Genomic DNA, 55977 nt, shown 5'->3' with positions numbered 1-55977 from the left:
ATGAGCCGGGGCACCACTTTCAAAGGGAGACACACATGCCTGACTTCAGCGCCATCAGCGCCGCCCTCACCGCGGTCAAGAACCTCATCGACGGCGTCGTCGGCTTCACCGGTTCGATCACGGGCGACGGCTTCATCGACGCGCTCGGCAGCCTCGGCGGGGACGACGTCTCCGCCTGACAGGCCCCGGCCGTAGCGCTCCGGCGCGAACGCCCCGGCTGCGGCGCACAGCAGCCGATCTCAGCATCATTCACTGATCCGGATCTCGCCGGATTGCAGCACTCAGGGAGAACATCATGGGCATCGATCTCGGTTCCATCGGCGACATCTTCGGCAAGGACGGCATCGTCGACCTCGCTGGCGGCCTTGTCGGCAACACCAACAACATCGTCAAGGGGATCGGCTACTTCCTCGGCGGCGACTTCCAGAAGGCCTTCGACGCCGGCTTCATGGCCTGAGTCTTTCGGCTGAACGGGATGGGGGCTCCGGGCTGTGCCCGGGGCCCTTTCTCGTGTCCCGATCGGTGTGGCGCCCAGGCCCGGGCCCCGAAGGTTGTATAGGAATTTGTTCATATCCGTAACAGCGGGCCGGCCGGCGTCGATAATGTTGACGTGAACCGCAAGGGTGGTCCCGCGGTTACCGACGGGCCGCCCGGGTATGGAATCCTCGGATAGGTGCCCCGCGGGCGCGAGACTCGGTCCTGCAGGCGCGCTTCCACCGGGAGTGTGCTTAGTGGGTCTTGTGTGACTACTGGGAATCGGGTTAGCTGTGCAGTGCGGGTCTGCCCGAGTCCGTCTGTGAACAACGAGAAGGTTAGGCGTCGGAATATGCGTTCAGTCAAGAGCGGTCGGTTGGGCACCAAGGTCGCTGCGGCGACCATCGCCGCGGCCATGGTCCCCGTCGTTGCCACGGGCACGGCCCAGGCACAGGGTGGAAACATCCAGTACACCAAGGCCACCGCCCAGAACAAGGTCGTCGAGACCCAGCTCCCCGACGGTCGACTGATCGTCTCGGTGTGGTCGGACAAGATGGCCATCGAGGTCCCGAACATCGTGCAGCGCCCGCGTGACGGGAACAACGGCGCGCCGGTGCTCTACCTCGTCAACGGCGCCGGTGGTGGAGAGGACTCGGCCACCTGGCAGGCGCAGTCGGACGTCCGGGCCTTCATGTCGGACAAGGACGTCTGGACCGTCACCCCGATCGGTGGAGCCTTCTCCTACTACACGGACTGGCAGCGCCACGACCCCAACGTCCAGACCCGCTACGCCCGCGAGACCGACCGCCCGATGGCGTTCGAGACCTACCTCGCCCAGGAGCTCCCGACCCTCTTCGAGGGCCGGTACGGCGGCAACTACCCGAACCGCAAGCGCAGCCTCGCCGCGATCTCCATGACCGCCACATCGGTCCTGACGATCGCCCAGAACCACCCCGGCCGGTTCCAGGCCATCGGCTCGTACTCGGGATGTGCCGAGACCTCGACCCCGATCGGCTACCAGTTCATCAATATCGTCACCGGCATGCGTGGCGGGGCGAACCTCGACAACATGTGGGGGCCCTACCCCGGTCCGGGCTGGGTGGCCAACGACCCGGTCGCCCAGGCGCCCAAGTTCGTCGCCCAGCGCGACAACGGCACCCTTCCGGCCATGTTCATCTCCACCGGCAACGGCCTGCCCGGGCCGCACGAATCCCTGGAGAACTGGCGCCTGCGCAACAGCATCCCGGCTCTGGCCAACCAGGCGATCGTCGGCGGCATCATCGAGGCGGCCACGCAGTACTGCACGGCCAACCTCGCACGCCGGTTCGCCGAGCTGCAGATCCCGGCCCAGTTCGACTTCGCGCCCAACGGCACGCACTCGTGGGGCTACTGGCAGGACGACCTCAAGCAGTCCTGGCCGATGATGGCCCAGGCGATGAACGCGCGCTACGGCCCGATCTGATCGGCTGACGCGCCCGGCGACCTCGGGTCCCGGAACCGACGGACCCCGCCCCACCACCACGGTGGAGCGGGGTCCGTCCTCATGTGTCGAGGCGGTGCGCCGGGCCGGCGCACGCAGGGCGCGGGGTGATCCCGCGCCCGCTGCGGACGACGTCGTGAGACCACCCCCCTGGGGTGAGCTCCGGAGGTGGCCCACTGGCAAACTGTACGCATGACCAAGACGGACGACCCGCGCCGTACCGAGCTTCGCCACACCGATGGCAGCACGAGCCCGCTGCTCATGGTGGAGTCCGCCGTCCCGGGAAGCACCAGGCCCGCCGTCCTGGTGCTTCCAGGCATCGCGGTCGGCGCCAGGTATTACCTGCCGCTGGCCAGGGCGTTGGCCGCGGCCGGGGTGTACGTGGCGATCACTGAACTGAGGGGCCAGGGCGAGAGTACCCACCGCATCGGCCGCGGCGGGGGAGCGGCCGGGTACCACGAGAGTGCCGCCGAGGACGTTCCGCTCGCGCTGGACGCGATGCAGCGCGAGTTCGGGGCGCGGCGGGTGGTGCTGCTGGGCCACAGCATGGGCGCGCAGATCGGGGTGTACCACCTGGCGCGGCGCGATCCCCGGGTGGTGGGCCTGGTGGCGGTGGCGGCGCAGTCCCCGTTCCACCGCGGGTACCCCCGGCGCATCGGACGGCGTCTGCGATTGGGCTCGATCCTCCTGCCCACCATCGGATGGCTGGCGGGACACGTCCCGGGACGGTTCTTCGGCGCGAGCGGTCGGATCCCGGCCGACCGCATCAGTGACTGGTCCCGTCTCGCGGCCCGGGGCGACATGCAGCCGGCGCGCGCCGATCTCGACTACCGGGAGGGCCTGACCCGCGTCACGGTCCCGGCGCTGTCGGTGGTGATCGCCGACGACCCACTCGCCCCCGAGAGCGCCGCTCGTGGGCTGCTGGCGATGCTCCCCGCCGCCCGGACCTGCCTCGAGGTGGAGCCGGAGGCGCTGGGCCACAACACGTGGGCGCGCACACCCGCGCAGGTGGTCGCCCGGGTGCTGGCCTGGATGGACCGGGAGGTGGCGCTCAGCCCACCTGGGGACGACGAGGCAGCCGACGCCTGAAGAACTCGTACGTGAGCACCGCCTTCCGGGCCTCCTGCGAATTGTCGGCGGCGCCGGCGTGGCCGCCCTCGACGTTCTCGTAGTACGCGACCTCGTGCCCGGCCGCCTCGAGCGCGGCCGTCATCTTGCGGGCGTGGCCCGGGTGCACGCGGTCGTCCCGGGTCGAGGTGGTCATGAGGACCGGGGGGTACGGGCCCTCGGTGGCCGGTCGGACGTGCTGGTACGGCGAGTAGGCGCCCAGGAAATCGTCCCAGTCGTCCGAGTCGGGGTCGCCGTACTCGGCCATCCAGGACGCGCCGGCGAGCAACAGGTGGTAGCGCCGCATGTCCAGGAGCGGGACCGCGATCGCGAGGGCCCCGAACAGTTCCGGGTATCGGGTCAGCATGACGCCCATGAGCAGGCCACCGTTGGATCCGCCGGTCGCCCCCAGCTGGTCGCGGGTGGTGACCCCGGTGGTCACGAGGGCCCGGGCGACGGCCGCGAAGTCCTCGAACGCGCGGGGCCGGTTCTCCCGGACGGCGGACTGATGCCACGAGGGCCCGTACTCGCCGCCGCCCCGGATCCCCGCCACCACGTAGGCGCCCCCTCCGGCGAGCCAGAGCGCCCCGCGCAGGGCCGCGTACGACGGTCGCATCGCCACCTCGAAACCGCCGTAGCCGTAGAGGATGGTCGGTCTGGGCCCGTCGGGCCCGGGGCCCCGCATCACGGTGTACGGCACCGAGGTGCCGTCGTCACTCACAGCCGTGTGACGGGAGACCTCGATGCCGGTGGCGTCGAAACGGTCGGGGGTGGACCCGAGTGTGGTGGTGGTGCCGTCCGCGCGGAGTAACACCAGCGAGGGCGGGACGATCGGACCGGAGACCGCCAGGACGGCGTCATCGGGGTGGGGGCGCTCGTTCCCGTCATCCTCGTCGTCGCCCCCGACGTCGCCCCGGCCGGACAGGCGGTCGCAGGACAGCACGTCCACCGACACGTGGTCCGGTAGCCCTTCGACCGGACGGGGCTCCCAGGCCCCGTCCGCCGACCCGGGGATCGCGTACGCCTCGAGACGGGACTCGGTGTCGTCGAGGATCGTCAGCAGGATCCGGCCCCGGCCCCAGGTCACGTCCTCGACCGTCGTGGAGGGGGTGGGGGAGAACAGCACGACGGGCTCGGGCAGTCGCGAGGGATCGGCGTCGACGGCGGACCACGGCACCACGAGGACCGAACCGCCGGGGTGGGATCGGCCCGCGACCTCGAGGTCGGTGCGCGGGCGCAGCAGCAACCAGTCCCCGCAGGAACTCACCCGACAGTCCTCGGGCACCGGAATCCGGCGGGGCGCCGTGGTGGCGGGATCGACCCCCGGGGACCAGAACCATTCCTCGGAGGAGTGGAAGTCCGGGGCGCGACTGGCCGTGTACCGGCCCGAAGTGAGGTCGTACGAGGCCCCCACCGCCACGTCCTGCGTCCGCCCGGAGAAGATGACCGGGGCGTCGAGCGGGTCGGACCCGCGGTGCCACACCCTCGCCAGGCGCGGGTAGCCGGAGTCGGTGGCGTCCGATCCCTCCGGGTCCAGCGGTGAGGACAGCAGCAGCGTGTCCCGGTCCACCCAGGACACCGAACTCTTGGCCTCCGACAGTCGGAACCCGCCTTCGGACTCGGGGACGAACCGGCGGGTGGTCAGGTCGAACTCGCGGACCTCCACCGCGTCCGCGCCCCCGCGTGAGAGCCGAAGCAGCGCCCTGTCGTCGGCGGGACGCCGGACCACCGCTCCCGAATAGACCCAGTTGACCCCTTCCTCCGCCGCCAGGGTGTCCACGTCCACGAGGGTGTCCCAGGCCGGGTGATTGACGCCCGGAGCGCCACTGACCAGCACGGACCACGGCACCCGTCGCCACAGCCCGCGGGGATGGTCGGCATCCCGCCAGAAGGTGTAGGCGTACCGGCCCCGCAGGACCGGCCACGCGATGCGGTCGGTGGCGTCGAGGATCTCGAGGGCGCGCGCGTAGGCGGCCTCGGCCTCCGGGCCGGAGGCCAGGTCCGCGACGGTGCGGTCGCTACGTACCCGGACCCACTCGAGAGCCTCGGCCGAATCGACGTCCTCGAGGTGCAGGTACGGGTCGGCTGACGCGGGTGAGTTGTCGGGCGATACGGGTGAGGTCATGCCCCGATGATGCCGTGTGCGGCGTGGGGACATCCGTACCGGAGGTAAGAAATACACAGGCTCTTGTTACCGAGCCGTAGCGTCAGTACCATCAACGACATGCAGGGGTCGCCTGACCCGGCCATTCTCGAACCCCTCGGGAATGCACTCGATAAACGGAGATACACAATGGGTTCTCTCAGCCTCGGTTCGGTCACCGACTCCCTCGGCAACGCCACCGGTACCGGAAGCTCCACGCAGACGATCACCGACCAGATCGCCGATACCATCGGCAACCTCGTCGCCACGGCGCTGAAGTCGGTCCTGGGCAACCTGTCCTGATCGCACCCGACGCGGGTACCGTCGCCGCCCCTCCCCCCGGGAGGAGGCGGCGACGGTCATTTCGGGTGGGGTTCCGCATCGCTCCGGCTCATCCGGGCCGCCCGGAGCGCTACCCTGTGTGGCGTGGCTGACACTCATTACGACCTCATCGTCCTCGGCGCGGGCCCCGGTGGCTACGTCGCCGCAATCCGCGCCTCCCAGCTCGGCCTCAAAGTGGCCGTGATCGAGGAGAAGTACTGGGGCGGGGTATGCCTCAACGTCGGGTGCATCCCCTCCAAGGCGCTTCTCCGCAACGCCGAGCTGGCCAACACGGTGCTGCGTGAGGCCAAGACCTACGGCATCTCCGGTGATGTGTCCTTCGACTTCGGCGCGGCCTACGACCGCAGCCGGAAGGTCTCCGAGGGCATCGTCAAGGGTGTCCACTTCCTCATGAAGAAGAACAAGATCACCGAGATCGACGGCTTCGGCAGCTTCACCGACGACAAGACGATCGAGGTCGACGGCACCGCGTACACCTTCGACAACTGCATCATCGCCACCGGCTCCGTGGTCAAGACGCTCCCCGGAATCGAGTTGAGCGAGAACGTGGTGGACTACGAGGACCAGATCCTCTCCCGCGAGCTCCCGGACTCGGTCGTGATCGTGGGTGCGGGCGCGATCGGCATGGAGTTCGCCTACGTCATGGCCAACTACGGCGTCGAGGTGACGATCGTCGAATACATGGACGGCCTCCTGCCGAACGAGGACGCCGAGGTCTCCAAGGAGATCGCCAAGCACTACAAGAAGCTCGGGGTGAAGGTCCTCACCGGCCACAAGACCACCAAGGTCACCGACAACGGCGACTCGGTCGAGGTCGAGGTCGAGAAGAACGGCGACGAGGGCAAGGCCCAGACGCTGACCGTGGACAAGGTGCTGATGGCCGTGGGATTCGCGCCCCGCGTCGAGGGTTACGGGCTCGAGAACACCGGCGTGGAGCTCACCGACCGCGGCGCCATCGCGATCGACGACCACATGCGGACCAATGTCGAGGGCATCTACGCGCTCGGCGACGTCACGGCCAAGCTGCAGCTGGCCCACGTGGCCGAGGCGCAGGGCGTCGTGGCGGCGGAGACCATGGCCGGCGCGCCGACCCAGACGCTGGGCGACTACCGGATGATGCCCCGCGCCACCTTCTGTCAGCCGCAAGTGGCCTCCTTCGGGCTCACCGAGGCGCAGGCCCGGGACGAGGGGTACGACGTCAAGGTGGGCAAGTTCCCGTTCTCGGCCAACGGCAAGGCCCAGGGCCTCGGCCACGCGGTCGGGTTCGTCAAGATCGTGGCCGACGCGACGCACGGTGAGCTGCTCGGCGGGCACCTCATCGGCCCCGACGTCTCCGAGCTGCTGCCCGAGCTGACGCTGGCCCAGATGTGGGACCTCACCGCCGAGGACGTGGCGCGCAACGTGCACACCCACCCGACGCTGTCGGAGGCCATGAAGGAGGCCATCGAGGGCGTCAGCGGGCACATGATCAACCTGTAGGGCGCCGCCCGGCTCTGTCGGCGACAGGCCGGGGGCCGACGAGAAGAGCGTTCCGCGCACCGCCTCCGGGGCGACGTGCGCGGAACGCTCTCTTCGTATGACCGGGGTGCCGTCGCCGGCTGAGGTGCCGGCGACAGCCTGCTACTCGGCCGTCGCGATCTTGGCCATCTGCGCCTGGTAGATGGCATCCAGCGCGCCGTCCGCGGAGGGCAGGACCGGGTTGGCCGCCGGGTCGTTGCCGCGGGCCGCGTACTCCACGCTCACGGTGGTCTCGCGGGTGTAGCCGTGGATCGCGATGGCCCGGCTCAGCGAACGGGTGCCGTCGGGCCGGGTGGTGATGAAGTCGCTGGTCACCCGAAAGCCCTCGACGCCCTCGAGGGCTGGGGCGTCGTCCACGGTCATGACGAGCTCGACGTCCGGGTTGGTGGTGCTCCGCGAGGAGGTGCAGGCCTCGTACAGCGAGCGGTCCATGAAGTCGTCGAGCTTCTCGCCCACCATGCCGATCCCGAAACGGTGCTCGGTCTCGTCCTCCTCCGACTGCTTGTACCGCACCGCCGCGGTCAGGCCGTCGGTGGTCGCGAAGTTCGAGACCGTCTCCAGTCGGGAGACCCTGTCGCACGCCGGGTCCTCCATGAGCTGCTTGCCCTGGTCGGCGACGAGCTTGTCGACCGCCTCCTGGAGGAGAGCCGGCTCGATCACCTGCACCACACCGCCACCGGGGGCCTCGCCCTCGCCCAGGACCAGCTGGTCGAGAGGTGCCTGGGGCGCGGACTCGTTGACGGTCGTCGTGGTCTGGGCGTCGCCCGAGGCGTCGCCGTTCCCTTCGTCGTCGGACGTGCAGGCCGTCAGTGCGGCCGCGGTGACCAGTGCGAGGCCGGCGATCGCGACACGGCGGGGATTGCGGGTGCGAAGTCGCATCTCTCTCCTTCTAGTACAGAGTCATCGACCATAGTGCCACCGGGTACCCGACAACGGTGCATTGTCGCCCGCGTGGAGGCATGGTGATCCGCCCTCCACCCCCGCGCCTCAGTGAGATGGGCCGCACGGGGGGAGGTGATGGGCTCGGTCCCCGGGCCGGGTGTCTACCCTTGATGCGTCACCGGTTGAGCCCGATCGGCCCACCGACCCGGAAGCAGGATTCGACATGGACCATGACGGCATCGATGCTGTGCTCTTCGACCTCGACGGGGTCATCACCCCGACCGCCGAGAAGCACATGCAGGCGTGGAAGCGGATGTTCACCGCCTACTTCGCCGACCGCGGGATCGCCCCGTACTCGGACTCCGACTACTTCCACTACATCGACGGCAAACCCCGCGTGGAGGGTATCGCGTCGATGCTCGCCGCGCGCGGCATCACCCTCCCCGAGGGCGACGACGAGGACTCGCCCGACGCGGACACGATCAACGGCCTGGGTCAGCGCAAGAACATCGTCTTCCGCGAGCTGCTCGACGAGGGGATCGAGCCCTACCCGGGGTCGGTCGCCTACCTCGACGCCCTCGACGCCGCCGGGATCGCCTCCTGCGTGGTCTCCAGTTCCAAGAACGCACGCCCCGTGCTCGAGGCGGCCGGATTGCTGGACCGTTTCGAGGTCATCGTCGACGGCCTGATGGCCCAGGCGGATCGGATCCCCGGCAAGCCCCGCCCGGACACCTACCTTCGGGCCGCAGAACTGCTGGGCGTGCCCGCGGGCCGTTGCGCGGTGATCGAGGACGCCGTCTCGGGCGTGCAGGCCGGCGCCGCCGGCGGGTTCGCGCGCGTCGTCGGTGTGGATCGCGGTGCGGGGCGTGAGGTACTGCTCCGAGAGGGTGCGGACATCGTCGTCGACGACCTGGCGGACCTCATCCCCGGGCTCACGGAGGCACGGTCATGACACCCGTCCCCCCCGGACGCGGCCCGGTCCACGACACGATCGGGCAGTCCGTCCCCGGCAACATCCGGACGACCTACGGCGTCAACCTCCGCAGTCACCTGGAGGTGCCGGAGATCAACCGCTCCACACACCCCGCGGACCCGTGGCGCTGGGTGGAGACCAACCCCAAAGCCACTGCGCTGGGCGTCTCCGAGACGCAGTTCGCCGTGGCCAACGGGTATCTGGGCATGCGCGGCAACCCGGAGGAGGGCCGCGACTCCCACACCCACGGCACCTACGTCAACGGATTCCACGAGACCTGGCACATCCAGCACGCCGAGGACGCCTTCGGGTTGGCGCGCGAGGGCCAGACCATGGTGGAGGCCCCCGACACCAAGACCATCCGCGTCTACGTGGACGACGAGCCGCTGCGCGTGAGCGAGGCCGACCTCGAGCACTACGAACGCAGTATCGACTTCCGCGACGGGATCCTGCGCCGCGAGCTGACCTGGCGGACCCCGGCCGGCAAGAAGGTGGTCATCCGCACCACTCGCATGGTCTCGATGGTGGAGAAGCACCTCGCGGTGATGACCTACGAGATCGAGCTCCCCGAGGAGCCGGCGCCGGTCGTGATCTCCTCGCAGGTCCTCAACCGGCAGGACGGCGAGGACGAGTACCACTCCGCCGAGACCGTGCCCGAGGGGTTCGATCCGCGCCGGTCGGACGGCTTCGACCACCGGGTGCTCGAGCCCGTGGTCTCCGCCGGCCAGCGCGGGTACCAGGTGCACGGGTACCGCTGCGCCAACTCCGGGATGTCGATCGCCGTGGCCGTGGACCACGAGGTCGAGACCGAAGACGAGATCGCGATGAGCGTGGAAAGCGATGACGACGCGTCCAAGGTCGTCTACCACGCCCACGTCACGCCCGGCCGCGTCCTGAGGCTGACCAAACTGGCCGCCTACCACACCTCCGAGAAGGTCCCCGCCGGTGAGCTCGCCGACCGGTGCGCGCGAACCCTGTCCCGGGCGCGCGACCGCGGAGTGGAGGACCTGCAGCGCACGCAGCGCGACTGGTACGACCACTTCTGGCACCGCGGGGACGTGGAGGTCGACGGCCCGCCCGAGACCCAGCAGGCCATCCGATTCAACCTGTTCCAGCTGGCCCAGGCCTCCGCGCGCGCCGAGACCTACGGGATCGCCGCGAAGGGCGTGACCGGGAGCGGCTACTCGGGTCACTACTTCTGGGACACCGAGACCTACGTCCTGCCGTTCCTCACCTACACGATGCCGCGCTTCGCCCGGAACGCCCTGCGCTTCCGTTACTCGATGCTCGACAAGGCCCGCGCCCGCGCCCGCTTCCTGTCCGTGAACGGCGCGCTCTACCCGTGGCGGACGATCAACGGCGAGGAGGCCTCCGCCTACTACGAGGCCGGCACCGCGCAGTACCACATCAACGCCGACATCGCGCACGCGATGGTCAAGTACCTGTGGGCCACCGGTGACGAGGAGTTCATGATCCGCGAGGGTGTGGACGTGTTGGTCGAGACCGCCCGGATGTGGGTCTCCCTCGGGTTCTTCGCCGAAGACGGGTGTTTCAACATCCACGGCGTCACCGGGCCCGACGAGTACACCACCGTGGTGGACAACAACCTGTTCACCAACGCCATGGCGCGGTTCAACCTGGCGGCGGCGGCGGTCGCCTGCAAGCGCATCGCCGAACTGGGTGACGGCCGGTGGGCGGCGATCTGCCGGCGGCTGAGGATCGACGACGGCGAGATCGCGGAATGGCGGCGTGCCGCCGAGAACATGGTGATCACCTACGACGAGACCCTCGGCGTGCACCCGCAGGACCAGGACTTCCTGGCCAAGGAGGTCTGGGACCAGGATCTCGAGCACCCGCGTCGCCCGTTGCTGCTGCACTTCCACCCTCTGGTGATCTACCGGCACCAGGTGCTCAAGCAGGCGGACGTGGTGCTGGCGATGTTCCTGCGGGGCGACGAGTTCACCGAGGAGCAGAAGCGGGCCAACTTCGAGTACTACGATCCGCTCACCACGGGTGACTCCACTCTCTCGGCGGTCGTGCAGTCGATCATCGCCGCCGAGATCGGCTACTGCGACGAGGCCTTCGAGCACTTCTCCAAGGCGCTCGTGGTGGACCTGGCGGACGTGCACGGCAACGCCGCACACGGGATCCACGTGGCCTCGGCGGGTGGGGTGTGGTCGGCGCTCGTGAGCGGGTTCGGCGGGATGCGCGACTACCGCGGCGACATCTCGTTCGACCCCCGGGTGCCGGCCGAATGGGGCGCGTTGACGTTCCGGCTGACCGTGCGCGGAACGCACGTGCGGGTCCGGTGCACCCACACGGAGATCACGATCGTCAACCTCAACGGTGCGGATTTCGACTGCACCGTGCAGGGGCGGGCGGTGACGGTCCCCGCCGGCGAGACGCTGTCGTTGGAGCTGGACGAGCGGGCGCGTGCCTGCCTGACCCGCGCCGAGACCATCGCCGGGGAGCGCTGAGGGCAGCGCCGGGGCGGGGAGGCTGAACCGGGGAGCGGAGGCCCGGCGCCCGCGCCCGCGCCCGCCCGGCCCGGCGCCCACCCCGCCCGGCCCGGCGCCCGCGCCCACTCGGCCCGGCGCCCGCGCCCACTCGGCCCGGCGCCCGCCCCCGCCCGGCCGACTTGTGCGCCGTCTTCGTCCTACGCGCTCGGAATGTCCGCGAGAGGGATGGGTGCGCTGGCGAAATGGACCAAAGAGCCCGCGCACCTGGGCTCGCCGCCGGGGAATCGGGCCAGGTGAGGCGGGAAGCTCCGGCGCGGGCGCGCGACGCGGAGGGGTCAGGCGACGAAGCGGGAGGAACGCTGCGCGTACGCCGCCTCAACCTGCCGGAGCAGGTCGTCTCGCCGGGTACGGAGAATCCTGTGGTCGACGCCGATGACGATCCAGCCGGCCGCGAGGAGGCGGTTCCGACGGAACCGGTCCTTCGACTGCTGCGCCGGGTGTTCGTGGTGCGAGCCGTCGTACTCGACCGCGATCTTGTGAACGGGGTCAGCGAGATCGAGGCGGTAGTCGTCCCCCACCTCGACCTGCGGTATGAACCTCGTGAACCCCGCGTCCCTGAGGAACAACCTCGCCTCGGTCTCCATGGGTGACTCACTGCGACGGTCGGCATCTGCGAGTACCCGTCGTGCTCGTGCGACCCCCCAGGTGCCGACGTGTTCGTCGACAACGTCGCGTAGCTCACGGTCCGAGAATCCGTGTCGGTAGAAGTGCTCCACCGCGAGGACCCCGGCCAGGTGGTCGTTGAAGCGGGCCAGGTCGAAGGCGGTCCACCGACGGCTGGTGACGGCGACGCCCCGCTTCTGCTCCACGGCCGATGGCGGCACCCGGTACCGACGAAGGCGCAGACCCGAGCGCGTTCTGCCGCTGGGGCCGACGCACAACTCCGGAACCGCGTCGTCCGGGGCGTCGATCCCGTGGAGTGCCGCTGCCGACCAGCCGGTGAGGACGCCGTCCGGGTACAAGCGCGAGTACGCCACCGACTTGGTCTCGAAGGTGAGCGGGAGAGCTACCGGCAGCCATAGCTCGTCCGCGATCTTGAGGTACTCGCGCTCTCGTCGGCGACGGGGAAGGGCGGTCAGCTCGCGGCTGAGTCGGGCAGAGGAGAGGACGGGATGTTGCGGTCCCGGGCGATGGCGTGTCATGCCGGTGATCATGCACGCCGCGAACGAGCGGATCCGTCGTGGATTCGACGATCCCCGTTCGTCTGTGGGGAGCCGACACCGCTTGTGGACACACGAGCCTCGGCCGCGGGGGCCGGCCGATCACGACCCAGAGGGAACTCGCCGGTTCAGCGGGAGCCCACGTGTGCTGCGCGAATGGACCAGAGGGGGCACGTAACCCAGGGGTGGGCGTGCAGAGAGGACGCGCAGGGCAAAGGGGGCGCGCAAGCCAAGGGGGTGGGCGTGCAGAGAGGACGCGCAGGGCGAAGGGGGCGCGCAACCCAGGGGTGGGCGTGCAAAGGGGACGCGCAACCCAGGGCGGGCTCAGCGGGGGCGGTCGGGCTGGATCCGCAGGGCGTGGAGGGTCGTGGCCAAGCCGTCATACTGGGCCACCAGCTGCACCAGGCCCACGAGCTCCGCCTCGGTCAGGTGCGTGGCCACCTCCGCCCACGTGTCGTCGGCGATGTCCTTGGTCCGCACGAGCTCGTCCACCGCGGTCAACACCGCCCGCAGTCGATTCGGCCACCCGGCGGACCGGGGATCGTGCAGGGTGCGGGCGATCTCGTCGTCGTCGAGCCCCACCCGCGCGCCGATCCGCTCGTGGTGGGCCCGTTCGTAGGCGCTGTCCCGGAGGTGGGCGACGCGCAGGATGACCAACTCTGTGGTCCGGCGGTCGAGGACCCCGAAGGGCATCATCATCCCGGAGTAGGCCAACCACGCGGGGAACAGTCGGCGTGCGCGGCCGAGTGTGGCGAACAGATGGACGTCGCGGCTGCCGGTGACGCGGGCTCCCACGCGGTTGACGGCCCAGCCCACCGGACCGAGTTCGCGGAACCCGCCGGGGCGGATTCGGGGCCGGCCCGGGTCCCCGGGGTCACTGTCGGTGTGGTGTGCCTGGCTCATGGCCGTCAGGGTAGGGCAGGGGAGGTCGTCCGGGAGTGGGGATCGTCGAGCAGATACGGCGAGAGCGACGATCGATGCGCATCGACCCTGAGTGTGCGGTTGAGCGGCGGGAAGGCCCGCTGGGGGCAGGCGGGTCTCTCGCACATGCGGCACCCGGATCCGATCTTGGTGGCGGCGTCGGCGTCGGCGAGGTCCAGACCCTGCGCGTAGACGGTGCGGTGGGCGTGCCGGGCCTCGCAGCCCAGACCGATCGCGAAGGTCTTGCGGGGTTGGCCGAACCGCATGGGCCGGGTGGTCACGGTCCGCGAGACCCACAGGTGCAGGCGGCCGTCGGGCAACTCCGCGACCTGCCGCATGATCTTGCCGGGGAACGAGAAGGTCTCGTAGACGTTCCACAACGGGCACGTGCCGCCCGAGGTGGTGAAGTGGACGCCGGAGGCCGACTGCCGCTTGGACATGTTCCCCGCGCGGTCCACCCGCACGAAGCTGAAGGGCACCCCGGCGGCGCCCGGGCGCTGGAGCGTCGACAGGCGGTGGCACACGGTCTCGTAGCCCGTCGCATAGAAGGTCATCAGGCGTTCGACGTCGTAGCGGAAGTCCTCGGCGGTGTCGAGGAAGCGCTGGTAGGGCATCAGTACGGCGGCGGCGAAGTAGTTGGCCAGCCCGCGCTGGGCCAGGGAGGCGGCGGCGGGGGAGCTGAAGGCGCCGTCGGCCACCAGCTGGTCGAGCAGTTCGTGGTGCTCGAGGAACGCGAGCTCCGATGCCACGCGGAAGGCCTGTTGCCCCCCGGTCAGGTGCGCGGACAGGTCGAGCCGACGGTCGCGGTCGGAGTAGCGGTGCCACAGGCCGTCGGGCAGGTCCACGCGGCGCGCGACCCGGACCCCGTGGGTCTCGGCGAGCCGGTTCTCGAGCTCGGCGCGGACGTCGCCGCGGTTCATCCGGATCCGGGTGGTGAGCTCCTCGGCCGCGGTGTCCAGGGAATCGATGTAGTTCTGGCGCTGGTAGAAGTAGTCGCGCACCTCCTCGTGGGGCATGGCCAACGCGAAGGTGTCCGTGTCGTCGGACAGGGCGTTGCGACTCTCGGTGAGGGCGGCGAGGAGGTCGGCCGAGTTCCGATACCTCTGGTTCAGCACGGCGAAGGCGCGCGCCAGCGACGGGTGGGCACGGACCAGGTCGACCACCTCACCCGCGGGGACGCCGGCGGACACCTGGGGGTCGGACAGGGCCTCGGTCAGTTCCGCGATCAGCCGGGTGTCGGCGTCCGAGGCGAAGAAGGTCGAGTCGACCCCGTACTCCTCGGACAGCCGGGCCAGGACCCGGGAGGTGACCGGGCGCGCGTCCTTCTCGAGCTGGTTGAGATAGCTGGCGGACAGCCCCAGCGTCTCGGCGAACGCCGCCTGGGTAAGCCCCTGCTCCTCCCGCAGGCGTCGCAGGCGTGCGCCCATGTGAGTGGTGGTCATCGTCGGCTCCCGCGGTCGGTGGTGTGCCCCACATTCTTCGCAAAGTTTGCAATCGACGCAAGGAAACTCGCCAGATTCGCATAACTCGCAGGTAGACGGGCTGCGATGAGTGTGGCATCCTTTCGAAGTACAGGACGCCGCGCTCGCAATCGTGCGAAGCCGGCTCCGCCCCCGAGACAGGAAAGAGTCGCGATGTCGAACGTTGGCAAGGCACGTACCGCTGCAGAGATCCAGCAGGACTGGGACACCAATCCCCGCTGGAAGGGCATCACCCGCAACTACACCGCCGAGCAGGTGGCGGAGCTGCAGGGCACCGTCGTCGAGGAGCACACCCTCGCCCGCCGTGGCGCGGAGATCCTCTGGGACAAGGTCAACAACAAGGACTTCGTCAACTCCCTCGGCGCGCTGACCGGCAACCAGGCCGTGCAGCAGATCCGTGCGGGCCTCGAGGCCGTGTACCTCTCCGGCTGGCAGGTCGCCGGCGACGCCAACCTCTCGGGCCACACCTACCCGGACCAGTCGCTGTACCCGGCCAACTCGGTCCCGACCGTCGTGCGTCGGATCAACAACGCGCTGCTCCGCGCCGACGAGATCGCCCGCATCGAGGGTGACACCACGGTGGAGAACTGGCTCGCCCCGATCGTCGCCGACGCCGAGGCCGGCTTCGGTGGCGCCCTGAACGCCTACGAGCTGCAGAAGGCCATGATCGCGGCCGGCGCCGCGGGCGTGCACTGGGAGGACCAGCTCGCCTCGGAGAAGAAGTGCGGCCACCTCGGTGGCAAGGTGCTCATCCCGACCAACCAGCACATCCGTACGCTGACCTCGGCCCGTCTGGCGGCCGACGTCGCGAACGTCCCGTCGGTCATCATCGCGCGCACCGACGCCGAGGCCGCCACGCTCATCACCTCCGATGTCGACGAGCGTGACCGCCCGTTCATCACCGGCGAGCGCACCGCCGAGGGCTTCTACAACGTCAAGAACGGCATCGAGCCCTGCATCGAGCGCGCCAAGGCCTACGCCCCGTTCTCCGACCTCATCTGGATGGAGACCGGCACCCCGGACCTCGAGTACGCCAAGCAGTTCGCCGAGGCCGTCAAGGCGGAGTTCCCGGACCAGCTCCTGGCCTACAACTGCTCGCCCTCCTTCAACTGGAAGGCGAACCTGGACGACGACACGATCGCCAAGTTCCAGAAGGAGCTCGGCGCGATGGGCTTCAAGTTCCAGTTCATCACGCTGGCCGGCTTCCACTCGCTCAACTACGGCATGTTCGACCTGGCCTACGGGTACGCCCGTAACCAGATGACCGCGTTCGTCGACCTGCAGCAGCGCGAGTTCAAGGCCGCCGAGGAGCGTGGCTTCACCGCCGTCAAGCACCAGCGCGAGGTCGGCGCCGGCTACTTCGACCGCATCGCCACCACGGTCGACCCCAACACGTCCACCGCGGCGCTGAAGGGCTCCACCGAGGAGGGTCAGTTCCACTGACCCCCAGGATCGCCCTCCGGTAGGGCGACCAGCACCATGGCACCACCACACCGGGGGCCGGGATCGTCTCCACGAGGCGGCCCCGGCCCCCGGTCGTGTCCGTGCACTCCGGGCCCGTGCCCGGACCGACCACCCGGTTCGAGAAGGACGTGTCGTAGATGCCCACCACCCGCGAGGTAGCCCCGGAGCCGGGGTCGATCACCCGCGTGGGAGTGGTCGGCTCCGGCCGGATGGGGGCGGGGATCGCCGAGGTCTGCGCGCGCGCCCACGTCGACGTGCTGGTGTGGGACTCCACCCGGGACCTCGCCGAGGCGGGCCGGTCCCGCATCCTCGCCTCCCTCGACCGGGGGGTCTCCTCCGGGAAGATCACCCGGCGCGAGCGTGACCAGGCCGCACTGCGGCTGCGGTTCACCACCGACCTCGGGGACTTCGTCGACCGTCAGCTGGTGATCGAGGCGATCGTCGAGGACGAGGCGGCCAAGGCGGCGGTGTTCCGTGAGCTCGATCAGGTGGTCACCGACCCGGAAGCGGTCCTGGCCTCCAACACCTCGTCCATCCCGATCATGAAACTCGCCTCCTGCACCGCCACTCCGCGGCGCGTGATCGGCATGCACTTCTTCAACCCCGTCCCCGTGCTGCCCCTGGTCGAGCTGGTGAGCACGCTGGAGACGGGCAGGTCCGTGCGCGAGCGCGCCGAGGCGTTCGCCGAACAGGTCCTGGGCAAGCAGGTGGTGCACTCCGCTGACCGGTCGGGCGCCGTGGTCAACGCTCTGCTCGTGCCCTACCTGCTCTCGGCCATCAGGATGGCGGAGTCCGGGTTCGCCACCCCGGAGGACATCGACAAGGCGATGGTGCTGGGGTGCGCCCACCCGATGGGGCCGCTCTCCCTGGCCGACCTCGTGGGCCTGGACACGGTCAAGGCGATCGCCGAGTCGATGTACGCCGAGTTCCGTGAACCGCTGTACGCACCGCCGCCCCTGCTGCTGCGGATGGTCGAGGCGGGACGGCTGGGCGAGAAGAGCGGCCACGGCTTCTACCGTTACGACGTCCCCCGAGCAGCTGCCCGGGCCACCCGCTGACCGCCGTGAGACGGGAGCTCGAACGCTCACACCTCGCGCTCACCCGCGCGTCCAGCGTGCTGGGGTACCCGCGCATCGGCCCACGGCGGGAGCTCAAGCGGGCGCTCGAGCGATACTGGCACGGGGACGGCACACGGTCCGAACTCCTGTCCGTGGGCCGCCGGATCCAGGAGTCGACCTGGCGGGAGCTCCGGGACACGGGGCTGACGCAGATCCCCGGCAACACCTTCTCCTTCTACGACCACATCCTGGACGACGCCCTGCTCATCGGCGCCGTCCCGCACCGTTTCACGGACCTGGTGCGTGGCCTGTCGCCGGTGGACACCCAGTTCGCACTCGCGCGCGGCCGCGCGGACGTGGCTCCACTGGAACTGGTGGCGCTCCAGGGCACCCCGTACCACTACCGTCAGCCCGAGTTCGAGGACTCCTCCGTGCTCGGCCTGGCGCCGGGGGCGCTGCTGGCCGAGGTCGCCCGCGCGCACGAACTGGGGATCGACATCCGGCCGGTGGTCACCGGGCCGGTGTCGCTGCTGCTGTTGAGCAAGGCCTCCCCCACCGCAACACGCGGGTTCCAGCCGATCGAGCTGCTCGACCGGGTGCTCGGACAGTACGAGAGGCTGCTGGAGGTCCTGGCGGAGGCGGGCGTGACCTGCGTCCAGTTCGACGAACCCTGTATGACCATGGAACGCACTCCCGGCGAGGTCGAGCGGCTGCGTCACGCCTATGACCGGTTGTCCGCGTCCCCCACGCGTCCGCGGATCCTGGTCACGGGCCAGTACGGGGACCTGGCCGAGGCGCTGCCCGCGCTCGCGTCGACCGGGGTCGAGGCGATCGGTCTCGACCTGGTCCACGGGTACCGGACCCCCGACGACCTCGCGGCGGTCCCGGGGCTCGCGGACAAGCGGCTCTACGCCGGTGTGGTCGACGGCCAGAACGTCTGGCGCACGGACAAGTTCGAGGTGCTCGAGTATCTGAGGCGGCTCAAGGACACCTTCGCCGACCTGGTGGTGTCGACCTCCTGCACGTTGCTCCACGTGCCCTACGACGTCGGGGCCGAGGAGGACCTGCCCGCGGAACTGGGGGACTGCCTGGCCTTCGCGCGCCAGAAGGTCGCGGAGGTGGTGTCGCTGGCCGACGCGGTGGTCGACGGCCCGACGCCGCGGTGGCGTCCGCTGCCGGAGCGGCCCAGTGCGCGCAGGCCGGACGTGCGGGCCAGGACGGCGGCGGTCGACGACGACGACAAGCTCCGCATGCCCTACCCGGAGCGGGCTCCGCTGCAGGCGGCGCGTCTGGGGCTCCCGATCCTGCCCACCGCGACCCTCGGGTCGTTCCCGCAGACCGTGCAGATCCGCAGGGCCCGCCGGGACCTGGCCGACGGTCGCATCGACTACGAGCGTTATCGCGGCTACCTGCGCGACGAGATCGCCTCGGTGATCCGCCTGCAGGAGGACATCGGTCTCGACGTCCTGGTGCACGGTGAGGTCGAGCGCAACGACATGGTGCAGTACTTCGCGGAACTGCTCGACGGGTTCGCGGCGACCCGGCACGGATGGGTGCAGTCCTACGGGTCCCGCTGCGTGCGCCCACCGATCCTGTACGGGGACGTGGCGCGTCCCGCGCCGATGACGGTCGAGTGGACCGGGTACGCGCAGACCCTCACCGACCGACCGGTCAAGGGGATGGTGACGGGACCGGTGACGATGCTCGCCCGGTCCTTCTGCCGGACCGATCTCGCGCTGTCCGAGGTGGCCACCCAGTTGGCCCTGGTGGTCCGGGACGAGGTGGCGGACCTGGAGGACGCGGGGTTGGCGATCGTGCAGATCGACGAGCCGGCGATCCGCGAGCTGCTGCCGCGGCGCGGGGCGGACAGGCGTGCCTATCTCGAGTGGGCGGTGGCCACGTTCCGCCTTGCCTCCGCAGGCGCCGGTCCGGACACCCAGATCCACACCCACCTGAGCTACTCGTCCCTGCAGGTGATGAAGGAGGCGATCGAGGGGCTCGACGCGGATGTGACGGCGATCGTCGCGACCCGGTCGATCGACTGGGTCCTGGACGCCCTCACGGACCACACCCTCACGCGGCAGGTCGCCCCGGGCGTCTACGAGTCGAGATCGGGGTTCGTCCCCGACATCGACCTGCTCCACGAGAGGTTGCTCGAGGCGGTCGCGGCGGTGGGGGTGGACCGACTGTGGGCGGTCCCGGACGGCGGCCTCAAGACCCGCTACACCTGGCAGCTGGAACCGAGTCTGCGCAACCTCGTTACCGCCGCGCGACGAATCCGCCGGGCGGTTGCCCCCGGGACCTGAGGTTCCAATAGAATCGGGACAAGCAACTCCCGTGCCGCGGCGCCCGGGATCGGTAGTAGACGAAAGAGGACGACATCATGGCCGGTCAGACCCTCGAGCACACTGGTGCTGCCATCGTCGAGGAGTACTACCCGACGTACGCCACCGAGGTGGCGCCGACCTACCCGCTGTACTCCACCGAGATCTACGCCGGGTCGGCCATCATGCTGCTGGCGATGAGCATGCTGGGGCTGCCCATCACCGCGCTCGCCTTCTACGTCGACGACATGGACGTGTCCCTCGGTCTGGTCGTGGCGGCGGTCGTGGCCACGGTCGTCGTCTTCGTCGTCGGCCTCGCGGTGTGCATGGTCGGTTTCCGTAAGTACGGACGCAAGGACGCGCACTGACGCTCGACCCGGTCACCGCGGCGGGTGGGCCCGCCCTGGTGGCGGGGGACCCGGCCACTGATGCGGAGCGCAGGTCTGCTCTCCGCCGCATGAAGCTGGTCGCGACGGGGTTTCTGGTCCTGGCCGGGATCATCTTCCTGTTCGCCGAGTACTCGTTGTCCAACGGGGCCGGGGCATGGGCCGGGTACGTGCGTGCGGCGTCCGAGGCGGGGATGATCGGCGGGCTCGCGGACTGGTTCGCCGTGACCGCGCTGTTCCGGCACCCGCTCCGCATCCCGATCCCCCACACGGCTCTCATTCCCAGGAAGAAGGACCAGCTGGGGGCCTCCCTGGGGACCTTCGTGGGCGAGAACTTCCTCGATCCCGAGATGGTGAGCGAGAAGGTCCGCAGTGCGAGGATCCCCGCACGGGCGGGCGAGTGGCTCCAGGACGAGGACCATCGTGCGATCGCCTCCGACCAGTCGGCCAAGGCGATCCGGTCCGTCCTGGCGGTCCTCCGTGACGAGGACGCCACGGCGATCATCGAGCGGACCATCGTCGCGCGTATCGCCGAACCGCAGTGGGGCCCGCCGGCGGGACGGATCCTCGGCGAGCTCCTCGCCGAGGGCCGGCACCTGCCGCTGCTCGATCTCATGGCCGACCGGGCCCACGAGTGGGTCGAGGCGCACCCGGAGACCATCGACCGCTGGGTCCGCGAGAAGGCGCCCACCTGGGCGCCACAGTTCGTCAACGAGCTCCTCTCCGATCGCGCCTACCGCGAACTGCGCGAGTGGACCTGGCAGATCAAGGTGGACAAGCAGCACGCCGTCCGCCTCGCCCTGATCGGGTTCGTCGAGGATTTCGCCCGCGACCTCCAGCAGGATCCGGCCACCATGGCCAAGCTCGAGACCTTCAAGGCGGAGGTGATGAACCGCGAGGAGGTCCGTCGTGCGGCGGCGTCCGCCTGGACGGCCGCCAAGCGGATGATCGTCGAGGCCACCGAGGACTCCTCGTCGACCCTCCGGGTGAAGATCGACGACCTCCTGCGCCGACTGGCGGACATGCTGGTCGACGACGAGAAGGTCCGCGCCCGCCTCGACGACTACATGACCCGGACCGCCGCGTACGTGGCCGTGAACTACTCCGGTGAGGTGACGTCGATCATCTCCGAGACGGTGGAGCGCTGGGACGCGGACGAGGCGTCCGAGAAGATCGAACTTCTCGCGGGCAAGGACCTGCAGTTCATCCGGATCAACGGCACGCTCGTGGGTGCGCTGGTGGGTCTGGTCATCCACCAGTTCACCCTGCTCATCTTCTGAGCTGCTCTTCTGATCTGCGCGTCCCCTGCCTGCTCGTTCCCCGACCGCTGTGCTCCTCCGGGGTGTGATCCATTACACGCCCCACCCCGCTTGCTGCTGCTAGCACTCGTTGCTAGCGTTGTGTGCAGACAACGTGAGATGCACGGCGAGAGGAGGTGGACTCCATGGCCGAGAAGCGAGGCCGGGAGAGCGGTCGACAGCCTGAGTCCGCCTCCGCGCAGGCGGCCGAACCGACCGCAGCGACTCTCGCGCGGAGGTCCAAACCGACAGGCGAGGTCCCCCGTCACGACGGTGTCGCCCCACAGGGTGACCACGACAGGCGTGCGTCCGAGTCACAGGACATCGGGTCGTTCATCCGCGCACAGCGGGAAGCCGCCGAGGTGTCCATCCGGCAGCTCGCGGAGCGGGCCGGCGTCTCCAATCCGTATCTGAGTCAGATCGAGCGGGGCCTGCGCAAGCCGTCCGCCGAGGTGCTGGGTCAGATCGCACGAGGTCTGAGGTTGTCCGCCGAGGTGCTCTACGCGCGCGCCGGAATCCTCGAACTGAAGGAGGGGAGCCCGGTGAGGGACGCCATCCTCACCGCGCCCGACCTCACCGAGCGTCAGAGGGAGGTGCTCGTGGAGATCTACGAGTCGTTTCTGTCGAACAACGCGATCGCCGCCGACCAGGTCGTCGACGTGCACTGAGCCCGTCCGACGGCGGCCCGGCAGGGCCACGTGACATCCGAACCCGCAAGACCTGCAGACAACGATCAAGGAGCCGACATGAGCCAGAAGAAGCCCGTTTCCAAGAAGACCCCCGCCCAGGCCGCCGCCGCCCAGGCGGAGTCGCAGTCCAACCCCAAGGGCGGTGCACCCAGCGGACCGCTGGGGCAGGCGCTGTCCGCGGTGCGTACTCCGGTCTACGCCTACGTCGGCGTCAACGACCTCGCGGTCCAGGCCGTGTCCGGCCTGGTCTCCGACCTGCGTCGTCGCGCCGAGGACGCCGTCACCGAGGCTCAGACCAAGGTGAACGAGCGGGTGACCGGCGTGCAGAACCGGGTGACCGAGCGCGTGGCCGACGTGCAGAACCGCGTGAACGAGGTTCCTGACCGCGTGCAGGCGCTGCCGGCCGAGGTCGAGGAGCTGGTGAACCGCTTCCGCCCGGAGGAGCTGCGCAAGGTCGCCGACGCCTACGTCGAGGTCGCGGCCGGCATCTACGGCGGGCTCGCGGCCCGTGGCGAGGACGTCGTGGCTCGCCTGCGCGAGGAGAACCCGCAGCTCGAGGCCGGTCTGGCCCGCGTCAACGAGCAGGTCGCCCGCGCCGCCGGTGCCGTGGAGGAGCAGGTCGAGCTGGGCGAGGACGCGCTCGGTACGGTCGCCCGCCAGACCCGCTCCATCGGGGTCAAGGCCGCGGGCCGCGTGTCCAAGGCCGCCCGTCAGGCCGCTGAGGAGACCGGCACCGCTGCCGACAAGGCCGCCGACAAGGTCGAGGACGCCGCGTACGCCGCTTCGGACGAGGTCCAGAGCGGGGCCGCGAAGGTCGAGGCCAGGACGGCCCAGGCCAAGAAGACGACCGCGAAGAAGGCCCCGGCGAAGAAGGCTCCCGCCAAGAAGGCCCCGGCCAAGAAGACGGCCTCCAAGAGCACTGCCTCCAAGACCACGGCGTCGAAGCAGACCTCGGCGACCAAGTCGGCGTCGGCGGCCAAGAGCACGCCCTCGAAGAGCACGCCCTCGAAGACCACGCCCTCGAAGACCACGGCCTCGAAGACCACGCCCTCCAAGAGCACTGCCTCGAAGCCGGCGTCGGGCTCGACCTCGGGTTCGGCCACGGGCTCGACCTCGGGTTCGACCGGCTCATCGTCGTCCTCCGCCGGCACGTCCTCTGATTCCGGCTCCAACTGAGCCACCGCGGCTGAGGCCGCGGTCCGCCGCCCCCCGGCCCGCTCGACCAGAGCGGGCCGGGGGGCGGCGTCGTCCGGTCGTCGCGTCACCGCGAATCCACGCCGTGAACATCCACTTCGGACGTTGCGGACGCGGCGACTACACTGGGCGCCGTGATTGAAGCATTGCCCGGAACCTGGGGCCTGATCCAGGTGGCCATCCAGGCCGCCCTCGTGGCGTGGGCCCTGGTCGGCCTGGTGTTGGCCGTCCTCCCTCCCGCGTCGGCGTATTCGATCGAGGGCAAGTGGCCTAAACCCGCCTGGATCGGAATCTGCGCCGCCGCCGCCCTGTTCTTCGCTATCCGCCCGTTCGGCATCCTCGGGATCGTGGGGATGGTCGCCGTCGGCGTCTTCTTCGCCGATGTCAGACCGGCCGTCGGCGGCAGGCGCAGGTGAGTTCGAGGAGGTCCGCGCCGCTGCAGCGCATCGACGAGCTGGCGGAGACCTCCGGCGCGACCGTCCGCAACATCCGCGTCTACCAGGAGCGCGGACTGCTCCAGCCGCCCATCCGCAAGGGCCGGACCGCTCTGTACGGGCCCGATCACCGCAGCCGGCTCGAGATGATCCTGCGGCTGCTCAACCGGGGCTACACGTTCGCCACGATCGAGGAACTGCTCATCGCGGAGCGGCACGGGTTCACGCTCGCGGAGTTGCTCGAGGTCGAGAGTGTGCGGAGCGAGCGCAGACCCACCGGGTCCCGCCGGCGGCGCACCCGATCGGAATCACAGGCGGTCGCGTCGTTCGACATCCCCGAGACGTTGAAGGAAGTGGGGGAGTCGATCGGCCTGGTCACCGAACCGGGCGCGGCCGGCCATCTGCTCTCCGACGCCTATATCGCCGAACTCCTGCGGGACCTCATCGTGCTCGGCGTGGACGCGGACGGAATCGAGAAGATCGGTCGTCTGGTCATGGAGGGGCAGGGCAGGGCGGTCGAGGCGATCACCGTGTTGGTGGAGGCCCTCGGTGATGCCGGGATCGACAAGGCGGTACTGGAGAAGCGGGTCCGGTCGACGCTCCCCAGGGCGGGCACGGCCGCGCGGCTGATCTTCCTGTCCGCCGCCGAGACCCTGCTCGCCGAGCGCCACGGATTCTCCCGCGACTAAAGCCCCCGCCCGGAGGGGCCCGCGTCAGGTGAACACGACGGTCCGCGCATCGTGCACGAGGACGCGATCTTCCAGGTGCCACCTCAGGCCGCGGGCCAGCACCAACTTCTCCGCGTCGCGGCCCTGCCTGACCATGTCCTGCACGGTCGCGGCGTGATCCACGCGGATGACGTCCTGCTCGATGATGGGCCCCTCGTCGAGATCGGCGGTCACGTAGTGGCAGGTCGCCCCGATGAGCTTGACGCCCCGGATGTGAGCCTGGTGGTACGGGCGTGCACCCACGAAGCTCGGGAGAAAGCTGTGATGGATGTTGATCGCTCGACCGGCCCAATGGGTGCACAGGTCATCGGGCAGGACCTGCATGAAGCGGGCCAGGACGATCGCGTGCGGGTCGACGGCGTCGACGATCGAGGCCACCTCCGCGAACGCGGGGGCCCGTTCGGCCGGATCCGCCGGGAAGGGCACGTGGTGGAACGGGATGCCGTGGGCCTCGGTCATCCCACGGAGGGTGTCGTGATTGCCGATCACCGCACGGATGCGAGCGGGGAAGTCCCCACTGTCGACCCGACCCATGAGGTCGTGCAGGCAGTGCCCCTCCTTGGACACGAGGACGACGATGTCCTTCGGCTCGGCGGAATCGGCGATGTTCCAGTCCGTCTCCGGCCCGAGCTCGGCCGCGACACGGGCGAAGCGCCGACGCAGTTCGTCGAGGTCCATCCCGATCGATTCCGCGTCCACGGCCTGGCGGGTGAAGAACCAGCGGGAGTTCTCGTCCGCGTGGTAGGCCGCCTCCACGATGGTGCCGCCGAGCTCGGCGAGGAACGTGGCGATGCGGGCGACGATGCCGATGCGGTCGGGGCAACCCAGCGAGAGGACGAAACGGCGTGACATGAACGGTCATTGTGCCAGCAGGGGGGCCGGGGAGCCCCGCTAGGCTGACCGTATGGACGCCACCCCACGGACTCACCTGACCCGCGACCGCGTCGCGGCGATGATCGATCACACGCTGCTCTCCCCGGACGCGTCCCGGGAGGACGTGCAGGCCTGCGTGGACGAGGCCCGTGACCTGGCGGTCAAGGCGGTGTGCGTGAGCCCGGCGATGCTCCCGGTGCGGGCGGAGGGCCTGACGGTGGCGACGGTGGCGGGCTTCCCGTCCGGCAAGCACCACTCCCTGGTCAAGGCCATGGAGGGCCGATTGGCGGTGGACCAGGGCGCTGTCGAGGTGGACATGGTGATCGACGTGGGTGCGGCGATCGCCGGGGAGGTCGACGAGGTGATGGCCGACGTGCTGACGATGCGGGACGCCGTCCCCCCGCCCACCGTGATCAAGGTGATCCTGGAGACCGCCGCGATCCACCGGGCGCTGGGTGAGGAGGCGGGGGACCGGCGGATCGAGGAGCTGTGCCACGCCGTCGCGCGGGCCGGGGCGGACCTCGTCAAGACCTCCACCGGGTTCCACCCGGCCGGTGGCGCCAGCGTCCGGGCGGTCGCCGCCATGCACCGCGCGGTGGGCGGCCAGCTCGGCATCAAGGCCTCGGGGGGGATCCGCGACGCCGACACCGCCCGGGCCATGATCGGCGCGGGCGCCACCCGGCTGGGGCTGAGCGGCAGTCGCGCTGTGCTCGAGGGGTTCCCCGAGGGCTGACGCCGCCGCCCGCCGCCCGGGCCGGCGACTTCCGCCCGCCGCCCGGGGCCGCCACCTCAGTCGAGCGTGAGGACCATCTTGCCGGTGGTCCGGCCCGTCTCCCCGCGCCGGTGCGCCTCCGCCGCCTGCTCGAGTGGAAAGACGTCGGAGACGCGGGCCCGCAGCGCACCCCGGTCCACGAGGTCGGTGACGGAGAGCAGGTCGTGCCGGGAGGAGTCGACGAGCATGCGGATCGCGCGCACACCCAGGTCGTCGGCCTCGCGGAGGAGATCGTCCGACCCCACCGGGAGGATCGACACCAGGATTCCGCCGGGGCGCAGGGTGCGCAGTGAACGCGAGGACGTGTCGCCGCCGAGAGTGTCCAGCACGGCGTCCACGTCGCCGACCGCCTCGGCGAAGTCCACCTCGCGGTAGTCGATCGCCTCGTCCACGCCCAGCTCGCGCAGGAACTCGTGCTTGCCGGCGCTGGCGGTGCCGATCACGTACGCACCGCGTGCCTTGGCGATCTGGACCGCCACGTGCCCCACCCCGCCGGCCGCGGCGTGGATCAGCACCCGCTGCCCGGGCTGAATGTCGGCGTACTCCACGAGCGCCTGCCATGCGGTCAGCGAGACCAGCGGCAGCGCGGCGGCCTGCACGTGGTCGAGCGAGGCGGGCTTGGGGGCGAACCACGCCGCGGGAGCGGTCACGTAGTCGGCGTGGGCGCCGTGTCCGAAGGGGTAGGACAGCATCCCGTACACCTCGTCGCCCGGGGCGAATCGGGCCACCCCGATGCCGACCTCCTCGACGACCCCGGACAGGTCCCAGCCCAGCACGAACGGTGGCGCGCCGAGGAAACCGCCGTTCGCCCGGTGCTTCCAGTCGGTGGGGTTCACGCTGGCGGCTCTGACACGGACGAGGATCTCGTTGGTCCGTGGCTCGGGGCGGGGTCGGTCGGACACGACGAGGACGTCCGGTCCGCCGAGGGAGTCCTGGGTCACGGCGCGCATGGTGGGGGAGCTCATGCACCCAGGGTGACAGAATCCGACGAGCGCCGCCCTCGCGGGACTGTCGGTGGGGCTACCGGGCCCACCGGGCCTACCGGGCCGGCGGGAGTCGGTGCAGCGTGACGTCGTCCACCGTGCCGTCCGCGAGGGTGGCGGTCATGAACGTGCAGAACGGTTGCCGACGACGGTCGGTCGGGGACCCCGGGTTCAGCAGCCGCGGTCCCCCCGGCGCCACGGTGTCCCACGGGATGTGAGAGTGGCCGAACACCAGGACGTCGGTGTCCGGATAGGAGCCGCTCATGCGCCTGTCCCGCCCCGCCGTGGGGCCGGTCTCGTGCACGACCGCCAGACGCACCCCCTCGAGCGTCGCGCGGGCCACCTCCGGGAGCCGCTCACGCAGTTCGGGGCCGTCGTTGTTGCCCCAACACGCGATCAACCGCGCGGACCTCTCCTCCACGGCGTCGAGGAGCGCCACGTCCATCCAGTCACCCGCGTGCACCACCACGTCCGCGTCGTGGACCTCCGCCCACAGGCGGGGCGGGAGATCGCGGGCGCGCGTCGGCACGTGGGTGTCGGCGATGATCAGCAGGCGCACGGGCTCGGATGTGCCGCCCGCTACCGGGTCGACTCCAGGACGACGTCGCGCCCGCTGAGGTCGACCACCATGCCCCCCGGGACCACCCGGACCCCGGTGAGCTGCACGCCCTCCGGGAGCTCGGCGAGCGCGGAGTCCATCATCGAGACGGTGCCACCGAGCAGCTCGGGCGGAAGCGCGAAGCCGAGGATCGACGCCTGGGACGGATCCATCTCCAGATTGCCGCCGATCAACCTGGGGGTCACGACCGCCTCGGCGAGTCCGCTGATGGAGACGCGGAGCGTGCCCGAGGCCGGATCCGAGACGATCTCCTGCACCTGGATCAGGCCGCCGAGCATGCTGTCACCCGCGGAGTCCTGCTGCGCGGCCGCCGACATGGCCTGGTCGGAGACGAACGCGGTCCCGGTCAGCGAGTCCACGTAGGTGAGGTCGTCGGCGGACCGCACTCCCTCGGCGGTGATGTCGATCGCGGGGGCGGGTCCGCCCCCGTCCGCCGTCGGGCTGCCGTCGGTGGTGATCCGGACGGTGCCGAGGTCGCCCCCGAAGTAGGACAGGAGCACCGGGCGGGCGCCCAGGTCGACCTGCGCCGGGCTGCCGAGGGCGGTCGAGACCTCCTCCTGGATCCGGTTCTCCACCGCGTTGCGGGTGCCGAACTCGAGCCCCACCGCGCCCGCCACCAGGAGGATCACCGCGGCGACGGCGATCAGGGCGATCATCGGGCCGCGACGTCTCCCGCCGGTATCGCCGCGACCGGGCCGATCGGCGCCCGGCCCAGCGGCGAACTGCTGGGTCTCGGCGTTCTGGACGCCGGGTCGATCATGAGCGGGGAGTCTCTGGGTGTCGTGCCGCGGGTGCATTCCGCCAATTGTCGTCGATACCGGCCCGGATCGCAGAACCCCGGTTCAGCGCGTGCTCAGAACCCCGGGTTCGGTGCGGGGGGTCAGAGCGCGGCGGTCCAGCGGTTGAGGTGCTCGGTCTCGGCGTCGAAGAACCGGGTGAGGTGGGACACGACCAGCTTCTCGAGCTTGCCGCCCAGCAGCGGGACGGACACCTTGACCCGGCCCGATGCGGACTCGACCACCACGCCGTCCTCGGAGAGCGACTCCGAGCCACCGTCGATGATCCCCAGTCCACCCGCGGCCTCCGCCCGGGCGGAGGTGGTGAACCGGTTCCCGTCGAACTCGGCGTAGGTGCTGGTCCGCACGATGATCAAGCGGCCGGGCAGGACCTTGCGGGCCACGTCCGGGATGTCCTCGTCCGGGATGTGCTGGGTCACCGTCACGGTGGTGGAGTCCCCGGTGGTGACGAACTCGTCGAGGGAGTCCTCGGGGGTACCGATGGCGGCCAGGCGGTCGTGCCAGAAGGCCTCGTCGCCGTACGAGGCGAACACGGTCTCGAGGTGCGCGTCGATGCGGGCGGAGTGGGAGAAGCGGGTCGCCATGGGGTCAAACCCTACAAGGGGGCGGTTATCCTCGGACGCGTGCTCCCGCCTTCCTCCGATCGACGCCCGGCTGACCTCGCCGACGAGGTGATCCGCGGGCTGTCCACCGTGGCCGGTCTCCGGGTGGTCCCCGACTCCAGCCTGGCCGATCTCACCACCCTGCGGATCGGCGGTCGTCCCCGCGCGCTGCTGGAGTGCGAGTCCGCGGAGGCCGTCACGGCCGCGGTCGGCGCCCTCGACGCCGCCGGTGTGCCGGTGCTCGTCCTGGGCGGCGGGTCGAACCTGGTGATCGCCGACGGGGACCTCGAGCTGGTGGTGGTGGCCGTCCGCAACAGCGAGGTCCGCTACCGGGACGCGGGGACGGACGGCCCCGGGGGGATGATCGTCCGCGCCGGAGCCGGGCTGTCCTGGGACGAGCTGGTGGCGGACACCGTCGACCGCGGGTACGGCGGCCTCGAGTGCCTGTCCGGGATCCCGGGCTCGGTGGGCGCCACCCCGGTCCAGAACGTCGGGGCCTATGGCGTCGACGTCGCGCAGGTGCTGCACCGCGTGCGCTGGTACGACCGCGCCACCGGTACCGACGAGTGGGTCGGGCCCGACGCGCTGGGGTTGGCCTACCGCACCTCCGTGCTCAAGAACTCGTCGGCTGCGGTGGTACTCGAGGTCGAGTTCCGGCTCGACCCCGACGGTCGCAGCGAGCCGATCCGGTATGCCGAACTCGCCGGCCGGCTGGGCGTCGGGGCGGGGGAGCGGACCGACCCCGCGCTGGTGCGGCGCACCGTGCTCGAGCTGCGCCGGGGCAAGGGCATGGTGCTCGACGACGACGACGCCGACACCTGGAGCGCCGGGTCCTTCTTCACCAACCCGGTGGTCCCCGAGGACAGGCTCCCGGGGGTGCGGTCCCGGGTCTCCGACCGGCTCGGAGCCGAGCTGGCGGCGCAAATGCCCGCGTTCGCGGCGGCGGGAGGGGTCAAACTCTCCGCGGGCTGGCTGATCGAGCGGGCCGGGTTCGGCAAGGGGCATCCCTCGTCGTCGTCCCCCGCCCGACTGTCCACCAAGCACACGCTCGCGCTGACCAACAGGGGCTCGGCCACCGCCGAGGACGTGATCGCGCTGGCGCGCGAGGTCCGCGACGGCGTCATCGAGGCGTTCGGCGTGGAGCTGCACCCCGAGCCGGTGTGGGTGGGCTGCAGCATCTGAGCCGCCTCTCGCCACTGCGCCTCTCGCCACTGCGCCGCTCGCCGTGGCGCCGCTACCAGACCCTGTCCGTGACCACTGCCGCGTGGCACCCCGGCCCCCACCGATCCGGTTGACCCTGGCACGCTGGGGTATGGCCTCCTAGTGTTGACCCGGCCCGCCCCGCCCCATCCCGCGCGCCCGCTCCGGCGCCACAGTCCCATCTGGAGATTCGCCCGTGGACCTCTTCGCCTATCCGGTGTCGCTCGTCATGAAGTTCTGGCACTGGGTGCTCAGCTTCGTGTTCGACCCTGGTTCCGGGATCGCCTGGGTGGGCTCGGTGCTGCTGCTCGTGGTGACCGTGCGGCTGCTGCTCATGCGGTCGATGTACCGCCAGCAGTACTCCATGCGCAAGATGGCGCAGATCGCTCCCAAGATGAAGGAGCTGCAGAGCAAGTACAAGGATCGCAAGAGTCCCGAGGACCGCCAGGAGCAGGCCAAGGAGATGCAGGCGCTGTACGCGGACGCCGGCGTCAACCCCCTGGCCGGGTGCCTGCCGCTGCTCGTGCAGATCCCCGTGTTCCTCGGCCTGTACTACGTGCTGCTCAACTTCTCCCCGCGCGGCGTCTCGATCGAGGAGGCCTCCACCATGACCAACGGGGCGTTCGGCCCCGACCAGGTCGCCTCCTTCCTCAACGCCGAGATCTTCGGGGTGCCGCTCGCCTCCTACATCCGGATGCCGCAGGACGTCATGGACTCCCTGCACCCCGGGTTGGTGCGCGAGGACATCCTCGTCCTGGCCGTGCCGCTGTTCGTGCTCGCGGGCATCGCCACCTTCGTCAACATGTGGAACTCCTTCCGGCGGCAGAAGGCGGCCAAGGCGGCCGAGCAGGAGGCGATCGCCCGGGTGGAGGCCGAGGAGAAGGCGGGCGGGCCGGTCGTCGACGGGGAGGTCCTCGAGGTCGACGGGGAGAAGCCCGCGGACCCCGCCAGGTCCGACGACGCGGCAGGCACCCCGGGGACTCCCGCCACGGCCGGCGCGGCGGGTTCCACGGGCGCGGCGGGTTCTAAGGGCGCGGCGGGCAAGCCCCAGGACTTCCAGTCGATCGCCGAGTCCATGACCGAGTCGATGAACCAGTCGATGAAGATCATGATGTACCTGTTCCCCTTCTTCCCCATCGTGGGCGCGTACTTCTTCAACTTCCCCATCGCGATCGGCATCTACTGGCTCACCAACAACATCTGGACCGCGGTGCAGTCGCACTTCTTCATGGAGAAACTGGAGAAGGAGCTGCCGATGACCAGCCGCGAGGGGCTCCCGCCCAGCGCGTTCATGTGACGTAGCCCCGCCCCGCGGTCTGGCCCGCCCCGCGGTCTGGCCCGCGCTGCGTCGAGCCCCGCCCACGCCCCGCCCCGCGCTCCGCCCCGCCCCGCGCTCCGCCCCGCCCCGCGGGTTTTGGTCGTGTCTATTGCGGCGATTCGGCGGTTGATCCGCAGTAGCCACGACCAGATGACGCCCGGGGGCGAGGGGACCCTTGCCCCCTGTGGCCCCCGGGCGTAATCTGCACAGTGGAAGTCGGCAGGCGCACGACGTGACCGCGGAGAGATCCCGGCTGCGGGGGGCGCCGGCTGAGCAGTAGACACGAGGAGACCCCAGGACAGTGCTCGACCCCAGGTGAGACCCGGCCCATCCGCCACCTCCCTGGAGCACACATGTCTTGCCTCGTCCTGTCGGACGTCGCGTACGCGTTTCCCGACGGCACCCCACTCTTCTCCGGGCTCGACCTCGCCCTGCGTCCCGGTCTCACCGCCGTGGTCGGCCGCAACGGCGCGGGCAAATCCACCCTGCTGCGCCTGATCGCGGATGAACTCTCGCCGTCCGCGGGGTCGATCTCCGTCGACGGCGAGGCCGCTCGTCCACCCACCGTCGCGTACCTGCCGCAGCTGCTCGTCGACGCCCCCTCACGGCGCACTCTCGCCGACGAACTGGGGGTGGCCGCTCGGCTGGCCGCCCTGGCGCGGATCGAGGCCGGGGAGGGGAGCGACGACGACTTCGCCCGCGTCGGGGAGGACTGGTCGGTGGCCGAGCGGACCCGTGCGCTGCTCGACGACCTCGGCCTGCCCACCGATCTGGGTAGACCCGTGGTCGAGCTGTCCGGCGGGGAGCGCGCGCTCGCGGCACTCGCGGGCAGGCTCCTCGCGCAGCCGACGGTGTTGCTGGTGGACGAGCCGACCAACAACCTCGACCACCGCGCCCGGGCGAGGGTGTTCACGGCGCTCGAGAGGTTCGTCTCGACGGGACGGCGGATCGCCGTGGTGGTGAGCCACGACCTGGAGCTGCTCGAGCGGGTCGATGCCACGGTGGAGGTGCGGTCCGGGCGGTGCAGGGTGTTCGGCGGGCCGTATTCGCTGTACCGGGAGGTGATCGAGGCCGAACAATCCGCGGCCGCGCAGGCGTTGTCGGGTGCCCGCAACGAGTGGCGCACCGAGAAGCGGGACCGCATCGAGGGGATGGAGAAGGCGAGCCGTCGACTCGCGCAGGGACGCCGGGTGCAGGCCGCCGGCGGGATGCCCAAGATCCTGATGAACGCGCGCCGTAGCTCCGCCCAGGAGTCCGCGGGCAGGCGCCGCGCGGTACACGACCACGGAGTCGAGCAGGCGCGCGAGCGGATGCTCGCCGCCGACGCAGCCGTCCGCCGCGAGGACCTCCTGCGGATCCCGATGCCCGACCCCGCGCTGCCGACGGGCCGGATCGTGGTGGACGCCGTCGATCCCGTGGCCGGCCGGATTCACCTGGTCGGGCCGGCGCGGGTGCGCCTGGCCGGTCCGAACGGCAGCGGCAAGACGACCCTGCTGCGGCGCCTGTTCGGCACCGGGCCGACAGGCGGGGACGACGACGACGCCGCTCACGTGCCCTGGGCTCTGCTGCCGCAGGATCTGCACATCGAGAATCCCGGGACCCGGGTGGTGGACGCGATCCATGCCGTGCGCCCCGACGCCGAGGCCGAGCAGGTCCACGCCCACGCGGCGCGGATGCTCTTCACCGGGGACGCCGGGTTCCGCCGCCTCGGGGAGCTCTCCGGCGGCGAGCGCCTCCGGGCGGCTCTGGCGGTCCGGTTGTTCGCGCGGCCGGTGCCGCAACTGTTGGTGCTCGACGAGCCGACCAACAACCTCGACCTCCCCGGCGTGGAGGTGCTCGCCGACGCCCTGCAGCAGTGGCGCGGAGCGCTGCTGCTGGTGAGCCACGATGACGGGTTCTGCGACCGGGTGGGGGTGGACGAGGTGATCCGACTCGGCTGACGCGCCCACCTCACCCGATCACCCACCACGGAGGGATCCATCCCGTGCGCACGCTCATCTACTACGTCGCCGTCACCGCCGACGGGTTCATCGCCGACCCCGACGGGCGAACCGACTTCTTCCCCCTGGAGGGAGACCACATGGCCTGGCTCATCGAGCACTACCCGGAGACGATCCCCGGCCACGTCCGCGGGGCGCTGGGGCTGGCCGACACCGCCTCTCGGGTGTTCGACACGGTGGTGATGGGTCGCACCACCCATCAGGTGGCGGTTGACGAGGGTCTGGCCAGCGGCTATCCGCATCTGCGCCAGTACGTGGTGACGCACCGGCCGGACGACCTGCCTGCCGAACAGGGTCTCACGGCCTCGGACGAGGATCCTGTGACCCTGGTCCGCAGGCTCAAGAGCGAGGATTCCCCTCTCGACATCTGGCTGTGCGGAGGTGGGGAGCTGGCAGGGGCTCTCGTGGACGAGATCGACGAGTTCCGACTGAAGATCAATCCGGTCCTGATCGGCGCGGGGCGGCCGTTGATCTCGGGGCCCGTTCCGGTGTTGTCACTGGTCGTGCGCCGGAGGATCGGCTTCGACAGCGGGGTGGGCTACGTGGAGTACGAGCGCGCGCGCCGCGGGTGACCGCGTGGCTGCAGGGATCGGCTCACCGCACCCAGGGCGCGTAGGGGGCGACGTGGAAGCACGGCACCGGGCTGGCCTCAGCGGGGGCCAGTGCGTTGAGCACGTGCAACCACACCCTCTCGCTGTACAGGGTGGCCACGTGCTCGGACAGGTCCTCGGCACATCCGGCCTGGAGTTCGATGTTGGTGACGTCACCGGAGTAGAACTGGCGGACGAACGGGGTCACGATCTGGTCGAACTGCGAGACGATGCTGTACATGCGGACTCCGGGGATGCTCTCGGGGCCGCGTGGGTAGACCTCGGTGGCGAGTGGCGAGTCGACGACCTGCTGGATGAGGGCCGGCGTCGAGTGCTCCAGGCTCCCGTACACGGCGGGCCCGAGGACCGGCACCAGGGAACGCAGATAGACGATCTCGCTCAGTCTGGTCCCGGTCGAGGGCGAGATCCCCACCTTGGTGTGGACCTTCTCGCTCCCGCCGAGGAACGTCAGGTAGTAGTCGGCCAGGATGCCGCCGCCCTGGGAGTGCCCGACGAGGTCGACGGCGTCCGCGCCCGTCTCGGCGAGCGCCCGGTCCACGACCTGCTGAAGGACCAGGCCGGAGGCCCGGATGTCGCCGAGGCCCTGGATCGGCATCGCCGGGAAGCCCGTGACGTTCCCGAAGGTGAAGGTGTAGACGCAGTACCCGGCGTTTCTCAGCAGAGGGGCGCCGGCCTGCCAGGCGAGCGCCTGCGTGGTGAAGGTGGGGTGGACCAGGACGACGGGACGCGGGCGCTGCGGGGTCGGTCGACAGTTCGGGTCGTTGGCTCCCGGAGGCGGGATCTCGGGAGCCAACGACGCCTGGAACCCGGCCGAGATGTCGAAGGGCACCGGCAGTGGTCCCTCGGTGGGCGACTGCGCACGGGCGGGGGTGGTGGCGGAACCCACGAGGAGCACCGCCACGGCGACCACCGCCACCGCAGCGGCGATCCGCCTCGCTCCGAAGGGGCGTGCGGGTGGTCTGGTCGCGACTCCGATCACCGGAGGCCCCCTGTCGTTGCGCCGCGGCCCGCTACGAGAGGGCCGACTCCATGGGTGTGATGGTCCTCACCCTAGGCAGGGGCGGCGCTGTGCGCTCTGCTTCCCGTCAGACGGCACCGCCGGCGACCGCGGGCGGGGTGCCGGTGTTGGAGGAGGCGTCGGTCTCACGGGCCAGGTACTCCTCGATCCGGAACCAGTCGTTGTCCGCGCGCTCGGCGATCGCCACGAGGGTGCTCATGTTGGCGACCTCCTCGACCTGCTCACGCAGGAACCACAGCATGAACTGCTCGCCCAGCGGATCTGCCTCGGCTCGCGCGGCCTGGAACAGGGCCTCGATCTGACGGGTGACCTGCTTCTCCTGCTCGAGTGCGTACCGCAGTGCGGCGACGGGTCCCTCGAAGTCGGCCTGCGGGCCGGGGACGGCCGGGATGGTCACCTCGATGTCGCGGTCGAGCATGTACTGCACCATCATCATCGCGTGGTTCCGCTCTCCGAGGCTGTGCTGGTAGAAGCGGCCCGCGAGCTGCGGCAGGTCCTTGGCGTCGGCCCACACCGCGATCGCGATGTACTGCTGGCTCGCGGCGAACTCGTGGCCGACCTGCGCGGACAACAGTTCGGTGAACGAGGACTTCTTGGCCATGATCATGGAACCCTTCCTCTCGGGGGACCTCGACGGGCGTCGAGGTTCGCGGGGGCGTGGTGTGCCCCGGGGGTCCCAGAGTAGGACCGGCGAGGGTGTTTTACCAGGTCAGTAAGCCTAACCGAACATCGGTAAGCCTGGCCTGGCCGGCGGTGCCGGACGACCGGATACGGCGCGGGACGCGGTCGTCAGCGCCGGTGCGCCCGCATCGCGGAGTGCTGGTCCCTCGGCTTGACCACGATCTGGTCGAGGTTGACGTGCGACGGCCGGCTCGCCACGAATCCCACGATCTCGGCGATGTCGCTGGCGACCATGGGGGTCAGTCCCTCGTAGACGGCGCCGGCCTTGTCGTCGTCGCCGTCGAATCGCACCAGTGAGAACTCGGTCTCCACCATGCCGGGCGCGATCTCGGTGAACCGCACGGGCTCGCCCAGGTGCTCCCCGCGGAGCGTCCGGTGCAGGACGGCCTGCGCGTGCTTGGCCGAGGTGTACCCGCTGCCCTTGTCGTAGGACTCGAGCGCGGCGATCGAGGTGATGGTCACCACCAGCCCGTCGCCGGTGTCCACGAGCACCGGCATGAGTCCGCGCACGAGCCGCAGGGTGCCCAGGACGTTGGTCTCCCACATCCATCGCCACTGATCCTCGTCGGCGTCCATGACGGTGGTCGTCCCCTTGGCGCCGCCGGCGTTGTTGACCAGCACGTGCAACCGGGGCACGGCCGCGCAGAACGCCTCGCACGAGACGGGATCGGTGACGTCCAGGGGGATGGCGGTGCCGCCGATCTCGTCCGCGAGCGCCTCCAGTCGGTCGAGTCGTCGGGCTCCGACGACCACGTGGAATCCCAGCCGCGCCAGTTCGCGTGCGGTGGCCTCGCCGATCCCGGAGGAGGCGCCGGTCACCACCGCGATGCGGGTGTCGGCGGGGAGAGCGGTGAGGTGCTCACGGATGGCGGGGTGATCGACACTCATGGTCTCAGGCTAGAACAGCAGTCCCAGTGGCGCGCGACGGAGACAATGGTCGACGATGCGTGCGGTGCGGATGGCCCTGGTCTCGGTGGTGGTGGCGGTGATGTGTGTGGCGTGTGGATCCTCGCGGCAGTGCGACGTCGCCGCCGACCCCCTTCTGGCGCCACTCGACGCGCCCGGGCAGGCGTGTCCGCGCTTCGGGGTGAGCACTCCCGGCGGACCTGCCGCCCCGGAGGAGCTCCGTGCGGTCGCCGACACCGTGGGTGCCCGGCCGAGTGTGGTGATGTGGTTCGTCGACTTCTCCTCCCCGCCCCCGATCGCCGAGTTGGACGCCGTCCGGGAATGGGGTGCGGACCCGATCATCACGTGGGAGCCGTGGCGGTGGATCGCGGACGGGGTGTACGACCGCGGGGCGTTCCCGATGGAGGAGATCGCCGCGGGGGTCCACGACGACCACCTCTATCGCTGGGCCGACGAACTGGCCGCCTGGGGTGACACGGTGTACCTGCGATTCGCCCACGAGGCCAACGGCGACTGGTACCCGTGGAGCCCGCGGGGCGGTACCCCTTCGCAGACCTATGTGGAAGCGTGGCGGCATGTGCACGACCTCTTCGCCGCCGAAGCGGTGCACAACGTTCGGTGGGTCTGGACCGTCAACGTCCCGCACCCCGGGAGCAGCCCGGTGGCCCCGCTCTTCCCGGGCGAGGAGTACGTGGACGTGGTGGGCGTCGACGGCTACAACTGGGGTACCACCCAGGCGTGGAGTTCCTGGCAGGAACCGGACGAGATCCTCGGCCCCACCCTGGACGAGGTGGCCACGATCGCACCGGGAGTGCCCGTGATGGTCACCGAGGTGGCCAGCGCGGAGGCGGGTGGGCCCAAGTCCGAGTGGGCCAGGGACCTCGTCGGGTACCTTGATTCGAGAGAAGAGTTGACGGCGTTCGTGTGGTTCGACCACCACAAGGAGACCGATTGGCGCCTGGCCAGCAGCCCGGAGTCCGCCGCCGCCATGGCGGACGCCCTGACCAGAGGGAGCCGTACGAGATGACCCCGCCGCCGTGGAGCATCCCCGCACCAGTGGAGGCCGAGCGGGTGCGCGACGTGGAGCGGCTGGGGTTGTTGGGGACCCCGCCCGAGGGCCGGTTCGACCAGGTCACGAACATGGCGCGCCGGGTCCTCGGCGTCCCCGCGGCATCCCTGTCCCTGATGGACGACGACCGGTTGTGGATGAAGTCGATCCACGGGCTCGAGGTGGAGGAGGTGCCCCGGGACAAGACGGTCTGCCGGACCACCATCGCGCGGGCGTACCGCCGCCCTGACGACCCTGCGCTGGTGATCCCGGACGCCACCGCCGACCCGGAGTTCGCCGAGATCCCCGGTATCGGTGGCCCGGACGGGGTCCGGTTCTACGCCGGCTATCCGCTCTACGGCCCCACAGGTCATCCGGTGGGCACCTTCTGCGTCTATGACTTCGAGCCCCGGAACCTCGACCCGCAGCAGATCGAGGCGTTCACCGAGCTCGCCGAGTGGGCGCAACGGGAACTCGAGCGGTCCGCGGAGCTGGACCGGGCCGCGGAGATACAGACCCAGCTGCTCCCGCGCCCCCTCACCGGACTCGAGGGCTACCGGATCGCCGCCGTCTGCCTCCCGGCGTTCACCGTCGGCGGAGACTTCTTCGACCACTACAGTCGTGGAGACACCCTGATGCTCACCGTCGCCGACGTGATGGGCAAGGGGCTCGGGGCCGCGATCCTGTCCTCCTCGGTTCGCGCCTCGGTCCGGGGGGCCTCCCGGGTGCTCGACCGGTTCGGCCCCGCCGACGGCGCGCAGGACACGGGGGCAGTCACCACGCTCGCGGCCGAGCACCTCGCCGAGGACTGCGAGCTCACCTCGACCTTCGTCACGGCGCTCCTCGCCGCTATAGACTTGCCCAGCGGGACGATCCGCTACACCGATGCGGGCCACGGCCTTGCGCTGGTGCGGCGCTCCGACGGGCGGATCGAGCCCCTGGAGGAGGGCGGGCCCCCCATCGGGATCCTCCCCGGGACCACCTGGGCCTCTGATGAGGCACAGCTAGAGCCGGGCGACGTGTTGGTGATCTGCTCGGATGGTCTGCTCGATCTGTTGGACGAGGACAGCGACCCCGCCGCGGTGTGGCAGTTCGTGCAACCCTTCGCCCTTCCCGACGAGCTCACGGCTGCGACCCGCGACCTGGTGGCGGGCCGGCCCCCGCTGGACGACGTGACCGTGGTGGCCGTCCGGAGAGAGGCGGCGTGAGCACGGTCCCGGCCCCGCCGGTGCCGCGCAGCGAGTACCCCTCGCCCTACCTGCGGCTGCTCATCGTGGTGACCGTGATCGTCGGGTTGAACTACATCGTGTGGCGGTGGTTGTTCTCGGTCAACTGGGACGCCTGGTGGATCGCCGTCCCGCTGGTCCTGGCCGAGACCTACAGCCTGATCGACTCGATCCTCTTCGCCGTGACCATGTGGCGGTTGCGTCGTCGCCCCGAGCCGCCCCCGGCGCCGGAGGGGCTGAGCGTCGACGTATTCATCACCACCTACAACGAGCCGCTCGACCTGGTGCTCGACACGGCGGCGGCCGCCAAGCGCATCCGCTACCCGCACCGCACGTGGATCCTGGACGACGGCGCCCGTCCGGAACTCCAGGCCGCCGCCGCGGAGCTGGGGGTCGACTACCTCACCCGGTCGGCCAGTTGGACCGACAAGCCACGCCACGCCAAGGCGGGAAACCTCATCAACGCACTGCTGCACACGGACGGCGAGTTCCTGCTGATCCTGGACGCGGACCAGGTCCCCGAGCCGGAGATCCTCGACCGGACCCTCGGGTACTTCACTGACGAAGGTATGGCGCTGGTCCAGACCCCGCAGTACTTCACCAACGTCCCCGAGTCCGACCCGCTGGGCAGCCAGGCACCCCTGTTCTACGGGCCCATCCAGCAGGGCAAGGACGGGTGGAACGCGGCGTTCTTCTGCGGGTCGAACGCCGTGCTCCGTCGCGAGGCGCTGATGCAGCTCGGCATCACGGGGTACGTCAAGGCCGTGGAGGACGGGGTGGATCGCGCCCTGCGGACGGCCGGCAGGGTGATCAGGCGGGCACAGCGCACGGTCCCGGCGGACCAGCCCGAGGTGGGGGAGGCGCTCGGAACCGTCCGGCGGGCCGTGCGCACCGCCCGCGCCGAACTCAGGGCGGGTGGGTCTCTCGCGGAGATCACCTACGGGTTCCAGCAGACGGTGGACGCGGCCGCGCGCACCGTGGTGGACGCCGACATGGGCGCGATCCGGTCGGACCTCGAGGCGATCGCCGCGCTGGACGAGCACGGGGCGGACGCGATAGTGCTCGACGACCTGGTGCTCGACCAGCTCGCCGACCGCGAGTGGTCGCCGCTGGGAGCGGTCGAGTCGGTCCGCGCGCTGATCCGCGCCGTGGACATCGACCGGGCCGACGAGGCGGAACCCACCCAGGCGCTGGCGACCATCTCGGTCACCGAGGACATGGCCACCGCGATGCGTCTGCACGCTGCGGGATGGCGGACCGCCTACCACCACGAGGTGCTGGCCTATGGTCTGGCGCCCGAGGACCCCAAGACGATGCTCACCCAGCGACTGCGGTGGGCACAGGGCACGATCCAGGTGATGCTGCGCGAGAACCCCCTGGTGCAGCGGGGTCTGACGCTGGCCCAGCGGTTGATGTACTGGTCCACGATGTGGAGCTACCTCTCGGGCTTCGCGGCACTGGCATACTTCGCCGCCCCGGTCATCTACCTGACCTTCGGCGTGCTGCCCGTCCAGGCGTGGAGCGTGGACTTCTTCGCGCGACTCATCCCGTTCCTCGTTCTGAGCCAGCTGCTGTTCTTCATCGCCGGCCGGGGCACCCCGACCTGGCGGGGACAGCAGTACAGCCTCGCCCTCTTCCCCGTGTGGATCGCGGCCTGTTGGACCGCCGCGCGCAACGTCTACTTCGGTAAACCCCTCGACTTCGCGGTCACCCCCAAGACCCGCCAGGGGGAGGACGCGACGCCGTGGTACCTCTTCCGGCCGCAACTCATCGTCATGGCGTTCCTGGTGGTGGCGGCCGTCATCGGGGTGGTGCGGCTGTACCTGGGGGCGATCTCCGTCCTCGGCGTCACGGCGAACCTCGTCTGGGTGGTGTTCGACCTGTTGATTCTCTCGGTGGTCTTCCGGGCCGCTCGCTACCGTGGACCCGACAGAGAAGGAGCGACATGACCGCCTACGACATCCGGGAGGCCGGCACCGCAGTGGTGGTTCAGCCGACCGGTCGACTGAACATGGTGGCCGCCCCCGGCCTCCGCGACCAGCTCCGTGAGCTGGTCGACGGCGGGTCGCGCCGGGTGGTGGTGGACCTCAGCGCCACCGAGTTCATCGACTCCTCGGGACTCGGGGCGTTGATATCCGGACTCAAAGCCGCCAGGCAAGCCGGGGGCGACCTTCGTATCGCGGCCCCGAACGCACAGGTCACGAGCGTGTTGAAGCTCACCCGGCTCGACCGGGTTCTGACCGCGCACGAGTCGGCGGACTCCGCCTTCGATGGCGGCTGACCAGCGTCGGGAGCTGACCCTCACCACGGGTGAGGGCACGCTCGACAGGATCCTCGATCTGATCGGGGAGACGCTCTCGGCCGGTGAGGTCGAGGAGGAGGTGCGGTTGCGGTTCGAGATCTCCGTGGCGGAGATCGGGGCGAACATCATCGAGCACGCGGCCGACGGCGGCCCGGTGCACCTCGACCTCGTACTGGAGGTGACGCCGGACCGCCTCGAGGCGCGCTTCACCGACGACGGCAGCCCCGCCCGGGTGGACCTGCGTGCCGTGCAGATGCCGGACGTCTTCGCCGCCCGGGGCCGGGGGCTGGCGATCGCGGTGGAGGCGCTCGATGAACTCGAGTACCGCCGGCGCGGGGGAGAGAACGTCTGGCGGCTGGCCTGTCACCGCGAGCGGGAGGCGGGGCAGTCGGAGGACGACGACGAGGTCAGCGGCCCCGGCCGGTGACCATTCCGACGAGTCCGCGCACCGCGCCGAGGGCCATGTCGGACTTGGAGAAGTAGTCCTGCCAGCCGCACACGAGGCCGTCGCGGACCTCGAGTCGCCCGCACACCCAGAACCCGCAGCGGAATCGCCCGACCCCCAGGTAGTCGGTGCGTTCGGTGAGCACGATCGTCGGGGAGCCGGGGGTGGTGGGGTCGGCGGGGGCGCCCACGGCGAGGTGGTGGATCTCCGCGTCGAAGTCCACGCTGCCGCCCAGGGCCGACAGCGCCTTGACCACATCGCGCTTGCCCCGGATGGTGGGGAGCCCGATGTTGGCCCACCACACGTCCTCGGCGAGCAGCTCGGAGGCGGTGGTGACGTCGCCCGAGACGAGGGCGTCGAAGAAGGTGCGGACCACGACGTCGGAGTCGAGCTTGGTGGTGGTGGTAGCCATTGGACCACGGTAACCGCCCCGGTCCGATCTGTGCGGCCGGAACGCCCGGCCTCAACCGACTTGTGCGTGCCGAGTGGTCCCTTGCGCCCGCGTACCCGGGCGGAATGCGCGTAGGCAGGGGTGGGCAGGGCGCAGAGTTCCGGTGATGCGGACGGCGCGCGCAGTTCTCGGTGGGGCACGCGGGCCATCGACGATGTGCGGGATCTGGACAGCTCAGCCGGATCTGTGGCTGGCACGATGAGCCTCATGAGTTCCGCAGCCGCCCCCGCCCCCGCCGTCTCGTCGGTCGTCTCCTCCGACGGCACCGCCCTCGCCTACCGCCTCCTCGGCGACCCCGCCGCCCGCCCGTTGGTGCTGGTCCACGGCTGGGCCCAGTCGAGCGCCAGCTGGGGGCCGGAGCTGCTGGACGCGCTGGCCGAGCGGTTCCGGGTGGTCGCGGTGGACCTGCGCGGGCACGGGCACTCCGGGGTGGCCGAGACGGGGTATGACTCCTCCGAGCAGTGGGCGGACGACCTCGAGGCGGTGCTCGACGCGGCCGGGATCGGTGGTGACCCCGCCGAGGACGCCGGGGCCGGGGACGCCAGGGCCGAGGACGCCGGGGCCGGGGGCGCCGGGCCCGGGGGCGCGATCCTGCTCGGCTGGTCGTATGGCGGGATCGTGGTCTCCGACTACCTGGCCTCACGCGGCGAGGGCCGGGTCGCCGGGCTGGTGCTGTGTGGAGCGGTCACCGCGGTCTCACGCTCCGCCGGCGGTGCGGTCGGCCCGGCCATGATGGCGGTCGCCGACGGCGGGTTCGCCGAGGATCCGGGAACCGCGATCGCCACCCTGGCGGGCTTCGGGACCGCCATGATGCGGTCCGGCGACGGGGTGAGCCGCCAGCGGATCTTCGGTCTCTCCCTGGCCACGCCCCCCGCGGTGCGGCAGAAGCTGCTCACGCGACGGGTGGACCACGACGACACCCTGCGTGGCCTGGCCATCCCCGCGCTGGTGATCCACGGCGAGCACGACGGGGTGGTGTTGCCCTCGGCCGGCCGGGCCAATGCCGAGATGATCCCTGGTGCGCGCTACGTGGGGTTCGCCGAGTCGGCGCACGCACCGTTCCTCGAGGAGACGCCGCGGTTCCTGGCCGAGCTCGACGCCTTCGCCGCCGAGCTGTAGCCGCGGATCCGCGCCGGGGCGACGGGCGGGCCCTCTCGCGCCGGAGTGCGCCGCGTCGTCGTCGCGGGCACAATCGGTGAGGTGACCGTCTCCGATCTCCGCACCGGCGCCGAGGCCCCCCTCCCGAGGCGCATCGCCGTCCTGTCGTTCCACACCTCGCCGTTGGCGCAGCCGGGAACGGGCGATGCGGGCGGGCTCAACGTGTACGTTCTGCAGACCGCCCGTCGGCTGGCCCGCCGGGGCGTGGAGGTCGAGGTCTTCACCCGCGCCACCCATTCCTCGCAGCCGCCGGTCGAGCAGGCCGGCGACGGCGTGCTGGTGCGCAACATCGTGGCGGGGCCGTTCGAGGGCCTGTGCAAGGAGGACCTGCCCACGCAGCTCTGCCCATTCGTGGCCGGTGTGATGCGGGCGGAGGCCGGTCATGCACCCGGGCACTACGACCTCATCCACTCCCACTACTGGCTGTCCGGGCAGGCCGGTCTGGTGGCCTCCGAGCACTGGGGCGTACCCCTGGTGCACACGGCGCACACCCTGGCGGAGGTGAAGAACGCGGTCCTCGCCGACGGTGACGTCCCGGAGCCTGAGTCCCGGCGCATCGGCGAGCAGCAGATCGTGGACTCCGCGCACCGCCTCGTGGTCAACACCACCGGCGAGCGCGACGAACTCGTGGGCTACTACGACGCCGACCCCGCCCACATCGACGTGGTGCCCCCGGGCGCCGACCTCGAGCAGTACACCCCCGGGACGCAGCGCGGCACAGAGCGGGCCCGCCGGGCGTTGGGGCTGGGGCAGCGGTCCGAGGTGGTCGCGTTCGTCGGCCGGATCCAGCCGCTCAAGGCCCCCGATGTGATCGTCCGTGCACTGGCCGAGATCGTGCGGGAGCAGCCGCACCGGGACGTGCGTCTGATGGTGGTGGGCGGGCCCAGCGGGTCCGGGCTGGAGCGCCCCCGTTCACTCATGGACCTGGCCGACGAGCTGGGCGTGGCCGACCGGGTGAGTTTCCTCGCGCCGCGGCCACCCGCGGAACTCGTGGACGTGTACCGCGCCGCCGACGTGGTGGCCGTGCCGTCGTATTCGGAGTCTTTCGGCCTCGTGGCACTGGAGGCGCAGGCCTGCGGGACGCCGGTGGTGGCGGCGGCTGTGGGCGGTCTGCCCACGGCGGTCGATCACGGCCGCACGGGGATCACCGTGGTCGGTCACGACCCGCGCGAGTGGGCGGCCACGTTGGTGGGACTGCTCGACGACGACGCGCGCCGCCTGTCCATGTCGCGGGCCGCCCCGGTTCACGCCTCCCGGTTCTCCTGGGATTCCACCGCCGATGGACTTCTCGCCTCGTACGCGGGCACGGTGGCCGCTCACCGGGCCCGGCGAGAGGCGGCCACCGCCTCCTGACACCCCGGGGCGCCCGCCGGTCGAGCGCCCCGTCCGAACCTCCCCCCGCGACGAACCGCTCACGAGTACAGGGGAGTCGAACCGAAGGAGCCACGATGATCGACCCCACCGAGAACAAGCGCATGGACGAGGGCAGCGGGGCTGCGCCTCGCGGTGCCGACGAGGTCGACGGCCCGACCCTGGAGTTGATCCGCGACTTCCTCGTGGAGCGGGACATCGAGTCGACGTTGGCCGACGGCCGGGTCTTCGTGGTGCAGCTGCCGGGGGAGAAGCGCCTCAAGACCGCCTGCCACCTGACGGTGAACCGGGAGAGCGTGCGGATCGAGGCGTTCGTCTGCCGCAAGCCCGACGAAGACTTCGAGAAGGTCTACAAGTACCTGCTGCGGCGCAACCGGCGCCTGTACCAGGTGGCGTACACGCTGGACAACAACGGTGACATCTATCTTGTGGGCCGGATGCCGCTCGTGGCGGTGACCGAGGAGGAGCTCGACCGCGTGCTGGGCCAGGTGCTCGAGGCCGCGGATCACGACTTCAACATCCTGCTCGAGATCGGGTTTTACACCTCGATCCGCCGGGAGTGGGAGTGGCGCGTCTCGCGCGGTGAGCCGCTGCGCAATCTCCACGCGTTCCGTCACCTCACCGCGGATCTGCCGCAGCCGGATTAGGGCCTATCGCCTGCGATCGCGGAGACCTCGGCTGGCGGGTGACCTACGATTCGGATCATGTATTCCGAGCTTCACGTTGCTGCACTCGACTATTTTGCTAACGAGTGTTCGTCGAGCGGTCATGCACTTTGCGGTGGTGACGGGGCTTGTGAGTCGATCCGCAGCATCGCTGTCGAGCGTCGACGGCTCGAATGGGAATGGGGCAACGTCGATCTGGGTAAGGACGTCCTGCAGAGGGTGGGCGTCCCTCCAGACGCAACGTGGCCGACGGCCACTCTTCTTCGCTTCGTGCGCGACAAGGTTCTCACCCCGCCGTGGCGGGACCCGCTGAGGAGGGCAGTTTACGTGACCTCGGCGCTCGGGTTATTGGGGGAGCGGGGGATAAGTCCGGACATGGTCCTCAGAAGTTTTCTGGCGCCAGCGGTCGAGAGGCAACTCCTCTACGACCTCAGCTTGGCTATCTGGGCCAGGGAGTCCGGGTCCGGGGAACCTCTCCCCTCCGCTCCGACGATGCAGCCGTGGCTCCGATACGTTGAGAATTGCCTCACGGTCTGCCGCGCTGCTGAGGGCGAGATCACTCTCGATCACCTCATGCACGAGACCCGGAAAGGCGCGGGGCGCAATCTCATTGATCGGTGGGTAGAAGACGCGGCAGCAGCCCACCTGATCGCATGGAAACTGGAGGGGTACGAACGGACGGAGGCCGCGCTTGACCACAGGGTCTTGCGCGGAGGGCAGTCCGTGTCCAGGTGGGTTTACGAGCGGTTCACCAGAACCTCACCTCGGGAGTGGTGCACACGATCGATCGAGCTCGAGATTGCCTGGGTCAACGATTCGCAAGAAATGTCGGCTCTTTCGGGGGTGAAATCTGAGGTTTTGATCGAAAGACAGTTTCCCGTGTCCGTGCTGTGGAAAGCGCTCGGCCAGTCGGCGATGAGCGAACTCCGAAACGGCGATTCGGAATCGACCGACGTGGACCAGGTATTGGAGGACATTGTTCTGGCGATCCAAGCGGGGGACAGGTTTGCTGCGGTGCACCGGGCACGTAAAGCTTGGCTGAACGACCCGCAGAACGCTGTGTGGAGCAACGCTCTGGCCTTCTGCTCAATCCCCGACGATCCGGAGTTAGCCATACGATTGCTGAGTGCGGTATCGGACGACATCGGGAATATCAGCAGGCCAGTCAACTTGGCGTCGGCGCATATTGTTCTGGGTGATCTCGACCGAGCTGGGGAGCAGTTTGCGTTCGTCGAGGGGAACGTTGCGGCTTGGTACTGGGAACCCGCCTCGCTGTGGTCAGGGGATCCGGTGGCGGTGGAGATCGAACCGTTTCGGTGGCTCGAGTCCGCGAAGGATGTGTTGCGAGTCGCGAGTGAGGGGTACTAGTCAGCCCGGTAGGAATACCTTGCGGATGTCCTTCATCGGCAAGAACAGATGCATCGGGTCGGTCGGAGAGCTCAGGAAGTTGCCGTTGTGGAGATAGAATTCCCGGGCACCGTCGTCGCGAGCATGGATGAGCAACGCGGCCGCACCGATGGACTCGCTGATTACGGCGGCTCTCTTGAGGGCGTCCTGAAGCAGGCCAGCGCCTAGCCCGTGCCCGTGGGTGGACCTGTGAACGGCTAGACGAGCGAGCAGTATGCACGGCAACTCGGCCGGGCGACCGCCTTTGGTCAGTCGCTCAGGCACCTGCGCGAGTTCCACCGCAGCGACGACGATCGAGTAGTAACCCACTACCCGATCGCCGTCGGTACTGACGTAAGTGACCGCGTTGTTGGCCCGTTGGTTGACGTACGCGTACTCGTCCAACCACGAGTCGAGTTCCGCCGCACCGCTATCGAAACCCTCGGTGACGTCGCTGCGCAATAGCTTCCGTGGGGCGCAATACGGCATCCTTGGCCGTCACTCGTTCTCGGAAGCAGAGAACGGCGATGGGCGGGCGGCTAGTCGACGGAGCTTGGAGCTGTCCTCCAATGGCGTGTCGAGCAGACGGTTAAACTCGTCCCACTGTTCCTGGGACACCGTGAACCATCTGCGATCGGCAAGAACCTTCTCGGCCTGATCGACGGCACTTCCCAGGATGAACTCGGTCATAGAGGTGTCGGTCGCTGACGCGGCGCGGCGCAGAATCTCTTCCTGCCGCTCGCTTGCTCGAAGATTGATCCTCTGCGACTTCGAAGTGCGCAGCGCGGTCTCAGATGACTGGCTCATGTCAATTCCCTTCCTGATGTGAGTACACGGTACGTACGAATGGGAATGCATGTCAACCCATACGTTGACGGTGGTATCCATGCGGCCAGTTCGGCGGTCGGATTCAGGAGTTGATCAGCTCCGCGACCTTCTTGCGCAGGACCTTGCCCATCGGGTTGGTGGGCAGCTCGGCCACCTGCACGAATTCGCGCGGGACCTTGTACCCGGTGAGCGAGGCCCTGCAGTGGGCGCGGAGGGCCGGGGCGTCGAGCTCGGCGCCCGGTTCGAGCACGACCGCGGCCACCACCTGCTCGCCGCCGTCCGGGCCGCGCCGGCCCACCACCGCGCAGTCGGCCACGCCCGGGGCCCTGCGCAGGACCGCCTCGACCTCGGAGGGGTACACGTTGAACCCGCCGGTGACGATCATCTCCTTGATGCGGTCCACCACGTGGAGGAAACCGTCGGGATCCTGGGTCACGACGTCGCCGGTGCGCAGCCATCCGTCGTGGAAGGTCTCGGCCGTGGCCTCGGGGTTTCCCCAGTACCCCGGGAAGACCTGCGGGCCCCTGACCAGCAGCTCGCCGGGCTCGCCCGGGGAGGCGTCGACGGAGGGATCGTCCTTGTGGGAGACGCGGACATCGGTGTCGGGGAAGGGGATGCCGATGCTGCCGGCCCGCCTCGCCGTCGACATGGGATTGCCGACGGTGATGGGGGAGGTCTCGGTCATCCCGTATCCCTCCACCAGCAGGCCCCCGGTCGCGGCCTCCCACCTGCCGATGAGGTCGGCGGGCAGGCTCATCGCGCCAGAGAACGAGTGCCGCACGCCCCGCAGCGAGATCCCCCGCCGGTCGGCCTCCTCGAGGATCTTCGAGTAGATCGGTGGGACTGCCGGGATGAAGGTCGGCAGGTCCTTGGCCAGGATCGGCATGATGAGGTCCATGTCGGGTGTCGGCACGAGTTGCAGCCGCGCGCCCTGGGCGATGCCGAACACCACGCACATCGTCACCCCGTACGCGTGGAACATCGGAAGCGAGGCCAGGAACCGCTCCCTACCCGGCTCGAGCCCGGGCACCCAGGCCTCGCCCATCGTGGCGTTGGCCACCAGGTTGGCGTGCGAGAGGGTGGCCCTCTTGGGCGTGCCGGTGGTGCCGGAGGTGTAGAGGATCAGCGCCGGATCCTCGGCGCGCGGCCGCGGATGGGAGAAGTCCAGCTCCGGCCCGGTCTCCAGATCTCGCCAATCCAGGGTCCCGGGGGCGGGGACCGACAGCTTCGCTCGCGAGGCGCGCAGCGACGGGACGGGCAGGAGCTTCAGCGCCAGGCGCTTGGCCGCGGGGAGTTCGTCGAGCAGGTCGACGGCGATGATGTGCTCGATGGCCGTTCCCGGGCGGTCGGCCAGCTCGCGCACCGTGCCGGCGACGACGTTCCAGGTCACCACCACCCGCGCGCCGTGGTCGGCGAACGGGCCCGCGAGCTCGTCGGCGGTGTAGAGCGGGTTGTGCTCGACCACGATCGCGCCGATCCGCAGCGCGGCGTAGAACACGACGATCCCCTGCGGACAGTTCGGCAACAGCACCGCGACCCGGTCCCCGCGACCCACCCCGAGGCGCCGCAGCCCCTCGGCGGCGCGGCGGACCCGGCTGCCGATCTCGGAGTAGGAGGTCAGGCGGCCGAAGAACTCGGTCGCGGGCCGGTCGGAGTAGGCCCGCACGGCGTCGTCGAACTGATCGATCAGCGTGGTGCTGCCGTACGCGAGGTCGTGCGCGGTGCCCGGGGTGTAGTGGTCGGTCCACGGCCGGTCGGGTCGATCGGGGGTGTTGCCGGCGTCTGTGGTCATGTCTGCACCGTAGTCCTCGTGCGTCGGGTCATAATGGCCGCATGGCTTACGGAACCCTCGTCCTGCTGCGTCACGGTCAGTCCACGTGGAACGCCTCCAACCAGTTCACCGGATGGGTCGATGTGGACCTCACCGACCTCGGACGCGAGGAGGCGGTCCGCGGAGGCAGGCTCCTCGCCGAGGAGGGCATCCTGCCGGACGTCCTGTTCACGTCCCTGCTCCGCCGGGCCATCACGACGGCCAACATCGCGCTCGACGCCTGCGACCGGCACTGGATCCCGGTGGTGCGGCACTGGAAGCTCAACGAGCGTCACTACGGCAGGCTCCAGGGCCTCAACAAGGCGGAGATCAAGGACGAGTACGGCGACGAGCAGTTCATGCTGTGGCGCCGCAGCTACGACACGCCGCCGCCGGCGATCGACCCGGACAACGAGTACTCGCAGTCGGCGGACGCCCGCTACGCCGACCTGCCGGAGGTGCCGCTGACCGAGTGCCTCAAGGACGTCGTGGACCGGTTCATCCCGTATTACGCCGCCGAGATCGCCCCACAGCTGGCGGAGGGCAAGACCGTGATGGTCGCCGCGCACGGCAACTCGCTCCGTGCGCTGGTCAAGCACCTCGACGGCATCTCCGACGAGGACATCGCGGGCCTGAACATCCCCACCGGCATCCCGCTCGTCTACCGCTTCGACGACTCCGGTCTGGTCGCCAACCCGGGTGGCACCTATCTCGACCCGGAGGCCGCGGCCGCGGGGGCCGCCGCAGTCGCCAGCCAGGGCGCCCAGAAGTAGGTGACACTCCGGTGAACACACGGAGAACCCCCGTCCACCTGCGGACTTCCCGCGGATGGACGGGGGTTCTCTGTTGTGGTCGTCGGTTCGCCGCACCGTAGTATCTGGCACGTGCAGGTCAGTTTCGGGATCGCCCTCGCGATCGTCGCCGCGGTGGTCGGCTTCATCGTCGGCGGCTTCGTCGTCCCCCGGTTGCACGCACGCCGTGAGCTCCGGCTGGCCGAGCAGCAGGGGCCGAGCCGGCTGGAGGTCCTGCGGGCGGTGTACCACCAGGCTCCCTACGCGCTGGCCGTGGTGGACCGCCATCAGGACGTGGTGCTCTACAACCGTCGCGCCGCGGAACTGGGGATCGTGGACGACCGGCTCCTGGTGGACCCGGTGTGGAGCGCCGCCGAGGCCACGTTCGCCTCCGGCCAGCCGTCGGCGTTCGACCTTCCCGCCAAGGTCACCGCGGGGCGCCGTCGAATCCCGTCGGTGAGCGGTCGGAGCGAGATCCTCGGCGGTCACCTCGGGCAGTTCGCGGTGGTGTTCGCCGACGACGACTCCGAACAGCGCCGCATGGAGGCCGCCCGACGCGACTTCGTGGCCAACGTGTCCCATGAACTCAAGACCCCGGTGGGGGCGATGGCGGTGCTGGCCGAGGCGTTGCTCGAGTCCAAGGACGACCCGGAGTCGGTCGAGTACTTCGGCGGACGCGTGGTGAACGAGGCCCACAGACTGGGCAAGATGGTCTCCGAGCTCATCGAGCTGTCCCGGCTGCAGGGCGCGGAGCGGATCCGCGATCCCGAGCCGGTGGACGTGGACGCCGTGGTGGACGAGGCGATGCGCCGGTCGGCTGCCGCGGCGGAGGCGGCGGGGATCGAGTTGATCACCGACGCCCCGTCCGGGCTCGAGGTGTCGGGCGACTGGACCCTGTTGGTCACCGCGTTGACCAACCTCATCTCGAACGCCGTCAACTACTCGCCCGAACGCACCCCGGTCTCGATCACCCGGTCACTCGACGGCGACACCGTCATGCTTCGGGTCACCGACCGGGGGATCGGCATCGCGCCCGAGCACCAGACCCGCGTCTTCGAACGGTTCTTCCGCGTGGACAAGGCCCGGTCCCGGGCCACCGGCGGGACCGGACTGGGACTGGCGATCGTCAAGCACGTGGCACAGAACCACAACGGCGCCGTCAGCATCTGGAGCCGACCCGGGACCGGGTCGACGTTCACACTCGAACTTCCGGCCCATGTGGAGCCGGGTGGCGAGGGGCCCCCGGCCCCCGCCGAGCACGACCGACAAGGAGAGGACCAGGTGCCGTGACCAGGGTGCTGATCGTAGAGGACGAGGCCTCGCTGGCGGATCCGCTGGCGTTCCTCCTGCGCAAGGAGGGCTTCGAGGTCACCATCGCCGGCGACGGCCCGACAGCGCTGGAGAGCTTCGACGCGGAGGGCGCCGACATCGTATTACTGGATCTCATGCTCCCGGGCATGTCCGGAACCGACGTGTGCAAGCGGTTGCGCGTGACCTCGAGCGTCCCGGTCATCATGGTGACCGCGCGCGACAGCGAGATCGACAAGGTGGTCGGGCTGGAGTTGGGGGCCGACGACTACGTGACCAAGCCCTACTCCGCCCGTGAGCTCATCGCCCGCATCCGCGCCGTCCTGAGGCGTGGGGCGGACTCGGAGGGCGACCAGGCGGACGACATCGGTGTACTGGAGTCCGGGCCGGTGCGACTGGACATCGAGCGACACACGGTGACCGTCCGCGGAAGTGTGGTGACCCTCCCGCTCAAGGAGTTCGACCTGCTCGAGTACCTGCTGCGCAACTCGGGGCGAGTGCTCACCCGCGGCCAGCTCATCGACCGCGTCTGGGGGTCGGACTATGTGGGCGACACCAAGACGCTGGACGTCCACGTCAAGCGGCTGCGGTCCAAGATCGAACAGGATCCGGGCAAGCCGGTCCACCTGGTGACGGTCCGCGGGCTGGGCTACAAGTTCGAGGGCTGACCGCCGCGCCCGGCCTCCGCGCCGGATCAGGACCCGGAGGCCGCCCGCTCGGTCGCGGGGTGCACCGCGACGATCCCCAACTGGCGGCGGCGCCGGCACGCCGCGGCCAGCACCTCGTAGCAGTCGGCCCCCAGCAGTTCCACCAGCTCGTCGCGCAGCGAGACGAACACCGGCTCGGCACCGACGTGCGCCTCGGGCGAGCCGGTGCAGTACCAGTCCAGGTCCAGCCCGCCGGGGCCCCAGCCGCGGCGGTCGTACTCGGCGATACGGGTGTGGAGGACCTCGACCTCGTCGGCCCGGGTCTCCCATTCCTGCGTCCGGCGGATCGGCAACTGCCAACACACGTCCGGCTTCGACTCGGGCAGGGTGCGGCCCGTCCGCGCCGCCATGTGGTGCAGGGCGCAGCCCGAGCCGGCCGGGAATCCGACGTCGTTGAAGAACACGCACCGACCGCCCAGGCGGCGCGTCCGCAGAGCGGGCTCGGGCTCGCCGTCGTCCCCGGTGAGGTCGTCCTCTTCCAGCCACGGCTCGAGATCGCCGCCCTCGGCCTCCGCCGCCTCCAGCGCGGCCTCGCGGTGCTGCCAGTCGTCGGGACCCAGGAGCTCGACGTTCACCGTCAGGCGGGAGCGGTCGTCGTCGTCACACAGGAATGCGCCGTGTGTGCAGCAGCCCGCGTCGGGCTGCCCGGCCTCGATGCCGTGGCAGGCCGGTGTGCCGAACACGCACGTCCACGAGGACAGCAGCCACGTCATGTCCGCGGACACGAGATGCTGGTCGTTCGCCGGGTCGGGGAACGTGTACCACTCGCGGGGGAAGTCGAGGGGGACTTCCGCGGCGGGCGCGCCCGGGCTGCTGGTGCGTTCGGTGGCGGTCACAACCTGCGACCGTAGACCGTTTAGGGTGGGCGTGTGAGATTAGGTGTCCTGGACGTCGGGAGCAACACGGTCCATTTCCTCGTGGTCGACGCCCATCGCGGGGGGCATCCCACTCCCATGAACGACTCCAAGACGCGTCTACGCCTCATCGAGTACCTCGATGAGGACAACAACATCTCGAAGACCGGCGTCGCCAGGCTCGTCGACGCCGTCAGCGAGGCCGCTGACCTGGCCAAGGCCACCAAGTGCCGCGAGGTCATGGCCCTGGCGACCTCTGCCGTTCGCGACGCCGCCAACTCGGACGCGGTGCTCGAGAAGGTCGAGAAGGAGACCGGGATCGCGCTGCGCGTGCTCTCCGGCGAGGACGAGGCGCGCATGACCTTCCTCGCGGCCCGCCGGTGGTTCGGCTGGAGCGCCGGTCGGATCGTCAACCTCGATATCGGGGGCGGCTCACTGGAGCTGACGAACGGTGAGGACGAACTGCCCGAGTACGCCTTCAGTCTGCCGCTGGGTGCCGGGCGGTTGACGCACGACTGGTTCAAGACCGATCCGCCGGAGCGCAAGCGCATCAACCAGCTGCGCGACTTCATCGACGCCGAGCTGGAGGGCCCCGCCAGGGAACTGCGGGCGGCCGGTGTCCCCGACCTGGCCTGCGCCACGTCCAAGACGTTCCGCACGTTGGCTCGGCTCACCGGTGCGGCGCCGTCGTCGGAGGGTCCGCGGGTCGAGCGGATCCTCACCGCCTCGGGACTGCGGCAGGTGATCGCGTTTATCTCTCGCATGACGGCCGCTGACAGGGCAGAGTTGGAGGGCATCAGCTCTGACCGGTCGCATCAGGTGGTCGCGGGAGCACTGGTGGCGGAGGCGTCGATGAGGGCTCTGGGTTTGGAAAGTGTGAAAATCTGTCCGTGGGCCCTGCGGGAGGGGCTCATTCTGCAGCGTCTCGACCGGGACGCGGGCGGCGACGGGAAGGGGAGCTGAGATGGCCGAGGATCAGGACGGTCAGCAGATCACCGTGGCGGAGCTGCTCAAGCGCATGGGCGCGGAGCAGTCGGACGCGGCCGCACCCAAGGCGCGTCGGCGTCGGCGGGCGGACGAGGGCGGCAGCGGCGTGAGTGTCTCCGAGCTCACGGGCGAGATCCCGCGGATCACCGACGACACCGAGCTCGGCAGCCGCGCCGCGCGTCGCCGCGCCCGTGAGGCCGAGCAGGCCTCGGCACAGACCTCGGGGTCCACCGGGCAGGACGCCGACGCGGGTGCCGGGCAGGACGCCGGGGACGCGGGGTCGGGTGCGGTGGCGTCCGCGGCGCCGTCCGCCGCGGGGGAGAAGGCGTCCGAGACGACGAGACCGTCCGCCGGGCAGGACGTGCGGCCGGGCAGGCGTCGAGCACCCGAGGCGGACGCGCCCGGTGGCGTGCGTACCTCCGAGGCGCCGGGCAGACGCCGTGCGCAGGAGCCCGCCGCGCAGCCCCCTGCCTCCACACAGTCGCAGACCGGGCCCCGGTCACAGACGCCCTCGACACCGTCGACCCCGCAGGCCGCGACCCCGCAGGCCGCGACCCCGCAGGCCGAGCCACAGGTCGCGACCCCGGAGGCGTCGGACCAGCAGCCGGTACATTCTCAGCCTTCGCCCTGGTCGGCCGACTCCGATCGCTCCGCCGATCCCGGCAAGAAGGGCGGGCTGCGCGGACTGTTCGGTCGCAAGCGAAAGGCCAAGGACGACACCGCGGACGGGGTCACGAGCCGGGAGCGGTCCGGGCCACCCGCCTTCCGGCCGACTCCGGCGGGTCGTTCGGACACCCCACCCGGCGTCGCCGCGGGTGCCGCTGCAGGCGTCGCGGGGACCGCCGCCGCCGGGGCGGCCGCGTCGACGGATCGATCCGCCCCCACCGTGCCGGTGAAGAAGGCCGACGCACCGGCCGGCCCCTCGCCGGCTGCCCCCTCGCCGGCTGCCGCGGGGCCCACCGCACCCACCGGCTCCGGTCCCACCGCGTCCGGTCCCACAGCAGCGCCGGCCTCGGTGGCGTCGACGGCCGCTCCGTCGACGACGTCCGGTCGGGCGGGGGACACGTCAGCGTGGGGCATTCCGTCGGGCAGCGGTTCGACCCCCCACAAAGCGCCCGAGACCCCGGCCGAGACCCCGGCCGACGCCGCGGCCGACACCCCGACCGACGCCGCGGCCGGCGGAGCAGCGGCCAGGGGTGCGGCCGCGACAGGCGCCGCCGCCACCGGCGCGGCAGCGGCAGGGGCGGCCGCGAGCGGCGCGGCGACGTCGCGGCCGGACGTCTCGACCGACTCCGGCCCGGACACTCCTGCCGACGCCCCCGCCGACGCTCCTGCCGACGCCCCCGCCGACGCCGACCAGGCCGTGCGCTCCTCGACCACGGAGTGGCTGGTCCTGGTCGCGCAGGTACTGGCCTCGGGCGTCGCCGGCGCGGCGCTGTTCATCGGCTTCCACCTGCTGTGGCGAGACCTGCCGTGGGTGGCCATGGCCCTCGCGCTCGTCGTGATCGTCGGCCTGGTCGCCATGGTCCGCGTGCTGCGCAGGTCCAACGACACGGTGAGCATCGCCCTGGCGGTGATCGTCGGGCTGGGAGTGACCTGCGGGCCACAGTTGCTCAGATTGATCACCTGACCGGTTCACGGCACCCGACCGGCCCCGCCCCGACTCCGCCCGCGCCTCACGGTGC

54 protein-coding genes are annotated in these 55977 nt (G+C 70.2%); 36 read left to right on the top strand and 18 right to left on the bottom strand.

Translation table 11 applies throughout. From position 1 onward, the window contains the following. Positions 1 to 35: 35 nt before the first annotated feature. The 4 genes from CT688_RS17540 to CT688_RS13910 all read left to right on the top strand — a co-directional run bounded on the left by CT688_RS17540 (position 36) and on the right by CT688_RS13910 (position 3043). The gene (locus CT688_RS17540) at positions 36 to 179 is read left to right on the top strand and encodes a hypothetical protein (RefSeq protein WP_182611964.1); all 144 of its coding nucleotides are present in this window, start codon (positions 36 to 38) and stop codon (positions 177 to 179) included. Between the two features lie 116 nt (positions 180 to 295). Continuing rightward, entirely contained in the window at positions 296 to 457 is a 162-nt protein-coding gene (locus CT688_RS17535) for a hypothetical protein (RefSeq protein ID WP_182611963.1), read from the top strand. Between the two features lie 369 nt (positions 458 to 826). Next, positions 827 to 1936 carry an alpha/beta hydrolase family protein gene (locus CT688_RS13915; RefSeq protein ID WP_107757385.1) on the top strand — a complete coding sequence of 370 codons (1110 nt, stop codon included), beginning with the start codon at positions 827 to 829 and terminating at the stop codon, positions 1934 to 1936. A 210-nt stretch (positions 1937 to 2146) separates the two neighbouring features. Continuing rightward, positions 2147 to 3043, top strand: coding sequence for an alpha/beta fold hydrolase (locus CT688_RS13910; RefSeq protein ID WP_107757384.1), 897 nt, complete (start codon positions 2147 to 2149; stop codon positions 3041 to 3043). Here the strand turns inward: CT688_RS13910 and CT688_RS13905 are convergent. Beyond that, complete coding sequence (locus CT688_RS13905; protein WP_107757383.1) at positions 3006 to 5186, bottom strand: prolyl oligopeptidase family protein; 2181 nt, start codon at positions 5184 to 5186, stop codon at positions 3006 to 3008. The two genes, CT688_RS13910 and CT688_RS13905, sit on opposite strands and share 38 nt — an antisense overlap. A gap of 168 nt (positions 5187 to 5354) precedes the next feature. Here CT688_RS13905 and CT688_RS17530 point away from each other — a divergent pair, with 168 nt between their 5' ends. Together CT688_RS17530 and lpdA are read left to right on the top strand one after the other, a co-directional pair. Then, positions 5355 to 5507 carry a hypothetical protein gene (locus tag CT688_RS17530; protein ID WP_182612061.1) on the top strand — a complete coding sequence of 51 codons (153 nt, stop codon included), beginning with the start codon at positions 5355 to 5357 and terminating at the stop codon, positions 5505 to 5507. 123 nt (positions 5508 to 5630) lie between these two features. After that, on the top strand, positions 5631 to 7025 hold the full coding sequence (gene lpdA / locus CT688_RS13900) for a dihydrolipoyl dehydrogenase (protein ID WP_107757382.1): 1395 nt from the start codon (positions 5631 to 5633) through the stop codon (positions 7023 to 7025). 141 nt (positions 7026 to 7166) lie between these two features. Here the strand turns inward: lpdA and CT688_RS13895 are convergent, their stop codons facing one another. Continuing rightward, a complete protein-coding gene (locus CT688_RS13895; protein ID WP_107757381.1) occupies positions 7167 to 7943 on the bottom strand; it encodes a hypothetical protein in 777 nt (258 codons plus the stop codon). A 226-nt stretch (positions 7944 to 8169) separates the two neighbouring features. Here CT688_RS13895 and CT688_RS13890 point away from each other — a divergent pair, with 226 nt between their 5' ends. Further along, on the top strand, positions 8170 to 8898 hold the full coding sequence (locus CT688_RS13890) for an HAD family phosphatase (RefSeq protein WP_107757380.1): 729 nt from the start codon (positions 8170 to 8172) through the stop codon (positions 8896 to 8898). Then, positions 8895 to 11396, top strand: a complete 2502-nt coding sequence (locus tag CT688_RS13885; RefSeq protein WP_107757379.1) for a glycoside hydrolase family 65 protein — start codon at positions 8895 to 8897, stop codon at positions 11394 to 11396. Before CT688_RS13890 ends, CT688_RS13885 begins: the two co-directional genes overlap by 4 nt. 317 nt (positions 11397 to 11713) lie before the next feature. Here the strand turns inward: CT688_RS13885 and CT688_RS13880 are convergent, their stop codons facing one another. The 3 genes from CT688_RS13880 to ramB all read right to left on the bottom strand — a co-directional run bounded on the left by CT688_RS13880 (position 11714) and on the right by ramB (position 14961). After that, positions 11714 to 12580: an endonuclease domain-containing protein gene (locus tag CT688_RS13880; protein WP_231750351.1), complete on the bottom strand. Its 867-nt coding sequence runs from the start codon at positions 12578 to 12580 to the stop codon at positions 11714 to 11716. A 342-nt stretch (positions 12581 to 12922) separates the two neighbouring features. Continuing rightward, the gene (locus CT688_RS13875) at positions 12923 to 13501 is read right to left on the bottom strand and encodes a carboxymuconolactone decarboxylase family protein (RefSeq protein ID WP_107757377.1); all 579 of its coding nucleotides are present in this window, start codon (positions 13499 to 13501) and stop codon (positions 12923 to 12925) included. Between the two features lie 5 nt (positions 13502 to 13506). After that, entirely contained in the window at positions 13507 to 14961 is a 1455-nt protein-coding gene (ramB, locus tag CT688_RS13870; protein ID WP_107757376.1) for an acetate metabolism transcriptional regulator RamB, read from the bottom strand. 192 nt (positions 14962 to 15153) lie between these two features. Here ramB and aceA point away from each other — a divergent pair, with 192 nt between their 5' ends. From aceA to CT688_RS13825, 9 genes are all read left to right on the top strand, one after another. Next, positions 15154 to 16443: an isocitrate lyase gene (gene aceA, locus CT688_RS13865; RefSeq protein ID WP_107757375.1), complete on the top strand. Its 1290-nt coding sequence runs from the start codon at positions 15154 to 15156 to the stop codon at positions 16441 to 16443. A gap of 158 nt (positions 16444 to 16601) precedes the next feature. After that, positions 16602 to 17522, top strand: coding sequence for a 3-hydroxybutyryl-CoA dehydrogenase (locus CT688_RS13860; protein ID WP_107757374.1), 921 nt, complete (start codon positions 16602 to 16604; stop codon positions 17520 to 17522). A 5-nt stretch (positions 17523 to 17527) separates the two neighbouring features. Continuing rightward, positions 17528 to 19828, top strand: a complete 2301-nt coding sequence (metE, locus tag CT688_RS13855; RefSeq protein WP_107757373.1) for a 5-methyltetrahydropteroyltriglutamate--homocysteine S-methyltransferase — start codon at positions 17528 to 17530, stop codon at positions 19826 to 19828. A 77-nt stretch (positions 19829 to 19905) separates the two neighbouring features. Beyond that, positions 19906 to 20214 carry a hypothetical protein gene (locus tag CT688_RS13850; protein ID WP_107757372.1) on the top strand — a complete coding sequence of 103 codons (309 nt, stop codon included), beginning with the start codon at positions 19906 to 19908 and terminating at the stop codon, positions 20212 to 20214. A gap of 89 nt (positions 20215 to 20303) precedes the next feature. Continuing rightward, a complete protein-coding gene (locus CT688_RS13845; protein ID WP_107757371.1) occupies positions 20304 to 21512 on the top strand; it encodes a DUF445 domain-containing protein in 1209 nt (402 codons plus the stop codon). A 164-nt stretch (positions 21513 to 21676) separates the two neighbouring features. Then, the gene (locus CT688_RS13840; RefSeq protein WP_107757370.1) at positions 21677 to 22198 is read left to right on the top strand and encodes a helix-turn-helix domain-containing protein; all 522 of its coding nucleotides are present in this window, start codon (positions 21677 to 21679) and stop codon (positions 22196 to 22198) included. 78 nt (positions 22199 to 22276) lie between these two features. After that, entirely contained in the window at positions 22277 to 23395 is a 1119-nt protein-coding gene (locus CT688_RS13835) for a hypothetical protein (protein WP_197431430.1), read from the top strand. A 152-nt stretch (positions 23396 to 23547) separates the two neighbouring features. Then, the gene (locus tag CT688_RS13830) at positions 23548 to 23829 is read left to right on the top strand and encodes a DUF2516 family protein (protein WP_194860860.1); all 282 of its coding nucleotides are present in this window, start codon (positions 23548 to 23550) and stop codon (positions 23827 to 23829) included. Further along, on the top strand, positions 23826 to 24536 hold the full coding sequence (locus CT688_RS13825; protein ID WP_107757368.1) for a MerR family transcriptional regulator: 711 nt from the start codon (positions 23826 to 23828) through the stop codon (positions 24534 to 24536). The genes CT688_RS13830 and CT688_RS13825 overlap by 4 nt, the downstream gene beginning before the upstream one ends. A gap of 24 nt (positions 24537 to 24560) precedes the next feature. Here the strand turns inward: CT688_RS13825 and purU are convergent, their stop codons facing one another. Further along, a complete protein-coding gene (purU, locus tag CT688_RS13820) occupies positions 24561 to 25427 on the bottom strand; it encodes a formyltetrahydrofolate deformylase (RefSeq protein ID WP_107757367.1) in 867 nt (288 codons plus the stop codon). Positions 25428 to 25479: 52 nt separating this feature from the next. Between purU and deoC the strand changes: the two genes are divergently transcribed. Continuing rightward, positions 25480 to 26181 (top strand): deoxyribose-phosphate aldolase, encoded by a 702-nt coding sequence (deoC, locus tag CT688_RS13815; protein ID WP_107757366.1) that lies wholly within the window; start codon positions 25480 to 25482, stop codon positions 26179 to 26181. A 56-nt stretch (positions 26182 to 26237) separates the two neighbouring features. On the opposite strand, the gene CT688_RS13810 is transcribed toward deoC, so the two are convergent. From CT688_RS13810 to CT688_RS13795, 4 genes are all read right to left on the bottom strand, one after another. Then, on the bottom strand, positions 26238 to 27185 hold the full coding sequence (locus tag CT688_RS13810) for an NADP-dependent oxidoreductase (protein WP_107757365.1): 948 nt from the start codon (positions 27183 to 27185) through the stop codon (positions 26238 to 26240). 73 nt (positions 27186 to 27258) lie between these two features. Further along, positions 27259 to 27762, bottom strand: a complete 504-nt coding sequence (locus CT688_RS13805; RefSeq protein WP_107757364.1) for a metallophosphoesterase — start codon at positions 27760 to 27762, stop codon at positions 27259 to 27261. Between the two features lie 20 nt (positions 27763 to 27782). After that, positions 27783 to 28619, bottom strand: a complete 837-nt coding sequence (locus CT688_RS13800; protein WP_107757363.1) for a DUF2993 domain-containing protein — start codon at positions 28617 to 28619, stop codon at positions 27783 to 27785. Positions 28620 to 28702: 83 nt separating this feature from the next. Further along, on the bottom strand, positions 28703 to 29203 hold the full coding sequence (locus CT688_RS13795) for a DUF2505 domain-containing protein (protein WP_107757362.1): 501 nt from the start codon (positions 29201 to 29203) through the stop codon (positions 28703 to 28705). A 39-nt stretch (positions 29204 to 29242) separates the two neighbouring features. Here CT688_RS13795 and CT688_RS13790 point away from each other — a divergent pair, with 39 nt between their 5' ends. The 4 genes from CT688_RS13790 to CT688_RS13775 all read left to right on the top strand — a co-directional run bounded on the left by CT688_RS13790 (position 29243) and on the right by CT688_RS13775 (position 34311). After that, a complete protein-coding gene (locus CT688_RS13790; protein WP_370446314.1) occupies positions 29243 to 30403 on the top strand; it encodes a UDP-N-acetylmuramate dehydrogenase in 1161 nt (386 codons plus the stop codon). A 214-nt stretch (positions 30404 to 30617) separates the two neighbouring features. Beyond that, a complete protein-coding gene (gene yidC / locus CT688_RS13785) occupies positions 30618 to 31718 on the top strand; it encodes a membrane protein insertase YidC (RefSeq protein WP_107757361.1) in 1101 nt (366 codons plus the stop codon). Between the two features lie 374 nt (positions 31719 to 32092). Next, positions 32093 to 33679: an ATP-binding cassette domain-containing protein gene (locus tag CT688_RS13780; RefSeq protein WP_107757360.1), complete on the top strand. Its 1587-nt coding sequence runs from the start codon at positions 32093 to 32095 to the stop codon at positions 33677 to 33679. 44 nt (positions 33680 to 33723) lie between these two features. Then, entirely contained in the window at positions 33724 to 34311 is a 588-nt protein-coding gene (locus CT688_RS13775; protein WP_107757359.1) for a dihydrofolate reductase family protein, read from the top strand. Positions 34312 to 34333: 22 nt separating this feature from the next. Here the strand turns inward: CT688_RS13775 and CT688_RS13770 are convergent, their stop codons facing one another. The 3 genes from CT688_RS13770 to CT688_RS13760 all read right to left on the bottom strand — a co-directional run bounded on the left by CT688_RS13770 (position 34334) and on the right by CT688_RS13760 (position 36937). Next, on the bottom strand, positions 34334 to 35329 hold the full coding sequence (locus CT688_RS13770) for a triacylglycerol lipase (protein ID WP_107757358.1): 996 nt from the start codon (positions 35327 to 35329) through the stop codon (positions 34334 to 34336). 106 nt (positions 35330 to 35435) lie between these two features. Further along, positions 35436 to 35975, bottom strand: a complete 540-nt coding sequence (locus CT688_RS13765) for a ferritin (RefSeq protein WP_370446313.1) — start codon at positions 35973 to 35975, stop codon at positions 35436 to 35438. Positions 35976 to 36157: 182 nt separating this feature from the next. After that, entirely contained in the window at positions 36158 to 36937 is a 780-nt protein-coding gene (locus CT688_RS13760) for an SDR family NAD(P)-dependent oxidoreductase (RefSeq protein WP_107757357.1), read from the bottom strand. A gap of 55 nt (positions 36938 to 36992) precedes the next feature. Between CT688_RS13760 and CT688_RS13755 the strand changes: the two genes are divergently transcribed. The 5 genes from CT688_RS13755 to CT688_RS13735 are packed head-to-tail and all read left to right on the top strand — an operon-like array spanning position 36993 to position 41958. Then, positions 36993 to 37982 (top strand): glycoside hydrolase family 26 protein, encoded by a 990-nt coding sequence (locus CT688_RS13755; protein WP_107757356.1) that lies wholly within the window; start codon positions 36993 to 36995, stop codon positions 37980 to 37982. After that, positions 37979 to 39211 (top strand): PP2C family protein-serine/threonine phosphatase, encoded by a 1233-nt coding sequence (locus CT688_RS13750; protein ID WP_107757355.1) that lies wholly within the window; start codon positions 37979 to 37981, stop codon positions 39209 to 39211. Before CT688_RS13755 ends, CT688_RS13750 begins: the two co-directional genes overlap by 4 nt. Further along, positions 39208 to 41178: a glycosyltransferase family 2 protein gene (locus tag CT688_RS13745; RefSeq protein WP_107757354.1), complete on the top strand. Its 1971-nt coding sequence runs from the start codon at positions 39208 to 39210 to the stop codon at positions 41176 to 41178. Before CT688_RS13750 ends, CT688_RS13745 begins: the two co-directional genes overlap by 4 nt. Then, a complete protein-coding gene (locus CT688_RS13740) occupies positions 41175 to 41510 on the top strand; it encodes an STAS domain-containing protein (protein WP_107757353.1) in 336 nt (111 codons plus the stop codon). Before CT688_RS13745 ends, CT688_RS13740 begins: the two co-directional genes overlap by 4 nt. Then, positions 41500 to 41958, top strand: coding sequence for an ATP-binding protein (locus CT688_RS13735; RefSeq protein WP_107757352.1), 459 nt, complete (start codon positions 41500 to 41502; stop codon positions 41956 to 41958). The genes CT688_RS13740 and CT688_RS13735 overlap by 11 nt, the downstream gene beginning before the upstream one ends. Here the strand turns inward: CT688_RS13735 and CT688_RS13730 are convergent. Continuing rightward, a complete protein-coding gene (locus CT688_RS13730; RefSeq protein WP_107757351.1) occupies positions 41939 to 42388 on the bottom strand; it encodes a limonene-1,2-epoxide hydrolase family protein in 450 nt (149 codons plus the stop codon). The genes CT688_RS13735 and CT688_RS13730 overlap by 20 nt on opposite strands. 246 nt (positions 42389 to 42634) lie before the next feature. On the opposite strand from CT688_RS13730, the gene CT688_RS13725 reads away from it, so the two are divergent. The 4 genes from CT688_RS13725 (at position 42635) to CT688_RS13710 (ending at position 46989) form a co-directional block, all read left to right on the top strand. Continuing rightward, positions 42635 to 43546: an alpha/beta fold hydrolase gene (locus CT688_RS13725; protein WP_107757350.1), complete on the top strand. Its 912-nt coding sequence runs from the start codon at positions 42635 to 42637 to the stop codon at positions 43544 to 43546. 81 nt (positions 43547 to 43627) lie between these two features. Beyond that, on the top strand, positions 43628 to 44938 hold the full coding sequence (gene mshA, locus CT688_RS13720) for a D-inositol-3-phosphate glycosyltransferase (protein ID WP_231750350.1): 1311 nt from the start codon (positions 43628 to 43630) through the stop codon (positions 44936 to 44938). Positions 44939 to 45033: 95 nt separating this feature from the next. Next, positions 45034 to 45603 (top strand): YbjN domain-containing protein, encoded by a 570-nt coding sequence (locus CT688_RS13715; RefSeq protein WP_370446312.1) that lies wholly within the window; start codon positions 45034 to 45036, stop codon positions 45601 to 45603. A gap of 57 nt (positions 45604 to 45660) precedes the next feature. Further along, complete coding sequence (locus CT688_RS13710) at positions 45661 to 46989, top strand: type IV pilus biogenesis/stability protein PilW (RefSeq protein ID WP_156607270.1); 1329 nt, start codon at positions 45661 to 45663, stop codon at positions 46987 to 46989. Here CT688_RS13710 and CT688_RS13705 read toward each other — a convergent pair whose 3' ends face one another. The 3 genes from CT688_RS13705 to CT688_RS13695 all read right to left on the bottom strand — a co-directional run bounded on the left by CT688_RS13705 (position 46990) and on the right by CT688_RS13695 (position 49627). After that, positions 46990 to 47469 carry a GNAT family N-acetyltransferase gene (locus CT688_RS13705; protein ID WP_231750349.1) on the bottom strand — a complete coding sequence of 160 codons (480 nt, stop codon included), beginning with the start codon at positions 47467 to 47469 and terminating at the stop codon, positions 46990 to 46992. It lies immediately after the preceding gene. 36 nt (positions 47470 to 47505) lie between these two features. Further along, positions 47506 to 47814 carry a DUF1778 domain-containing protein gene (locus tag CT688_RS13700; protein ID WP_107757346.1) on the bottom strand — a complete coding sequence of 103 codons (309 nt, stop codon included), beginning with the start codon at positions 47812 to 47814 and terminating at the stop codon, positions 47506 to 47508. Between the two features lie 103 nt (positions 47815 to 47917). After that, positions 47918 to 49627 (bottom strand): long-chain-fatty-acid--CoA ligase, encoded by a 1710-nt coding sequence (locus CT688_RS13695; protein ID WP_107757345.1) that lies wholly within the window; start codon positions 49625 to 49627, stop codon positions 47918 to 47920. Between the two features lie 41 nt (positions 49628 to 49668). Between CT688_RS13695 and CT688_RS13690 the strand changes: the two genes are divergently transcribed. The 3 genes from CT688_RS13690 (at position 49669) to CT688_RS13680 (ending at position 52412) form a co-directional block, all read left to right on the top strand. Then, on the top strand, positions 49669 to 50418 hold the full coding sequence (locus CT688_RS13690) for a phosphoglyceromutase (RefSeq protein WP_107757344.1): 750 nt from the start codon (positions 49669 to 49671) through the stop codon (positions 50416 to 50418). A gap of 111 nt (positions 50419 to 50529) precedes the next feature. Further along, positions 50530 to 51726, top strand: a complete 1197-nt coding sequence (locus CT688_RS13685) for a cell wall metabolism sensor histidine kinase WalK (protein ID WP_107758216.1) — start codon at positions 50530 to 50532, stop codon at positions 51724 to 51726. Next, positions 51723 to 52412, top strand: coding sequence for a response regulator transcription factor (locus CT688_RS13680; RefSeq protein ID WP_107757343.1), 690 nt, complete (start codon positions 51723 to 51725; stop codon positions 52410 to 52412). Before CT688_RS13685 ends, CT688_RS13680 begins: the two co-directional genes overlap by 4 nt. Positions 52413 to 52438: 26 nt before the next feature. Here CT688_RS13680 and CT688_RS13675 read toward each other — a convergent pair whose 3' ends face one another. Further along, positions 52439 to 53287 carry a hypothetical protein gene (locus tag CT688_RS13675; protein ID WP_107757342.1) on the bottom strand — a complete coding sequence of 283 codons (849 nt, stop codon included), beginning with the start codon at positions 53285 to 53287 and terminating at the stop codon, positions 52439 to 52441. 33 nt (positions 53288 to 53320) lie between these two features. Here CT688_RS13675 and CT688_RS13670 point away from each other — a divergent pair, with 33 nt between their 5' ends. Then, a complete protein-coding gene (locus CT688_RS13670) occupies positions 53321 to 54268 on the top strand; it encodes a Ppx/GppA phosphatase family protein (RefSeq protein ID WP_107757341.1) in 948 nt (315 codons plus the stop codon). Position 54269: 1 nt separating this feature from the next. After that, a complete protein-coding gene (locus tag CT688_RS13665; RefSeq protein WP_107757340.1) occupies positions 54270 to 55922 on the top strand; it encodes a hypothetical protein in 1653 nt (550 codons plus the stop codon). Positions 55923 to 55977: the final 55 nt, after the last annotated feature.

The sequence above is a fragment of the Dietzia sp. JS16-p6b genome (assembly GCF_003052165.1).
Lineage (GTDB): Bacteria > Actinomycetota > Actinomycetes > Mycobacteriales > Mycobacteriaceae > Dietzia.
The sequence above is the reverse complement of the archived record's forward strand: the minus strand, read 5'-3'. Positions and strand labels throughout refer to the sequence as shown.

What these genes read in the sequence shown, in the direction of transcription:
- CT688_RS13765 (WP_370446313.1), bottom strand. Translation starts at nt 35,975, where the DNA reads ATGATCATGGCCAAGAAGTCCTCGTTCACCGAACTGTTGTCCGCGCAG.
- CT688_RS13710 (WP_156607270.1), top strand. Translation starts at nt 45,661, where the DNA reads ATGTATTCCGAGCTTCACGTTGCTGCACTCGACTATTTTGCTAACGAG.
- CT688_RS13860 (WP_107757374.1), top strand. Translation starts at nt 16,602, where the DNA reads ATGCCCACCACCCGCGAGGTAGCCCCGGAGCCGGGGTCGATCACCCGC.
- CT688_RS13725 (WP_107757350.1), top strand. Translation starts at nt 42,635, where the DNA reads ATGAGTTCCGCAGCCGCCCCCGCCCCCGCCGTCTCGTCGGTCGTCTCC.
- CT688_RS13735 (WP_107757352.1), top strand. Translation starts at nt 41,500, where the DNA reads ATGGCGGCTGACCAGCGTCGGGAGCTGACCCTCACCACGGGTGAGGGC.
- CT688_RS13880 (WP_231750351.1), bottom strand. Translation starts at nt 12,580, where the DNA reads ATGACACGCCATCGCCCGGGACCGCAACATCCCGTCCTCTCCTCTGCC.
- CT688_RS13730 (WP_107757351.1), bottom strand. Translation starts at nt 42,388, where the DNA reads ATGGCTACCACCACCACCAAGCTCGACTCCGACGTCGTGGTCCGCACC.
- CT688_RS13845 (WP_107757371.1), top strand. Translation starts at nt 20,304, where the DNA reads ATGAAGCTGGTCGCGACGGGGTTTCTGGTCCTGGCCGGGATCATCTTC.
- deoC (WP_107757366.1), top strand. Translation starts at nt 25,480, where the DNA reads ATGGACGCCACCCCACGGACTCACCTGACCCGCGACCGCGTCGCGGCG.
- CT688_RS13695 (WP_107757345.1), bottom strand. Translation starts at nt 49,627, where the DNA reads ATGACCACAGACGCCGGCAACACCCCCGATCGACCCGACCGGCCGTGG.
- CT688_RS13875 (WP_107757377.1), bottom strand. Translation starts at nt 13,501, where the DNA reads ATGAGCCAGGCACACCACACCGACAGTGACCCCGGGGACCCGGGCCGG.
- CT688_RS13910 (WP_107757384.1), top strand. Translation starts at nt 2,147, where the DNA reads ATGACCAAGACGGACGACCCGCGCCGTACCGAGCTTCGCCACACCGAT.
- purU (WP_107757367.1), bottom strand. Translation starts at nt 25,427, where the DNA reads ATGTCACGCCGTTTCGTCCTCTCGCTGGGTTGCCCCGACCGCATCGGC.
- CT688_RS13740 (WP_107757353.1), top strand. Translation starts at nt 41,175, where the DNA reads ATGACCGCCTACGACATCCGGGAGGCCGGCACCGCAGTGGTGGTTCAG.
- CT688_RS13835 (WP_197431430.1), top strand. Translation starts at nt 22,277, where the DNA reads ATGAGCCAGAAGAAGCCCGTTTCCAAGAAGACCCCCGCCCAGGCCGCC.
- CT688_RS17530 (WP_182612061.1), top strand. Translation starts at nt 5,355, where the DNA reads ATGGGTTCTCTCAGCCTCGGTTCGGTCACCGACTCCCTCGGCAACGCC.
- CT688_RS13800 (WP_107757363.1), bottom strand. Translation starts at nt 28,619, where the DNA reads ATGCACCCGCGGCACGACACCCAGAGACTCCCCGCTCATGATCGACCC.
- ramB (WP_107757376.1), bottom strand. Translation starts at nt 14,961, where the DNA reads ATGACCACCACTCACATGGGCGCACGCCTGCGACGCCTGCGGGAGGAG.
- CT688_RS13665 (WP_107757340.1), top strand. Translation starts at nt 54,270, where the DNA reads ATGGCCGAGGATCAGGACGGTCAGCAGATCACCGTGGCGGAGCTGCTC.
- CT688_RS13750 (WP_107757355.1), top strand. Translation starts at nt 37,979, where the DNA reads ATGACCCCGCCGCCGTGGAGCATCCCCGCACCAGTGGAGGCCGAGCGG.
- CT688_RS13780 (WP_107757360.1), top strand. Translation starts at nt 32,093, where the DNA reads ATGTCTTGCCTCGTCCTGTCGGACGTCGCGTACGCGTTTCCCGACGGC.
- CT688_RS13840 (WP_107757370.1), top strand. Translation starts at nt 21,677, where the DNA reads ATGGCCGAGAAGCGAGGCCGGGAGAGCGGTCGACAGCCTGAGTCCGCC.
- CT688_RS13700 (WP_107757346.1), bottom strand. Translation starts at nt 47,814, where the DNA reads ATGAGCCAGTCATCTGAGACCGCGCTGCGCACTTCGAAGTCGCAGAGG.
- CT688_RS13760 (WP_107757357.1), bottom strand. Translation starts at nt 36,937, where the DNA reads ATGAGTGTCGATCACCCCGCCATCCGTGAGCACCTCACCGCTCTCCCC.
- CT688_RS13905 (WP_107757383.1), bottom strand. Translation starts at nt 5,186, where the DNA reads ATGACCTCACCCGTATCGCCCGACAACTCACCCGCGTCAGCCGACCCG.
- aceA (WP_107757375.1), top strand. Translation starts at nt 15,154, where the DNA reads ATGTCGAACGTTGGCAAGGCACGTACCGCTGCAGAGATCCAGCAGGAC.
- CT688_RS13850 (WP_107757372.1), top strand. Translation starts at nt 19,906, where the DNA reads ATGGCCGGTCAGACCCTCGAGCACACTGGTGCTGCCATCGTCGAGGAG.
- CT688_RS17535 (WP_182611963.1), top strand. Translation starts at nt 296, where the DNA reads ATGGGCATCGATCTCGGTTCCATCGGCGACATCTTCGGCAAGGACGGC.
- CT688_RS13810 (WP_107757365.1), bottom strand. Translation starts at nt 27,185, where the DNA reads ATGAGCTCCCCCACCATGCGCGCCGTGACCCAGGACTCCCTCGGCGGA.
- CT688_RS17540 (WP_182611964.1), top strand. Translation starts at nt 36, where the DNA reads ATGCCTGACTTCAGCGCCATCAGCGCCGCCCTCACCGCGGTCAAGAAC.
- CT688_RS13895 (WP_107757381.1), bottom strand. Translation starts at nt 7,943, where the DNA reads ATGCGACTTCGCACCCGCAATCCCCGCCGTGTCGCGATCGCCGGCCTC.
- CT688_RS13755 (WP_107757356.1), top strand. Translation starts at nt 36,993, where the DNA reads ATGCGTGCGGTGCGGATGGCCCTGGTCTCGGTGGTGGTGGCGGTGATG.
- CT688_RS13715 (WP_370446312.1), top strand. Translation starts at nt 45,034, where the DNA reads ATGATCGACCCCACCGAGAACAAGCGCATGGACGAGGGCAGCGGGGCT.
- CT688_RS13690 (WP_107757344.1), top strand. Translation starts at nt 49,669, where the DNA reads ATGGCTTACGGAACCCTCGTCCTGCTGCGTCACGGTCAGTCCACGTGG.
- CT688_RS13885 (WP_107757379.1), top strand. Translation starts at nt 8,895, where the DNA reads ATGACACCCGTCCCCCCCGGACGCGGCCCGGTCCACGACACGATCGGG.
- CT688_RS13795 (WP_107757362.1), bottom strand. Translation starts at nt 29,203, where the DNA reads ATGGCGACCCGCTTCTCCCACTCCGCCCGCATCGACGCGCACCTCGAG.
- CT688_RS13890 (WP_107757380.1), top strand. Translation starts at nt 8,170, where the DNA reads ATGGACCATGACGGCATCGATGCTGTGCTCTTCGACCTCGACGGGGTC.
- CT688_RS13915 (WP_107757385.1), top strand. Translation starts at nt 827, where the DNA reads ATGCGTTCAGTCAAGAGCGGTCGGTTGGGCACCAAGGTCGCTGCGGCG.